Below are 57,671 nucleotides of genomic sequence, written 5' to 3'. Positions count from 1 at the left end.
CGCGACGGCGTACCACCAAAAAAATATGCGGCATTATCCTGTGATTGGGTGTGTCTGTCACTGCGCGCGCGGGATACTTCTGCAACCGGCACACGCGCGCACCCGGACGGGGTTGTCATCCATTGGCTCGCAGGGTCAAACTGCGGGCCTTGCCGCAGGCATGCCGGTGTAAATACCTCTGCGCCGCTGCCGAGCCGTGTGCTCAAGTGCGATAACTCACAGTTTATTCGGGGACCCCGACATGGAATTGGTTGTTAAAAGCGTCAGTGCAGAAACCTTGAAGACCGCCACGCTGGTGGTCGCCGTCGGTGAAGGCCGCACGCTGAGCGACACCGCGAACACCCTCGACACCCTGAGCGGCGGCGCCATCAGCGCTGTTCTCAAGCGCGGCGACCTGTCGGGCAAGATCGGCCAGAGCCTGTTGCTGCACAGCCTGCCCAACCTGAAAGCCGAACGCGTGTTGCTGGTCGGTTCGGGCAAAGAGCCGGAGCTGAACGATCGCCAATTCCGCAAAATCATCAGCGGCGCGCTCAGCACCCTGAAAAGCCTGGGTGGCGTTGATGCCGCCTTTGCCCTCGATCAACTGAACGTCAAAAATCGCGACGTGTATGGCAAGAATCGCCTGCTGGTCGAATCCCTGGCCGACGGCGAATACGTTTTTGATCGCTTCAAGAGTCAGAAAGTCGATCCCCGCGCCCTGAAAAAAGTCACCCTGCTGACCGCCAAGGCCAACGTCGCCGACGTCGAGCGCGCGGCCAAGCACGCACAGGCCATCGCTGCCGGCATGGCCGTGACCCGCGACCTGGGCAACATGCCACCGAACATCTGCCACCCGACCTACCTGGGCGAGCAAGCCAAGGCGATGGGCAAAGCCAACAAGGGCCTCAAAGTCGAAGTCTTCGATGAGAAAGACATCGAAAAGTTGGGCATGGGTTCGTTCCTGGCGGTCGGTCAAGGCAGCGCTCAGCCGCCACGCCTGATCGTCATGCAGTACTCCAACGGCAAGAAAAGCGAAAAGCCATTCGTGCTGGTGGGCAAGGGCATCACCTTCGACACCGGCGGCATCAGCCTCAAGCCGGGCCTGGGCATGGACGAAATGAAATTCGACATGTGCGGCGCCGCAAGTGTATTCGGCACGTTGAACGCCGTGCTTGAACTGCAACTGCCGATCAACCTGGTGTGCATCGTCGCGGCGGCTGAAAACATGCCGAGCGGCAACGCCACGCGTCCGGGTGACATCGTCAAGACCATGAGCGGCCAGACCGTCGAGATCCTCAATACCGACGCCGAAGGCCGTCTGGTGCTGTGCGATGCGCTGACCTACGCCGAACGCTTCAAGCCACAGGCCGTGATCGACATCGCTACGCTGACCGGCGCTTGCGTCGTTGCGCTGGGCGGTCACACCTCCGGCCTGCTGGGCAACAGCGACGCGTTGATCACTCAGGTGCTGGAAGCCGGCAAACGCGCCGACGACCGTGCCTGGCAGCTGCCGTTGTTCGATGAGTATCAAGAGCAACTGGACAGCCCGTTCGCTGACATCGCCAACATCGGCGGTCCGAAAGCCGGCACCATCACCGCGGCGTGCTTCCTCTCGCGCTTCGCCAAGGCCTATGAGTGGGCGCACCTGGACATCGCCGGCACGGCATGGCTGAGCGGCGGCAAGGACAAAGGCGCCACGGGCCGTCCGGTTCCGCTGCTGACCCAATACCTGATCGACCGCGCTGGCGTTTAAGCCGCTGCAAACGCGTCGGCCTCCCCGGTCGGCGCGTCCAGCGTTCTGGAATCACCCATGACCCAAGTCGATTTCTACATTCTGCCGAGTGCCGACCCCGTCGCGCGCCTGGACTTCGCCTGCAAACTCACCGACAAGGCCTGGCGCCTCGGTCATCGCGTGTACCTGCATTGCAGCGATGCCGGGCAACGCAAGGAACTGGACGCCCGACTGTGGCGCTTCCGGGGCGAAGCGTTCGTTCCCCATGGCGCAGTCGAAGACGATCAGGACGCACCCGTGGCGTTGGGTATCGGCAGCGACCCCGGCCAACATCAGGATCTGCTGGTCAATCTTGACCTGCGCATCCCGGAATTCTTCAAACGATTCGCGCGTGTCGCCGAGATCGTTGTCGAGGATCCCGCCATTCGCCTCGCGGCGCGCGAGAGTTTTCGCTTCTACCGCGAACAGGGCTATCCTCTGCAAGATCACCGGCTGCAGCGTCTTTGAGCACACGATGGATAATTCAAAACACCTGAAAGATTCAGCGCACCTGCTGGATGACCTCGAGTCGATTCGCCAGCTGTTGGGCGATGATCCGGTCCAGCCGCCCCTGCTGACCGAGTCCGTGCACAGCGACGAGCAGATCCCGCTGCTGTTCGACGTGGTCACCGGCCAGGTCGTAACCCTCGATGAGCACGAAGCCGACACCGACGACATTCCCCTGCTCACCCCCGAGCCGTTTGCGGCGACACCTCCCGCGCCAGCTGCCAACGTATCGAGCGCGTCGAGCGCCAAAGCACCGAATGCAGAGACGCTGCTGCACCTGGACGCCGAGCTGCGTGCCGCCGCGCAGTTGATCATGCAAGACGTGATCGACGATTTCGCCCCGCACATCGAGAACGAGATCAAACGCCGCCTTGATGCCCGAATGGAACGGCTGCTGAGTCAATACAACAACTGAAGCTGTCTTCTGCCCCGACCCGGGAACGTGCGCAAGCACAGTCCTACAGATGCCCGCGATGATTCCGGGCATCACCGCTCGTAGCACCCGACCTACCGCTTGTAGCTTGACGCCGCCTTGAAAAGCTATACTCGTCGGCTTTTCCGACTCAAAGCAGATCAGGTTCCCGCCTCGCATGGACAAGACCTACCAGCCGCACGCCATCGAATCTTCCTGGTACCAGACCTGGGAGTCCGAAAACTATTTCGCTCCGCAAGGCGCGGGCGACTCGTACACCATCATGATTCCGCCGCCGAACGTCACCGGCAGCCTCCACATGGGGCACGGTTTCAATAACGCGATCATGGACGCCCTGATCCGCTTCCGACGCATGCAGGGTCGCAACACCCTGTGGCAGCCAGGCACCGACCACGCCGGTATCGCCACGCAGATGCTGGTGGAGCGCCAACTCGAAGCCTTGGGTCAGAGCCGTCACGATCTGGGTCGCGACAATTTTCTCGAAAAAGTCTGGGAATGGAAGGATCAGTCCGGTGGCAACATCAGCCGCCAGATCCGTCGCCTGGGCTCGTCGGTCGACTGGAGCCGTGAGCGCTTCACGATGGACGACGGTTTGTCCGAAGCGGTTAAAGAGGCGTTCGTGCGACTGCATGAAGACGGCCTGATTTACCGTGGCAAACGTCTGGTCAACTGGGACACCAAGCTGCACACCGCGATCTCCGACCTCGAAGTGGAAAACCACGACGAGAAGGGGCATCTGTGGAACCTGCGCTACCCACTGGCCGATGGCGCGAAGACCGCTGAAGGTCTGGACTATCTGATCGTCGCCACGACCCGTCCGGAAACCATGCTCGGCGACGCCGCCGTCGCTGTGAACCCGAACGACGATCGCTACAGGGCGCTGATCGGCAAGTTCGTCGAGCTGCCGCTGGTAGGTCGTCGCATCCCGATCATCGCGGACGACTACTGCGACCCTGAATTCGGCACCGGCTGCGTGAAGATCACCCCGGCCCACGACTTCAACGACTACGACGTCGGCAAGCGCCACAACCTGCCGCTGCTGAACATCTTCGACAAGAACGCTGCCGTGCTGCCCGCTGCCCAGGTGTTCAACCTCGACGGTACGCTGAACAACACTGTCGACGGCACCCTCCCCGCCGAATACGCCGGCCTTGACCGCTTCGAGGCGCGCAAGCAGATCGTGGCTGCGTTCGACGCCGCCGGGCTGCTGGTCAGCGTCGACGACCACGGTTTGAAGGTACCGAAGGGCGACCGCTCCGGGACCATCATCGAGCCGTGGCTGACGGATCAGTGGTACGTGTCGACCAAGCCGCTGGCTGAACCGGCCATCGCCGCCGTCGAAGACGGCCGCATCGCCTTCGTGCCCAAGCAGTACGAGAACATGTACTTCTCCTGGATGCGTGACATTCAGGACTGGTGCATCAGCCGCCAACTCTGGTGGGGCCACCGCATTCCGGCCTGGTACGACGAGTCCGGCAAGGTTTACGTCGGCCGCGACGAGGCCGAAGTCCGCGCCAAGCACAAACTCGGTCCTGACGTTGCCCTGCAGCAGGACAACGACGTGCTCGACACCTGGTTCAGTTCCGGTCTGTGGACGTTCTCCACCCTGGGCTGGCCGGAGCAGACCGACTTCCTGAAAACCTTCCACCCGACCGACGTGCTGGTTACCGGTTTCGACATCATTTTCTTCTGGGTTGCCCGGATGATCATGCTCACCATGCATCTGGTGAAGAACGAAGACGGTACGGCGCAGGTGCCGTTCAAGACCGTTTATGTCCACGGCCTTGTGCGTGATGGTCAGGGCCAGAAGATGTCCAAGTCCAAGGGCAACGTCCTTGATCCGCTGGATATCATCGACGGCATCGAGCTTGAAGCCCTGGTGCAGAAACGCACCTCCGGCATGATGCAGCCCAAGCTGGCCAAGAAGATCGAGAAGCAGACTCGCGACGAATTCGCCGACGGCATCGCCAGCTACGGCACCGATGCCCTGCGTTTCACCTTCTGCTCGCTGGCGTCCACTGGCCGTGACATCAAGTTCGACATGGGTCGCGTCGAAGGCTATCGCAACTTCTGCAACAAGATCTGGAACGCCGCGCGGTACGTGCTCGACAAGGGCGAAGACTGCGGTCAGAACGGCGAAGCGTTCGAGCTCTCGCTGCCGGATCGCTGGATCATCTCGCAGCTGCAACGCACTGAAGCCGAAGTGACCCGTCAGCTGGATCAATTCCGTTTCGACCTCGCGGCCCAGGCGCTGTACGAGTTCATCTGGAACCAGTACTGCGACTGGTATCTGGAGCTGTCCAAGCCGGTTCTGTGGGACGAGACGGCGCCGATCGAGCGTCAGCGTGGCACTCGTCGCACGCTGGTGCGCGTGCTGGAAGTCGCACTGCGTCTGGCCCATCCGTTCATGCCCTTCATCACCGAAGAAATCTGGCAGCGACTTGCGCCGCTGGCCGGCATCGAAGGCAAGACCATCATGCTGCAACCGTGGCCGGTGGCGAACGATGCGCGCATCGACGTCGCGGCCGAAGGCGACATCGAATGGCTCAAAAGCCTGATGCTCGGCGTGCGCAACATCCGTGGCGAAATGAACATCGGCCCGGGCAAGCCGCTGCAGTTGTTCCTCAAAAACGTCAGCGCCGAAGACCAGCGCCGCCTGAACGAGAACGAGCACCTGCTGAAGAAGCTGGCCAAGCTTGAATCGTTCACCGTGCTGGAAGCCGGCGCCGAAGCACCGCTGTCCGCGACCGCGCTGGTCGGTGAGATGGAAGTGCTGGTGCCGATGGCCGGCCTGATCGACAAGGACGCCGAACTGGCGCGTCTGGACAAGGAAATCCAGCGTCTGCAGGGCGAAGTGCAGCGGGTTGGCGGCAAGCTGTCCAATGCCGCGTTCGTCGACAAGGCGCCGCCTGAGGTGATCGCCAAGGAACGCGCGAAGATGGCAGAAGCCGAGCAGGCGCTGGGCAAACTGGCCGAGCAGCACGCCCGCATCGCGAGTTTGTAACCCGACCAAATCAGCCGGCCTGAATCGCAGGCCGGTTGACGACCATGACCCCTGTAAGCGTGAGCGTGCTCGCGATAGCGGTAAGTCAGCAACCTAACCGTTGACTGACACACGGTTATCGCGAGCAAGCTCACGTCTACAGGGGTTGTGCTTTCACGAGAATCGCATCACCGATGACCAGCCCCGACGCCCCCAAGCCCCAACGCAACACCCCACGCAAGAAAGCCAAACCTGCTCAACAGGCCAAGCCTGCCGCGCCGCGTGAGAAAGCCACCCTGCACCCGCGCAACCGCCATCAGGGCCATTACGACTTTCCGCGCCTGATCAAAAGCAGCCCAGAACTGGGCAAGTTCGTGATCCTCAATCCCTATGGAAAGGAAAGCATCGACTTCGCCAATCCGGCCGCGGTGCGGGTGTTCAACCGCGCCTTGCTCAAAGCGTTCTACGGCATCGCCCATTGGGATATTCCGGCGGACTACCTCTGCCCGCCAATCCCGGGGCGTGCGGACTACCTGCACTTTCTGGCCGACCTGCTGGCAGAGCGCAACGACGGCGTCATCCCGCGCGGCGCGTCTGTCACAGCGCTGGACATCGGCACCGGCGCCAACTGCATCTATCCGCTGATCGGTCAGGGCGAATACGGCTGGTCGTTCATGGGCTCGGACATCGACAAGATCGCCCTGGCCTCGGCGACGACCATCGTCAAAGCCAACGGCTTGAGCAAGAGCATCAGCTTCCGGGAGCAGACCAACCCTAAACACATCCTGACCCACCTGCTGCAGCCCGATGAGCGCTTCGACATCAGCGTATGTAACCCGCCCTTCCACGCCTCGGCTGAGGAAGCGTTAAGCGGCAGCCAGCGTAAATGGCGCGCCCTGGGCAAGGCCGACCCCAAGCGCAAGCTGCCGGTACTGAATTTCGGCGGCCAGGCTGCGGAGCTGTGGTGCGAAGGTGGCGAGGCGCGCTTTGTGACGCAGTTGATCAGTGAAAGCGCTCAGGTCGGGCAGCAGGTGCTGTGGTTCAGCACGCTGGTGTCCAAGGCTTCGAACCTGCCGCTGATTCAAAGCGCGCTGAAAAAAGCCGGTGCCGTTGAAAGTCAGACGGTGGAGATGGGCCAGGGTCAGAAACAGAGCCGCTTCGTTGCCTGGACCTTCCAGGACAAGACGCAGCAAGCCGCCTGGAAGGCGGCACGTTGGGTTTCACCGCGCTAGGACGCCGGCGACCGAAGCGATAACCGAATCGCAGGCACAAAAAAACCGTGTCCGGATCGCTCCGTCACACGGTTTCCTCAACCAAGCAGCGTTTTCGCTTACTTGTTGACCGAGTCAGTCAGCACTTTGGCTGGTACGAACTTGACGACTTTCTTGGCAGCGATTTCGATGGCTGCGCCAGTCGAAGGGTTGCGGCCGGTGCGTGCTGGACGCTCGGTGACTTTCAGTTTGCCGATGCCTGGCAGAGTGATTTCACTACCGTTTTCCAGTTGGTCAGCGACGATTTGACCCAATTGGTCGAGAGCGTTGCGCGCGGTGGTTTTAGGCGCGTCGATAGCTTCTGCGATATCGGCGATCAATTGGTCTTTAGTCAGAGCCATGGTGGTGTTCCTTCCCTATCAAATTCGAATGGTTTGCAGAGTGTGGTACAGACGCGAAATGTAGATACTGTAAACGGCCTTTGGTTCGGCCGAACGCCCACAAACTGCACGCCTGGCGCGCTTGGGCGCTCAGGACCGGGCAAAACTAGCACAGCGCAACGCAAATATCCGCCCCTACCTACCCATTTGGTCAGCTTTATCGCCCATGAGGCGTAAAAAAGTCATATTAATGGACCGAGGTCAGCGTTTTCGGCCCTTCCAGAGCGTTCCGCCCCCCGTCTGCGGTACACTTGCCGACTTTCGCACGGGCCTGGTCTGGTCCCGTTCAGTTACCCTTCAGCAGCCGAGAAATCCATGCCGATCCGTCACGCCATCGTCCACCTGATCGACAAAAAACCTGACGGCACGCCCGCCGTGCTCCACGCCCGGGACTCGGAACTCGCCGAATCCCAAGCCATCGAGAACATGCTGGCAGACCTCAACGAGAGCTATAACGCCAAACAAGGCAAAGCGTGGGGGCTGTTTCATGCCGAGTCCGGCGCGCACCCGTTCAGTGGCTGGCTGAAGGAATACCTGGATCAGGGCAAGGATTTCACCCAGTTCAGCCGCATCGCGGTCGAGCATCTGCAGAAGCTGATGGAAGAGTCGAACCTGTCGGTCGGTGGCCACGTGCTGTTTGCGCACTACCAGCAGGGCATGACCGAATACCTGGCGATCGCGCTGCTGCACCACAGTGAAGGCGTGGCGGTGAACGAAGCGCTGGACGTGACGCCCTCCCGGCATCTGGATCTGGGTCAGCTGCACCTTGCAGCCCGGATCAACATTTCCGAGTGGCAGAACAACAAGGCGTCCAAGCAGTACATCTCATTCATCAAGGGCAAGAACGGCAAGAAGGTTTCCGAGTACTTCCGCGACTTCATCGGCTGCCAGGAAGGCGTCGACGGACCGGGCGAGACCCGCACCCTGCTCAAGGCATTCAGTGATTTCGTCGAGAGCGAAGACCTGCCAGAAGAATCGACCCGCGAGAAGACCAAGGCGCTGGTCGACTACGCCAGCAGCCAGAGCAAAATGGGCGAGCCCATCGCTCTGGAAGAGCTGTCCGGCCTGATCGACGAGGACCGCCCGCGGGCCTTCTACGATCACATCCGCAACAAGGATTACGGCCTGTCGCCCGAGATTCCTGCGGATAAGCGCACGCTGAGTCAGTTCCGTCGGTTCACTGGCCGTGCCGAAGGCCTGTCGATCAGCTTTGAAGCGCACCTGCTGGGCGACAAGATCGAGTACGACGAAGAGAAAGGCACGCTGATCATCAAGGGACTGCCGACCCAGCTGACCGATCAGCTTAAACGCCGCTAAACGTTGCCGAGGAGCCGAGACCCGAATGTTCGTTCGTACCCTGAAGAAGTTCTTGCTCATCATGCTGGTGGTGGTCGTGTACCAGAACTGGGGCAAGATCGAAAATCTGGTTCACCCCTCCTCAGCTTTATCGGAGCACGCGCAGGCCAACGCCAAGGTGACGTTGTACGCCACCGACTGGTGCGGCTACTGCAAACAGACACGGCGTTTTCTCGACAGCCAGGGCATTCGCTACACCGAGTTCGATATCGAAAAAGACGCTGCAGGCCGCAAGGCCTATGAAGCGCTCGGCGGTCGCGGCATTCCTCTGATCGACGTAAACGGCACGCTGATCAGAGGCTTCAGCGAAGAGCAAATTCTCGCTGCACTCAAGTAGCATCGGGTAACAACTGTCACAACTGACAGTCACGACAACTTCGCGCCATCAGCCACATCAATCCGCAATTAAAACAAAGCGATTATCAGGCATCGCGATAAGCCCGGCATTGCACCGGGCTTATTTGCGCATGAGGTGTTTAAACAGCCTTGATTTGAAAACCGAAGCGCGGGAAGTGCACATGCACGGTGCCGGCGCGGTCGTCTTCGCGGCGCAGGATAATCTCTTCACGGCCGCTGAATACCAACTCTCCCGCCACGGCGTTAACGCCGTAATCCACGGCAGACACGGTGACCTGCTGACCGACAGTAAAACCATTGGGATCGGTGAAATCTTCATCGGGCACCGGCGCCGGGGTAGCCGCACGCGCGATTTCAACCGCGTCGCCCGAACTCAATTCACTTGGTGCGCCATGACCGAATGCAATAACGCGCTCGTACCAGCTCAACACCGCCGGATAGGCATCGACCAACGGGGACGTGACAGGGGTTTGTTTGAGGAACCACAGGGTATGAGCCACCGAGAAATCAGCGATCGAGGGAACACCCAGGAGGAAATCACCGTTGCGCTCAAGCTGGGTTTCCAGACGCGCCATCAGCGTCGGCCATTGATGCTGCGCCACTTCCAGTGGCACACGATTGGCGCTGCCGCCCTCGAAGAACGTGGCGCGGTCGGCAACGAATGCCTTGACAGCCTCAGGCGGAACCTTGGCGAACCGCACAGCGAGGGAGGCCGGTTGAAACACCAGGCTGACCGCGTGCAGGAACAGCACCGAATCCGCCCACGCCGCGAGGCCCGCCGCCGTGAACTCCTGGCCTTCGGGATAGAACGTGGGTGACGATTTTTCCTGCTCCAGGCGCCGTGCGATCAGCGCGGTGTCGCAATAAATATCGGCGCCTGCTTGCAGGACGGGGGTTTTACGATAGCCGCCGGTAAGGGGCATGAGGTCGGGCTTGGGCATGATCGACGGGATGTTGACCGAGCGCCATGACAGGCCTTTGAAGCCCAGCATCAGACGGGCTTTTTCGGCGAACAGGGACGTTGGATAGTGGTGAAGAATCAACTCAGACATGCTTCGGGCCATCCGCAGGGAGAAACCACCAGCTTATCCCCCCGAAGCCCCACGGCATACCCGCTCAGGGTGATGGCGCGGCATCACTCGGGTGGATGTAGCCGGCGGCCAGGCACTCCTTGGCGCTTTTGCGCAGCTTTTTGATCAACCGCTCCTGCCGCAATGCGTCGCCTTTGTCGCGGCAGGCCTCCACATACACCAGCGCCATCGCCGGGCTCGAGCTGAAGAAGCGCGCACCTTTACCGCTTTGGTGCTGGGCGAATCGGCGCTGCGGGTCATTGCTGATGCCGCAGTACAACGAACCGTTGGCCGCGCGCACCAAGTACACGAACCAGGATTTGACCGGCACGGCTTCGGGCACAGGTGCGGTGGCGATTTCGGCTTCAGACATGCGGGACCGTGGACCAGTAGCGAGGGGACGGATTCTATCAAGCGTCAGCGACTGGCCTGAAAAGCCTTCAGCCCTTTCTGGCCCTGCGCACGGATGGCGTTTTGCACAAGCGGCGTCCAGCCCAGTAATACGCCCTTTGTGCCGAGGGCCTGACGCGACCAGCGCCACAGATCGAACTGATCGTGGTGTTCGCAGATCTTGCCGTCGCGAAAAACAAACCGCGCCTGAATGTCGTTGACCACCGTGCGACCGGTCTGGCTGAACAGGTAGGTCGCGACCCAGTGTGCAGCGCCGGTCGTGGCATCGGCACGGACGTGGTCGAACACCACCGAGAAGTCACGGGCGCGGGAGGTCAGCATGCGCCACATATCGCCAGCATCACGCCCGCGCAACTGGCCAAACACCGGGTCGGAAAACACCACGTCTTCGCTGTAGCACGCGGCCATCGCCTCGGCGTCCAGACGGTTGAACGCCTCGTAGAAGCGCGTGATCAGCGCGCTGTTGTGTTCGCTGGTAAAGGTCTCGCTCATGGGAACGCCGTCCATGGAAATAGGATGCCTGCACGATAAGCGGCCGCACCGTGGTTTGCACGGGCATTTGCAGGGAAAAAAATGTCAGCCCTTAGATTTTCTCGCTCGTTACACCCACGTAAAGCGCGCGCCCGGCGCCGAGACCGGCGATGATCGCGGCGACGCCGATGATGCCGAAGATCCAGCCAACCGAGTCCCAGTTGCCGGTCCAGTCATGCACGACGCCGACCGCGAAAGGCCCAAGCGACGCCAGGGTGTAGCCGAAGCCCTGGGCCATGCTCGACAGGTTCGCGGCGACGTGGGAGTCCCGCGAGCGCAACACGATCAGGGTCAGTGCCAGGCTGAACGTGCCGCCCTGCCCCAGCCCAAGCACGATGGCCCAGGCCCACAATTGCTCAAGCGGTGCATACAGGCAGCCGAACAGCCCCGCCAGTGTGAGCAGCATCACCAGCACAATCGCAATCCGCTGGTCCTTGCCGCGAGTGGCCAGCCATGGCGCGGTCAGCGAGCTGACCAGTTGCACCATGATCGAACCGGACAACAGCAGGCCGGCGTCAACGGCAGTCAGTCCTCGCCCGATGAGGATCGACGGCAGCCAGCCGAACACGATGTAGGCCAGTGACGATTGCAGGCCCATATAAAGGGTGACTTGCCAGGCCAGAGGATCCCGGCGCAAACCGCGCACCCGATAAGCCACCTGATGCTGGCCATGACGTTGACGCGTCTGCGGCCACCAGAAGATCGCGGCGAGAATCGCCGGGACGATCCAGAAGCCGAGGCCAAGCGTCCAGTCGCTGCCGTTGCCGCTACCCAGCGCTTCGCTCAACGGCACCGTTGAGCCCGCCGCAACGGCAGCACCCAGGCACAGCGCCATGGTGTAAACGCCCGTCATGGCGCCGGCCTGTTTCGCGAAATCGCGTTTGACGATGCCGGGCAGCAGCACCCCGATGATGCCGATGCTCGCACCGGCCATGATGCTGCCAGCAAACAGACCGAACTCGCCGAACGAGCTGCGCAGAATGATGCCGCAGGTCAGCGTCAGAAGAATGCCCAGCACCACGCGCTCACTGCCGAAACGCCGCGCGAGGATCGGCGCAAGCGGCGCGAACAAACCCAGACACAACACCGGTAACGTGGTCAGCAAGCCGGCCGTGGCCGCCGAAAGTCCCAGGCTTCGCGACACCTCACTCAACAACGGCGCCATGCTCGACAACGCCGGACGCAGGTTCAGCGCCACCAGCACCAGGCCCAACAACAGGAACCATGGGCGCTTGAGCACAGGATGTTGCTGCTGAACTTGCTCGTCATCCGCTTCCGCGTCGATCAGCAGCTTGTCAATTTCATGGGGAGTCGAAGCATTGGAACGGGAACTGCTCGCCGTCGGCGCCTTGGTCGTCATGGGATTCTCGTGGGGGCAGGAGGATGTAACAGCGCATTGCGCAAAGGAGTAATCCTGTTGGAGATCGGCAGAGAACACAAGTTTTACGAGGATTGGGTACAGTTTTGCGGTGGAGTACGTGTCCACTCCTCATTTGATGACGTCCGTCTTCGCGAGCAAGCTCGCTCCCACAAAGAAAAAACCCGGGCACTGGGCCCGGGTTTCTGTGGTGCGTTGCTCCTGACTCAGTGCAGGATCTGGCTGAGGAACAGCCGAGTACGGTCGCTTTGCGGATTATCGAAGAAGTCGTTCGGCGCGGCTTGTTCGACGATCTCGCCCTTGTCCATGAAGATCACGCGGTTGGCCACGGTGCGGGCAAAGCCCATTTCGTGGGTCACGCAGAGCATGGTCATGCCTTCTTCCGCCAGGCCGACCATGGTGTCGAGCACCTCTTTCACCATTTCCGGATCGAGGGCCGAGGTCGGCTCGTCGAACAGCATGATCTTCGGCTTCATGCACAGCGCGCGGGCAATCGCCACACGCTGTTGCTGACCACCGGACAGCTGGCCCGGATACTTGTGCGCCTGCTCCGGAATGCGCACGCGCTCCAGATAGTGCATGGCGATTTCTTCGGCCTTGCGCTTGGGCATCTTGCGCACCCACATCGGAGCCAGCGTGCAGTTCTGCAGGATGGTCAGGTGCGGGAACAGGTTGAAGTGCTGGAACACCATGCCGACTTCGCGACGAATCGTCTCGATCTGCTTCAGGTCCGACGTCAGTTCGGTGCCATCGACCACGATGCGACCCTGCTGGTGTTCTTCCAGACGGTTGAGGCAGCGAATGGTGGTCGACTTGCCCGAACCCGACGGGCCGCACAAGACGATGCGCTCGCCCTGACGCACGTTCAGGTTGATGTCTTTCAACACGTGGAACTGGCCGTACCACTTGTGTACGCCTTCCATCCGGATCATGCCTTCGGCGCCCAGAGGCTTACTGATAGCTTCACTCATCACAAAACTCCTAACGCTTGTGGCCTGTGTCCAACTTACGCTCCAAGTGCATGGAGTAGCGGGACATGCCGAAACAGAAGATCCAGAACACCAGGGCCGCGAACACGTAACCCTCGGTCGCCATGCCGAGCCACTTGGGGTCGGCGGCAGCTTGTTTGACGCTGTTGAGCAGGTCGAACAGGCCGATGATGATCACCAGACTGGTGTCCTTGAACAACGCGATCACGGTGTTGACCAGACCGGGAATGACCAGCTTCAGGGCCTGCGGCAGAATCACCAGCCCCATGCGCCGCCAGTAGCCGAGGCCCATGGCCGCAGCCGCTTCGTACTGACCTTTCGGAATGGCCTGCATGCCGCCCCGAACCACCTCGGCCACATACGCCGACTGGAACAGAATCACGCCGATCAGTGCGCGCAGCAGTTTGTCGAAGTTCATGCCTTCAGGCAGGAACAACGGCAGCATTACTGACGACATGAACAGCACGGTGATTAACGGAACGCCCCGCCAGAACTCGATGAACGTCACGCACATCACGCGGATGGCCGGCATTTCGGAGCGACGCCCCAAAGCCAGCACTACACCCAGTGGCAACGCGCCGGCGATACCCACCGTGGCGATCACCAGGGTCAACATCAGGCCGCCCCACTGACTGGTCGCAACGAGGTCGAGGCCGAACACACCGCCGTGCAGCAGGAAGTACGCAACGATCGGGTAGATAAACAGGAACGACAGGCCGTAGATCGCCTTGCGCGGCATCACTTTGATGAACAGCGGCGCGACGCCGATGATCGCCAGCCAGACGGTCAGATCAACCCTCCAGCGCAGTGCCTGCGGGTAGTAGCCGTACATGAACTGGCCGAAGCGCTGTTCGATGAACACCCAGCAGGCGCCTGCCTTGGTGCAGTCTTCGCGCGTGGTACCGACCCAGTTGGCATCGAAGATGGCCCAACTCAGCAGCGGTGGAACAACCAACCAGATCAAGTAGATCGCGAACAGGGTCAACAGCGTGTTGATCCAGCTCGAGAACAGGTTCTGGCGCATCCATGCCACCGGGCCGAAGACTTTGCTCGGCGGTGGCATGTCGGGTTTGAAAGTATGGGATGTCATGCGCGTTTCCTCACCGCTCGATCAGCGCAATGCGCTTGTTGTACCAGTTCATCAGCAGGGAAATGCTGATACTGATCGCCAGGTACACGCTCATGGTGATGGCAATGACTTCGATGGCCTGACCGGTCTGGTTGAGCACGGTACCGGCGAACAGCGAAACCATTTCCGGGTAACCGATACCGGCGGCCAGCGACGAGTTCTTCGCCAGGTTCAGGTATTGGCTGGTCAATGGCGGGATGATCACCCGCAGCGCCTGCGGAATGATGACCTTGCGCAGCGTCGGCCCTGGACGCAGGCCCAGAGAACGCGCCGCTTCGGTCTGGCCGTGGCTCACCGACTTGATGCCCGAACGCACGATTTCGGCGATGAATGCCGCCGTGTAGACCGTCAGGGCGAGGGTCAGGGCCAGCAGTTCAGGGATCAATACCCAGCCGCCAACGAAGTTGAAGCCTTTGAGCTCGGGCACTTCCCAATGCACCGGCGCACCGAAGATCAACGCGCAGAGCGCCGGGATCACGATGAACAGCGCAAGGCCTGCCCAGAACTTGTGGAACGGTACGCCCGTGGCTTCGAAGCGCTTGTTCGCCCAGCGCGCCATGAGCACGATGGCGACAATGGCCAGCACCACGCTGATCACGAACGGCCACGCCCCATCGGTGGCAATCGCGGCCGGCATGTTCAGGCCACGGCTGCTGACGAAGAACGAGCCGAGAAACCCGTGGGCAGCCCGCGGCCCCGGCAGGGTCAGGAACACGGCGAAGTACCAGAACAGGATCTGCAGCAGCGGCGGAATGTTACGGAAGACTTCAACGTAAACCGTCGCCAGCTTGTTGATGATCCAGTTGTTGGACAGGCGCGCGACGCCGACGATGAAGCCCAGCAGGGTCGCGAGGATCACGCCGATGAACGTCACCAGCAGCGTGTTGAGCAAACCGATCAGGAAAACCCGCGCGTAGGTGTCCGACTCCGTGAACGGAATCAGGTGCTGCGCGATGCCGAAGCCGGCACTGTTTTCAAGGAAACCGAAACCTGAGGTGATACCCCGGTGTTGCAAGTTGGTCTGGGTGTTATCGAACAGATACCAACCCATCGCGACTACGGCGACAACCGTAATTATCTGAAATAGCCACGCACGCACTTTAGGGTCGCTGAGGCTGAGCCTCTGCTTGGGTGCGCTGATTTGATTTTGCATGGAGTGCCCCGGAAGAAATGCAACAAAGCGCCCGGCTGCGATTCACGCAGCCGGGTGCAGGTCAATCAACGCACTGGTGGTGCGTATTGAATGCCGCCAGCGTTCCACAGAGCGTTCTGACCGCGAGCGATCTCCAGAGGAGTGGCTGCGCCCAGGTTCTTCTCGAAGATTTCGCCGTAGTTACCGACTTGCTTGACGATCTGCACGACCCAGTCTTTCTTCAGCTTGAGCTGCGGACCGTAATCGCCATCGGCACCCAGCAAGCGGGCTACGTCCGGGTTCTTGGTGGATTTGGCTTCGGCTTCAACGTTTTTCGACGTCACGCCTGCTTCTTCCGCGTTCAGCAGCGCGTAGCCCACCCAGCGAACGATGGTGCTGAAGTCTTCATCGCCACGTGCGACAACAGGACCCAGCGGTTCTTTGGAGATGGTTTCAGGCAGAACGACGTAGTCCTTCGGCGAGGCCAGCTTGGAGCGCTGTGCGTAGAGCTGGGATTTGTCGGAGGTCAGTACGTCGCAACGACCGGATTCCAGCGACTTGGCGCTTTCGTCGGAGGTGTCGAACGTGATCGGGGTGTACTTGAGGTTGTTGGCGCGGAAGTAGTCCGACACGTTCAGCTCAGTGGTGGTACCGGCCTGAATACAGATGGTCGCGCCGTCCAGTTCCTTGGCACTTTTCACGCCCAGCTTGCTGTTGGCCAGGAAGCCAACGCCGTCGTAATAGGTCACGAAGCCCGGGAAGACCAGGCCCATGCTCGCGTCACGGGAGCTGGTCCAGGTGGTGTTACGCGACAGGATGTCGATTTCGCCGGACTGCAGCGCAGTGAAACGCTCTTTGGCGTTCAGCTGGCTGAACTTGACCTTGGTCGCGTCGCCAAACACCGCGGCAGCAACAGCGCGGCAGAAGTCGGCGTCGATGCCCTGGATCTTGCCGCTTGCATCTGGAACCGAGAAGCCTGGCAGACCGTCACTGACGCCGCACTGAATAAAGCCCTTCTTCTGAATGGCGTCCAGCTTGGCACCCGCTTGAGCGAACCCGGTCAGACCGAGCGCTGCAGCGGCGGCCACTACAGCCAGGGTGGATTTCAACATCTTCATTCAAACCTCCAGTTTGCTCTTTGTTGTGTGGGAGCCTTAGCCCCGTCGCACCCTTGTGAGGCATTCATGACCCGTGCTGGCTTGTTTTTGGGTCATGCGACGTTGAACCCGTTTACCGCCACCGACGCCAGGCATCTGGTCATCGCGTGTTCAGCATGTTGCGAGTCCAGCAGACTGAAGCCCCATGATGTCCTTGAACCCCGAGGTTCAAAGCGAATCGTGCCGGGAATCCTGCTCGATGATTCCATGCTGCCTCTGACGCAACACACGGCTGCCTGCTTGATAGCCTATTAGTGTTACCGCCCGAGGTGAGCGCCTTCACTCCGCGGGTTGTGTAGCAAAGCCCGTACCACCATGCTGGCAATGTCGAATTAGCGACAGGTCAAGATCAAAACTTGTAACCTTGCGACATCTTTCATTCACCCGCACACGAGCTGACGCACCGCCTTAAAGCGCTGTGCCAGAGGTGCCGCACACTAATGGAGCACACATGACTGAACCGCTGATCATCGAGCCGGAATTGGCAGTCGACGCCTGCGTCATCTGGCTGCACGGCCTGGGGGCTGATCGCTACGATTTCCTGCCGGTGGCCGAGATGCTGCAGAAGACCCTGAAGACCACGCGGTTCATTCTGCCGCAGGCGCCGACCCGGGCCGTCACCATCAACGGCGGCTACGCGATGCCCAGCTGGTACGACATCAAGGCCATGAGCCCGGCCCGCGCCATCGACAGCGGCGAGCTGGAAGGCTCGGCGCAAGACGTCATCAAGCTGATCGAACAGCAACGGGACAGCGGCATAGACCCGGCCCGAATCTTCCTGGCAGGGTTTTCCCAGGGCGGCGCCGTGGTGTTGCACACCGCCTTCCTGCGCTGGGAAGGCCCCCTCGGCGGCGTACTTGCGCTGTCCACGTACGCACCGACTTTCAGCGACGAAATGAGCCTGTCCGCCAGCCAGCAACGCATCCCGGCCTATTGCTTGCACGGCAGCAATGACCCGGTGGTTCTGCATGCCATGGGGCGAGCGGCTTACGAGCATTTGAAGGCTCAGGGCGTCACCGTGACATGGCAGGAATACCCAATGGAGCACGAAGTGTTACCGCAGGAAATTTCCGACATAGGTGTCTGGCTCGCGGATAAGCTTCGCTAGTCCACTCATTTGATCCTTCCAATTACGTTGCGGATTTGCTAGGACACTACGCCGCGCCGGGTTCTTGCTTTACACTCCCCGGCGTACATTCCTAAATCTATCGATGAGATCACCGTGCTCAAAGCACTTAAAAAGATGTTCGGAAAAAGCGAGGCTGAGCCGCTCGCGCCTGCTGCTCCCCTCCCCGTCCCCCAGCGCCAGACCGAAAGCGTCTCGCGGGAACCGTCAGCAGCAGAAGTGCACGTGCCTGCGCCCGAGCATTTGGCAGCCACCGCACCGGCCGTTACATCGCCCGTTAGGGCTGAACGCCCGCGCCGAGAACGTGCGCCCAAGCCCGTCGTCATTCCCTGGAAACCCGAAGACTTCGTCGTCGAACCACTGGAAGGCAAAACCCGTTTCCACGATTTCCCCCTCGCCCCCGAATTGATGCACGCGATCCAGGACCTGGGATTCCCGTACTGCACGCCAATCCAGGCCGGCGTTCTGGGTTACACCCTCAAAGGCCGCGATGCCATCGGCCGCGCCCAGACCGGCACCGGCAAGACCGCCGCCTTCCTGATTTCCATCATTACTCAACTGACCCAGACGCCTCCGCCGAAAGAGCGCTACATGGGTGAACCCCGTGCGCTGATCATTGCGCCGACCCGCGAGCTGGTGGTGCAGATCGCCAAGGACGCCGAGGCGCTGACCAAGTACACCGACCTCAACGTGATGACGTTCGTGGGCGGCATGGATTTCGACAAGCAGCTTAAACACCTCGAAGCCCGCCACTGCGACATTCTGGTTGCCACGCCAGGCCGTCTGCTGGACTTCGCCCAGCGCGGCGAAGTGCACCTGGACATGGTTGAGGTGATGGTCCTGGACGAAGCCGACCGCATGCTCGACATGGGCTTCATCCCTCAGGTCCGCTCGATCATTCGCCAGACCCCGCACAAGGGCGAGCGTCAGACACTGCTGTTCTCCGCCACCTTCACTGAAGACGTGATGAATCTGGCCAAGCAGTGGACGACGGATCCTGCGATCGTCGAGATCGAATCGCTGAACGTCGCCAGCGACACGGTCGAGCAGCACATCTATGCCGTGGCCGGCGCTGACAAGTACAAGCTGTTGTTCAACCTGATCAACGACCACGGTTGGGAACGGGTGATGGTGTTCGCCAACCGCAAGGATGAAGTGCGACGCATCGAAGAGCGTCTGGTGCGTGACGGCATCAATGCCGCGCAGTTGTCAGGCGACGTGCCGCAGCACAAGCGCATCAAGACGCTGGAAGGGTTTCGCGAAGGCAAGATTCGCGTGCTGGTGGCCACCGATGTCGCCGGTCGCGGGATTCACATCGACGGCATCAGCCACGTGATCAACTTCACCCTGCCGGAAGTACCGGACGACTACGTGCACCGCATCGGCCGCACCGGTCGTGCAGGCGCAGACGGCGTGTCCATCAGCTTCGCTGGTGAAGACGATTCGTATCAGTTGCCGTCGATCGAAGAGAAGCTGGGCCGCAAGATCAGCTGCGAAACGCCGCCGACCGTGTTGCTACGGCCGGTGGTGCGCGTGCAGCGAGCGATTCCTGCGGCGGAATGACTCCACGCGCCTGCGAATGCTGAGCCCGCAGCCTATTTCCAGCGATCTGCAGCCATGTGATCGCTGTCGCGGCCCTCAACCCAGCGCGGCCCTTCTGAAGTGTTTTCCTTCTTCCAGAACGGCGCGCGGGTTTTCAGGTAGTCCATGACGAAATCACAGGCCTCGAACGCGGCCTGGCGATGGGCGCTGGCCGCCGCGACGAACACGATTGGCTCGCCCGGTTCCAACTCGCCCACGCGATGAATCACTTCCAGCTTGAGCAACGGCCAGCGCTGCTGCGCCTCATCAGCGATTTTAACCAGCGCCTTCTCGGTCATGCCGGGGTAATGCTCGAGAAACATCCCCGCTACCTCACGGCCGTCGTTGAAATCCCGCACATAGCCCACAAAGCTGACCACCGCACCCACGCCGACGTTGGCGTCGTGCATGGCATTGAGTTCCGCGCCCGGATCGAACGCGGCGGCTTGTACTCGAACGGCCATATCAACCTCCGGTGACGGTCGGAAAGAACGCCACCTCATCGCCCGGTTCGACGGGCGTGTCCAGCGAGCACAGCTCCTGATTGCGGGCGCACATGATGCCTTTCTCACTCAGCACTTCCCACACACCGCCGCGCTCGAGTAAATGCTGGCGCACGGCGTCGATGGTGGCGAATGAGCCTTCGAGGTTCTCGCTCTCGGTGCCGAGGGTTTCGCGAAAACGCGCGAAATATTGGACTTGTACGTGAATGGTCATTGGGCGATCACCTGGTCGTCGGCGATGAAGTGTCCGCTCTTGCCACCGAGCTTTTCGAGCAACCGCACGTGTTCGATGGTCATGCCGCGGTCAACCGCCTTGCACATGTCGTAGATGGTCAGGGCGGCGATGCTGGCGGCGGTCAACGCTTCCATTTCCACCCCGGTCTGGCCGGAGAGTTTGCAGCGCGCAACGATGTGCACGGCGTCAGGGCTTTCAGCGGTGAGTTCGACCTTCACACCGGTAAGCATCAACGGATGACAGAGGGGAATCAGATCGCTGGTTTTCTTCGCGGCCTGGATGCCGGCGATGCGCGCGACGGCAAATACGTCCCCTTTGGGATGCCCGCCTGCGACGATCATTTGCAGGGTTTCGGGCAGCATGCGCACGCGCGCTTCGGCCACCGCCTCACGGAACGTAACGTCTTTTTCAGTGACGTCGACCATGTGGGCGCGACCTTGGGAATCGAGATGAGTGAGCACGGGATGACTCCTGAACAGGAGCGGGGATTGTAGGGAGTTAGGGCTAGAAGCCACAAGCTGCAAGCTAACGACCCTGAGCGGACGTCGGCTTGCAGCTTGAGGCTAGAGGCTTGAAGCTGCTGCCACTTTACAAATGGCTCTCCGCGTATTCAGCCAGGATCGAGCGTGGGACACCTTGCAGACTGATGTGCACGCCGTTGGGGAAGTCCTTGAAACGCTCCGTCAGGTAGGTCAGCCCCGAACTGGTGGCCGACAGATAAGGCGTGTCGATCTGCGCCAGGTTGCCCAGGCAGACCACTTTAGAGCCCGCGCCGGCACGGGTGATGATGGTTTTCATCTGGTGCGGCGTGAGGTTCTGGCATTCGTCGATCAGGATCAGGCTCTGCTGGAAGCTTCGGCCGCGAATGTAGTTGAGGGATTTGAACTGCAGCGGCACCTTGCTCAGGATGTAATCGACGCTGCCATGGGTGTTTTCGTCATCCATGTGCAAGGCTTCCAGGTTGTCGGTGATCGCGCCGAGCCATGGCTCCATTTTTTCTGCTTCGGTGCCGGGCAAAAAGCCGATCTCCTGGTCGAGCCCCTGCACGCTTCGGGTGGCGATGATGCGGCGATAACGCTTGCTGACCATGGTCTGCTCGATGGCAGCGGCCAGGGCAAGAATGGTCTTGCCCGAACCGGCCGCGCCGGACAGGTTGACCAGATGGATGTCCGGATCGAGCAGCGCAAACAGCGCCAGCCCCTGATAGATGTCACGCGGCTTCAGTCCCCACGCTTCCTGGTGCAGCAGCGGCTCCTGGTGCATGTCCAGCAACAGCAGTTCGTCAGGCTTGACGCCTTTGACCCAACCGACGAAGCCTTGCTCATCGATGATGAACTCGTTGATGTGCACAGACGGAATCTGCTCGATCATCTGCACTTTGTGCCAGGTACGGCCATGATCCTGGCGGGTATCGACTTTGCTCACCCGGTCCCAGAAAGAGCCGGTCATGGTGTGGTAACCGCGGGACAGCATCGACACGTCGTCGACCAGTTGGTCGGTGCTGTAGTCCTCGGCCTCGATGCCGCAGGCCCGCGCCTTCAGGCGCATGTTGATGTCTTTAGTGACCAGTACGATGCGCGTGTCCTTTTTCCGCGCATGCAGGTCAATCAGCTGGTTGATGATGATGTTGTCATTGAGGTTGTCAGGCAGCACCCGGTTGGGTTCTTGCCGCTTGTTCATGAGGATGGACAGATAACCCTTGAATACGCCTGTACCGCGATCGATCGGTACGCCTTTTTCAACCTCCTCCGGGGTCGCTTCGCCGAGTGTCTTGTCAATCAACCGGATCGCCTGCCGACATTCAGCAGCCACCGAGTGCTTGCCCGCCTTGAGCTTGTCCAGTTCTTCCAGGACCGTCATGGGGAGTGCTACGTGATGTTCTTCGAAATTCAGAAGCGCGTTTGGATCATGGATCAATACGTTGGTATCGAGCACGTAAAGGATTGGCTGGTTAGAGGAAGGGGTGCGTCCGTGGTCATCCATACTCGCTCACCTTTGTAGTAGCCAAGTGACGCAACACACAGCGATGCTGCGCCACGAAAAGGCCGCCGAGGCTTTCCCCTTGAGGCAGGAGAAAATTGCGCAAAGTGGGGTCTGGAATGACGCCACCTGTGTTGCAGGGTTCGGCGGTCTGTTGTCGTAATACCGCAAAACCGATGACATAAAAACGCGTTTCGGCGCTTTTTGAAGTTTATTTCTCGGGGGGACAATTAGCCCTTGGCGGATGGGTCAGCCGCGTTTAAAGTCGGAAGTCCGGTCCGGGACAAATCCTCAGAAATTTCCCACCTACCCTTTCATTGTTCCCCTTCTTTCACTGGCGGCACCGTCTGCTCAACCGCTGCGCCCGGCTGCTCGGCTGGTTCGTCTGCGGCGTCATCGTCGGGCGTGTCATCGTCCTCATCCGGCGCATCTTCTTCGTCCGCCAGCTGCTGCGGATAGATATGGCAGTCTTCCCACATCACGCCGCTTTGCGCGGTATTGGCCATCAGCCATGGCACCGCCTGCTGCGGTTTGTCTGTGCTGTCATGGAACACCACATTGCCGCGCCGCCAGAGCAGCATCAGCGTGAGCACCCGGTTGGCAGCCTGCTCGGCGCTGATGCGTCCGGTGCTGTCCTGGGAATCGATGTTCCACAGAGAGACTCGCAGCTGCTGGTCGCGGAAGAATGGCGCGCTGTCGGCACGACGATGGCCGTAAGGCGGGCGGAACAGCGGCACGAAATTGTCCGGCAGCAGCTGCTGAACCAGCGCGGCCGTACGCTCGATGGAGTCTTGCCAGTCGCGCCAGTGGGCGTGGGACCTGAACTCCCAGCCCTGCAGGCCGACGCATTGCTGGCGGTAGAGCGTTTGAAGCGCGTGGGGCGAGGTGGTGTCCAGACGACTTTGCAGGGCCTTGCCCAGCACAAAGAACGTGGCGGTGATCTTCTGTTGGCGCATGAAGTCGGCCAGCCAGTCAGTCGCCCCGTCAGCAACGGTCGGACCGCTCTCGAAATTGAGCAGGAAGGTCCTGTCGGGCATTTCTTCGCCGCTGAGTTCGTCGGAGTTGTAGCGCTCGATCTCGCTGCTGGTCTGCGGGAACAAGGCGGCCATGCGCAACAGTTCGTTGAGATAACGCTGGTTGAAGGCATCGGCCGGCGCAGCCCACTTGGCATAGAAGGAATCATCGGCCACTTTGTATTCGGCGGCGCGTTGACGCAGCATCGGCACGTCGTCGACCAGCACACAGAATGATGCGTCGGCTTCACAGGTTTTTTCGGCGAATGTCCAATTCTCGAACAGCCGCGTCCATAGCCGTGTGCGGATCAGGTTCACCGTCGGCAGGTTGATCTGCCGCAGGCCCAGACGCGCACTCAGCTGGGCGTCGCTGAGGTTTTCGCTTTCCAGCAACTGATGGGCGAAGCTGAGAATTTGCGCACGAGACGCCACGTCGAACAGCTGCGGCGTTTCCAGAGCCTCCGGCCAGACTGCGCGATCCAGCATCGCAATATCGCCCGTGGCCGCCTGTGCGTTGAGCCCCAGCAAACAGGCTCCGATCAATAACAGCATGCGCAACACGACGTGCTCCCAATCCTTGATAAAGAGGCCGAAAACCGGCGAGGCACTATAGCGGATTTGCCTTGGGCCAGAATGCCGGATTCCGGCACCGCTGCTGCAGGAGCGCGCCTATCGACACCATAGCTGGAGTGATCCGCACGCAACCCCTAGAATCGCCCGACGATCAAAGGAGACCTGCCCATGCTGATGGTGATTTCCCCAGCCAAAACCCTCGATTTCGAAACACCGCCCACCACCAAGCGCTACACCCAGCCGGAATTTCTGGATCACTCTCAGGAGCTCATCAACCAACTGCGCGACATGACCCCGGCGCAGATCGGTGAGCTGATGCATCTGTCCGACAAGCTCTCCGGCCTCAATGCCGCCCGCTTTGGCAGCTGGAATCCGGCGTTCACCCCAAAAAACGCCAAACAGGCGCTGCTTGCATTCAAGGGTGACGTGTACACCGGTCTCGACGCCGACACCCTGAGCGGGCCCGATCTGACGTACGCCCAAAAGCACCTGCGTATGTTGTCCGGGCTCTATGGATTGCTTCGTCCTCTGGACCTGATGCAACCCTATCGCCTGGAAATGGGCACCAAGCTGGCCAATGCCAGGGGCAAGGACCTTTACGCATTCTGGGGCGACCGCATCAGCGAGTGGCTGAACGAAGCGCTGAAAGAACAAGGCGACGATGTGCTGCTCAACCTGGCGTCGAACGAGTACTTTTCAGCGGTCAAGCGCCCGGCACTGAATGCCCGCGTGATCGAAACCGAGTTCCGCGACCAGAAAAACGGTCAGTACAAGATCATCAGTTTCTACGCCAAGAAAGCCCGGGGCATGATGACTCGCTTCGTGATTTCCGAGCGTATCAGCAAGCCCAAAGACCTGACGCAGTTCGATGCTCACGGCTATCGATACAGCAAAGAGCTGTCCTCCCCGGACAAGCTCATCTTCCTGCGCGATGAGCAAGACGCCTGACCTGCACCTACCCGTCCTTCCGCCAGCAAGCATCGCCCGTCTTCAATCGTTGACGGGCGCCGCGACGTCATTCAATCCCACTTCGGTGCACTTCTCAGGACACCTGCCTTGCATTTTTAGTGCGCATCGGTTGGTCCCATCATTCGAATGCGTCTATCCATCCAACCGAAAGTAAAGATTAACAGTGACTCCGTTCGCAAATTCCCACACTTACTTAGTTCATAAACTGCAGTTTGCGCGGACGAACGGTAGTGCTGCCGACTAATTGGCGCCAACTAACAGTCAGAAACTAAGTGCTCTTTTTTTTCTCAAAAATTTAACAACTTTTTTTGCAGATTTCGGCACGTTGATTTGAACGAGTGGCACTCCAGTCTTCACGTCCGCCAAAGCCTTACAAACTAAGGCTCAAACCTTGTTTGGCCCCACGTTGGATCCTGCTGAAAACCGCCTGGTGTTACGAAAAATCTCAAAAAGAGGACGAGCGGCCCGGAACTTATGGGGAATGCCCACGCTCCTACATCCCGTAACAATTCTCGTCCCCCATGTAGGACATCTCTTACATGGCACATGGACAGATCTGGAAGTTGCTTCTCAACGAAGTTAGACCCTTCGGTCAAGTGGTACGTACAAGGAGTCACGCACCAAACTAGTTGAAGTGAATTGAGCTAGCACCATTCGGGTGCCCGCAGTCGTGAATCGGGGCTGATTCATCGGGAGACGGCTAAAAGCCTTGTCCTTGACCGCCTGAGCACGACGCGCAAACCATCCGCTGGAGTGCCTGCCACATCCCAGATCGGGAACCTATATAAATATGTATGGGCTACTCGACACTTTTGATCTGTAACATTCGGGTTTGCCTTTCATATAGGTAACTCACCCCTTAATTCTGCCTGTGCTTGTCACGCGACATTCATTGCCGTGCGTACGAGTGCGCAAAAGTTGTAAGACAGTTTTTATATTCGGCCAACTAATGGCGTAAACATCGAGGAGATTACTATGCGTATCAGCATCTTTGGTTTGGGCTATGTCGGTGCAGTCTGCGCAGGCTGCCTCTCGGCGCGTGGTCATGATGTTGTTGGCGTGGACATCTCCGCCGCCAAGATCGATCTGATCAACAAGGGCAAGTCGCCAATCGTTGAGCCAGGTCTGGGCGAGTTGCTGGAAACCGGCATCAAGACCGGCAAACTGCGCGGCACCACAGACTTCTCCGCCGCCATTCGCGACACTGACCTGTCGATGATCTGCGTCGGCACGCCAAGCAAAAAGAACGGCGATCTGGAGCTGGACTTCATTGAATCGGTCTGCCGCGAAATCGGCTTCGTACTGCGTGACAAGAGCACCCGTCACACCATCGTCGTGCGCAGCACCGTTCTGCCGGGCACCGTCGCAAACGTTGTCATCCCGATCCTCGAAGACTGCTCGGGCAAGAAAGCCGGCGTCGACTTCGGTGTCGCAGTCAACCCTGAATTCCTGCGTGAAAGCACCGCGATTGCCGACTACGACCATCCTCCGATGACCGTTATCGGCGAATTCGACAAGGCGTCCGGTGACGTTCTGCAGTCCCTGTACGAAGAACTCGACGCACCGATCATCCGCAAGGACATCGCCGTTGCCGAAATGATCAAGTACACCTGCAACGTATGGCACGCGACCAAGGTCACCTTCGCCAACGAAATCGGCAACATCGCCAAGGCAGTCGGCGTCGACGGCCGTGAAGTGATGGACGTGGTCTGCCAGGACAAGGCTCTGAACCTGTCGCAGTACTACATGCGCCCAGGCTTCGCGTTCGGCGGTTCCTGCCTGCCGAAAGACGTCCGTGCCCTGACCTACCGCGCCAGCTCTCTGGACGTTGAAGCCCCCCTGCTCAACTCCCTGATGCGCAGCAACGTTTCCCAGGTTCAGAACGCTTTCGACATCGTCGCCGCCAGCGACACTCGCAAAGTCGCCCTGCTGGGTCTGAGCTTCAAGGCCGGTACCGATGACCTGCGCGAAAGCCCTCTGGTCGAGCTGGCAGAAATGCTGATCGGTAAAGGCTACGACCTGAGCATCTTCGACAGCAACGTCGAATACGCTCGCGTTCACGGCGCCAACAAAGACTACATCGAGTCCAAGATCCCGCACGTTTCGTCTCTGCTGAACTCGGACTTCGACGCGGTCATCAACAACTCTGACGTGATCATCCTGGGTAACCGCGACGAGCGCTTCCGTGCACTCGCCAACAACGCGCCAGCCGGCAAGCGTGTGATTGACCTGGTGGGCTTCATGAAAGGCACCACCACCGAAAACGGTCAAATCGAAGGTATCTGCTGGTAACACACAGCGAGCTGCAAGCCACGAGCTGCAAGTTTCAGGCTTCATCCCTCCAGTCCCGGGCGTCAGCGCCAGCGACTGGAGGTTTGAAGCTTGCGGCTTGAGGTTGCAACTGACTTAGGGATACACACTATGCAAAGGCTGAAGCACGGCTTCCTCCAGGCCGCAGGTTGGCTGTTTTATCTGACGTTGCTGGCGGCCATAGCCATGGCGCTGCCTGCATCGCTGTTTGACTCGCACTCCAAAGATTTTATTTTCCTGATCGGTATCGTCGGCATCTGGCGTTACTCGATGGGCGCAACGCACTTCGTGCGCGGCATGATTTTCCTGTACATCGTCTACCCGCACCTGCGCCGTAAAGTGCGCAAGCTGGGCAAGGCAGCCGATCCATCCCACGTGTTCCTGATGGTCACCAGCTTTCGTATCGATGCGCTGACCACCGCTCAGGTGTACAGCTCGGTGATTCGCGAAGCCATCAAATGCGGCTTCCCGACCACCATCGTGTGCTCCCTGGTGGAAATGTCCGACGAGCTGCTGGTCAAGGCACTGTGGGCCAAGTACAACCCGCCGGAGCACGTGAAGCTCGACTTCGTGCGCATCGCCGGAACCGGCAAGCGTGACGGTCTGGCGTTCGGTTTCCGCGCCATCTCCCGCCACATGCCCGACGACCGCGCCGTGGTTGCGGTGATCGACGGTGACACCGTTCTGGCTGAGGGCGTGGTGCAGAAAACCGTGCCGTGGTTCCAGCTGTTCGGCAACGTCGGCGGCCTGACCACCAACGAGTTCTGTGAAGTCCGCGGCGGCTACATCATGAGCGAGTGGCACAAGCTGCGTTTCGCTCAGCGTCACATCAACATGTGCTCGATGGCGCTGTCCAAGCGCGTGCTGACCATGACCGGCCGTATGTCGGTGTTCCGCGCCACCGTGGTGACGGACCCGGCGTTCATCGCCGACGTGGAAAGCGACTCGCTGCAGCACTGGCGTCTGGGCCGCTTCAAGTTCCTGACCGGCGACGACAAGTCCAGCTGGTTCAGCCTGATGCGCCTGGGCTACGACACGTTCTACGTACCGGATGCCGCGATCAACACCGTTGAGCACCCGCCGGAAAAAAGTTTCCTGAAGGCCAGCCGCAAGCTGATGTACCGCTGGTACGGCAACAACCTTCGGCAGAACTCCCGTGCATTGGGTCTGGGCGTTGGTCGTCTCGGGGTCTTCACCAGCATCGTGCTGTTCGACCAGCGCGTGTCGATGTGGACGTCGATCCTTGGCCTGACCGTGGCGATGCTGGCGAGCCTGAAGTTCGGTATCGAATACCTGCTGGCGTACCTGCTCTGGATTGGCATCACCCGTCTGATCCTGACGCTGCTGCTGTCGTGCAGCGGCCACAAGATCGGGCCGGCCTATCCGATGATTCTCTATTACAACCAGATCGTTGGCGCACTGATGAAGATCTACGTCTTCTTCCGTCTCGACCGACAGTCCTGGACCCGCCAGGACACAAAACTGAGCCGCGACATGGCCAGCTTCCAGGGTTGGTTCAACACCTGGTCGTCGCGGACCATGACTTTCTCGGCTGGCAGCATCTTCGTTGCCGTGCTGCTGACAATGGTCTGACCGGGCCTCTGACCGAAACAATGGATCAACTCGATTAATCAGGAATTACCACCATGAATACAGCCGTGAATGCCAATGTCGTACATGAATCCGAAGCCCAGCGTCAGCACGCACGGGTCAAGATCCCGGCCAAACTGCGACTGCTCAATGGTCAGCCGAACGCCCCGCTGGTGCGTGTCGAAGACCTTTCCGCAGGCGGTCTGAGCTTTGTCGCTCCTGCCAACCTGCGTCCAGCCGTCGGTGAGGTCATCAAGGGTCGTCTGCAGTTCCTGATCGACAACCTCGGTCTGGCCATGGACGTCGACCTGCAGGTGCGCACCATCGATTCGAGCACCGGCCGTGTCGGCTGCCAGTTCCAGAATCTGGAATCGCAAGACATCTCGACTCTGCGTCATCTGATCACTTCGCACCTGTCGGGCGACCTCATCAGCATGGGCGAAGTGCTGGCGACCCTGCAGCGCGATAACTTCACCAAGGCACGCAAATCCAAGGACGGCGGCAGCGGCCTGAGCGCGTTCGGTCGTCTGCGTGCCGTGACCTTCAGCATCGGCATCTTCGCGGTCGGTGTGATTGCGTTCGGCTTCGTCGCCAAATCGGTCTACGGCATGTACTTCGTCAGCCACTCCACGTCGGGCCTGGTCAGCGTGCCGAGCCTGGATGTCACCATGCCACGTGAAGGCACTGTGACCAGCCTGGTCGCCCCTAACGGCAACGTCGCCAAAGGCGCTCCGCTGGCGACCTTCAACACCAGCATGCTGGACATGTTGAAAGGCAACCTGGACCCGGACGAAATGCAGCCGGCCAAAATCGAAGAGCTGTTCGGTCGTCAACTGGCCGGTACCATGACCAGCCCTTGCGATTGCGTCGTGGCCAAGCAACTGGTCGCCGACGGTCAGTACGCCAGCAAAGGTCAAGTGATCTTCCAGATGGTCCCGCGCAACGTCGCCGCCAATGTCGATGCCCGCTTCACCTACCGTCAGTTCGCCGATGTACAACCCGGCGCTCGCGTGACCTTCCAGGTCGCTGGCGAAGACGGCGACCACAGCGGCAAGATCGTCAGCGCCACGGCCCTGAGCCCTGCTGACCTGTCTTCCGACATCCGCGTTCAGATCCAGCCTGACGAAGCCATCAACAGCAGCCTGGCAGGTCGCCCGGTTGAAGTAGTGAGCACTCGTGGCCCGTCGCTGAACTGGTTGATCGATAAAGCCACGGCGGCAGGTTTCTAAACATGGCTAGCCCACTACGAAGCTTGTCAGCCCCTACATTGTTGAGCCTGGCGATCGCTATCGGTTTGGGCGGCTGTGCCGGCCTGCCCGATCAGCGCCTGGCCAACGAAGCCCTGAAACGCGGCGACACCGCGCTGGCGGAGCAAAACTATCGGCAACTGGCGGACCTGGGCTATAGCGATGCACAGGTCGGCCTCGCGGATATCCAGGTGGGTACCCGCGACCCGGAGCTGATCAAGCAGGCCGAGGCAACGTATCGCGCTGCAGCCGCCACTTCGCCTCGGGCGCAATCGCGCCTGGGCAAGTTGCTGGCGGTCAAGCCGAACTCCACCGAGGCCGAGCAACGTGAAGCCGAAGGTCTGCTGAAGAAGGCCTTCGCCAATGGCGAAGCCGGCACGCTGATTCCGCTGGCGATGCTCTATCTGCAATACCCGCACACGTTCCCGAACGTGAACGCGCAGCAGAAGATCAACGAATGGCGCGCTGGCGGTTACCCGGAAGCGGGTCTGGCCCAGGTGCTGCTGTATCGCACACAGGGCACCTACGACCAGCATCTGGCTGAAGTCGAAAGCATCTGCAAGCAAGCCCTGCGCACCACCGACGTTTGCTACACCGAGCTGGCGACGGTCTACCAGAAGCGTGGCGAAGCCGACAAACAGGCTGCGCTGATCGAGCAGATGCAAAGCGGCTACGCCATGGGCAGCGTGCCTGCCATGCGTGTCGACAGCGTCGCTCGCGTGCTTGCGGATTCGACAATCGGCAAGCCGGACGAAAAGACCGCGCAATCGCTGCTGGAGAAAGTCGCCCCCGGTTACCCCGCTTCGTGGGTCAGCCTGGCGCAGTTGCTGTACGACTTCCCCGAACTGGGCGACGTCAACAAGATGATGGAATACCTGGACAACGGCCGTGCTGCGGATCAACCGCGCGCCGAGCTGCTGCTGGGCAAGCTGTATTACGAAGGCAAGCTGGTCTTGCCGGATGCGAAGAAAGCCGAAGAGCACCTGACCAAGGCCGCTGCGACGCAAATCTCCGCGCATTACTACCTGGGTCAGCTGTATCGCCGGGGTTATCTGGGCCATCCAGACCCGCAGAAAGCTGTCGACCAGTTGCTGACCTCCGCACGCGGTGGCCAGAACAGTGCCGACTTCGCCCTCGCGCAGTTGTTCTCGCAAGGCAAAGGTATCAAGCCTGATCCGGTCAACGCATGGGTCTTCGGCCAGCTCGCACTGGCTCAGGGCACCCCGCAAGCGACGGATCTTGCGCAACAACTGAACGAACAATTGCCGCCTGAGAAGCGCGCCCAGGCGCAGAGCCTTCTCCAGCGAGAACAGCAGGTCCGCGGCACAACCGCGCAAAACGCGTTGGCCTTGCAGACACTGCAAGAAGAAAAAGACGGCGGGGACGCACCTCTATGAAGCTTAAGTTGAACCCTCTGATGGCGGCCGGATTCGGTCTGGGCTTCTCCCTGATCTGGGCCACGCCGACACTGGCAGCCCTGACCGACACTCAGAATTTCGGCATCGAAGTCAAAGCGACCGGCCAGATGGAAGACGACCGTGACCTCGGCACCCGCAGTGGTGGCGACGTCAACGGTGTCGGTCTGGATCTGCGTCCGTGGGCCTATGGCGAGTGGGGCAACTGGAGCGGTTACGCGATGGGCCAGGTAGTTACTGCTACCGACACCATTCAGACCGACCCGCTGGATCAGCAGGTCACTGACGCAAACGGCCAGAGCGCCCAGCGTTCGCGCAGCACGTCGAACAGCCGCAAAGTGGATGACAGCTACGCTGCCCTGCGCGAATTCTGGATCGGCTACAGCGGTTTCACGCCTTACCCTGGCGAGATCCTGAAAGTCGGTCGTCAGCGTCTGCGCAATGACGACGGTCAGTGGCACGACACCAACATCGAAGCGGTGAACTGGACCTTCGACACCACCCTGCTCAAGGCAGAAGTGGGCGCCGCCCAGCGTTTCAGCGAATACCGCACAGACCTGACCGAGCTGTCGGCACAGGACAAGGATCGCTCGCACCTGTATGGCGACGTGGAATACCAATGGACGCCAGGCCAATGGGCAGGCGTTCGTGCGCACCACAGTCATGACGGCGGCAGCCTGAAACAACAGGGCTCAGCCATCGACGACCTGGACAAGACTTCGCGTGGCGACCTGACCTGGCTGGGTCTGCAGGCCAACAGCGACGCGTACAACTACCGCAACCTGAACACCGTCAACTATTGGGGCAGCCTGACCTGGCTGACCGGCGATCGTGACCGCATCGGCACCACCTACAACGCGGCCGAAGATCAGTACGTAGCCGGTGAGAAGAACAGCGAAAACGTCAACGGCTGGGCCACCGACCTGGGCCTGCGTTTCCGACTGGACCCGATGTGGCAAGTGGGCGGCGCCTACTCCCGCGCCAGCAAGAACTACGAGCAGAACGGTCTGGAAAGCAACCGCTCGAACTGGACCGGTACCCGCTCGCGCGTGCATCGCTTCGGTGAAGCGTTCCAGGGCGAAATGGCCAACGTAGAGTCGGGCTCGCTGTTTGCGTCCTGGCAGATGCAGGACGAGTACGACGCCTCGCTGATCTACCACAAGTTCCGTCGCGTCGACGGCCATTCGGGCATCGGCGGCGCGGGCATCAACCCTGCTCAGGAAAATGTCGATGACGATGGCGTCAGCACATTTGCCTCGCTGCCCCTCGAAGACGGCCGCAAGGACCTGGGCCAGGAAATGGACCTCGTCGTCACCAAGTACTTCAAGCAAGGCCTGCTGCCTGCTGCGGTAAGCCAGTCGTTCGACGAACCGTCGGCGCTGATTCGTCTGCGTGCAGGCGTGTTCAAACCGGGCGATGCGTACCACAGCGGTGTAGACGATTACATGCACCGCGCCATCGTCGACGTCATCTGGCGCTTCTGATGCAAGCCGCGATAGGAGTGCAATGAGATGAACAGTCAAGCAAGCAGATTGCGTCACCGGGCATGGCCCTATGCCCTGCTGGAAAGCGCTGTGCTGAGCAGCGCCTTGCTGCTCGCCAGCACTGCGGCCATGGCCAACAGCCCGCTGCCGGTTCCCGCCCCTGCGGCGCATCCGGCGGATGGCAAGGATGTGCTGGTCAAAGGCCTGCATCAGGCCAAGACCTACTCCATCAGCAGTCCGCCCATTGAGCCGCTGTTGATGGACAAACCAAAACTGCCTGACCTCTCGGGTTACACCCAGCAGGCCATGCAGAAGAAGATCGTGCGCAGCAAGCCGGGCAAGGTTGCGATCAAACGCATGATGCAGGAAGACTCGCTGAAAGAATTCATCGGCGGTGACAACAAGATGGCCGAATGGGTGGCCCGTCAGCACGGCATCCCCCAGGCGATCTTCATCGAAGATGGCTACATGACCCTGCAGGAGCTGGCGAAGAAGGTGCCTAAACAGTACCTGAGCGAAACCTCGCCGGGCGTTTTTCTGGCGCGTCTGCCGATCGTTGTCGGCAAGAACGGCATCTTTGAAGTCGACAAGAAAACCACCGAGCTGCGCCTGTCTCAGGATGCCGGTGCGTTTCTGGTCAACGACAACCTGCTGTTCATGTCCGACACCAAGCTGACCGGCTGGAGCGAGAAGTCCAACGGCCCGTCGACGTTCAAGGCGCCGAAGGAATTCCGCCCGTTCCTGCTGTCCTGGGGTGGCACCCAGACCTACATGTTCAACACCAAAGTGGCGAGCCTGGGTTACAACAACAGCAAGTCGTACGGCGTCAGTATTTCCCAGTACACACCGAACATGAAGGCGCAGATGAACCGCGCCGAGCCAACCGGCTGGATCGTCAATTCTGACTTCTCGGACATGTGGTACGGCTTCTACTGCTATGAAACCCGCGACTTCGTGGTCAAGGGCAGCACCTACCACGACAACATCATCTACGGCATCGACCCCCATGACCGTTCCCACGGTCTGATCATTGCCGAGAACACGGTGTACGGGACCAAGAAAAAGCACGGGATCATCGTCTCCCGTGAGGTGAACGACAGCTTCATCATCAACAACAAGAGCTACGACAACCACCTGTCCGGCATCGTCCTTGACCGTAACAGCGTGAACAACCTGGTGGCTTACAACGAGATCTACCGCAACCACACCGACGGCATCACCTTGTATGAGAGTGCCGACAACCTGCTGTGGGGCAATCGTGTGTTCGCCAACAAGCGTCACGGCATCCGGGTTCGCAACAGCACCAACATCAAGCTGTACGAAAACCTGGCCATCGGTAACGGTTTGATGGGCGTCTACGGCCACATCAAAGACCTGTCGGACACTGACCGCGACATCAAGCTCGACCCGTTCGATGCCGAAGTCTCGCTGATCATGGTCGGCGGCGAACTGACCTCCAACGGTTCAGGCCCGCTGTCCATCGACTCGCCTCTGAGCGTCGAGCTGTACAAAGTCTCGATGCTCGCACCGACCAAAGCCAGCGGGATCAGCTTCAACGGTGTACTGGGCGACCGTCAGGACGAAATCCTCGATCTGCTGGTGCGCCAACAGAAAGCCGTGTTGATCGACCCGGTCGAAAGCCAGAAACAACTCCGGGACTGAGGAAGATATTTCTATGCACGCACATTTGATCAAACTGCTCAGCCTCTCGGGCCTGACCGCTGCACTGTTCGCCGCCAGCAATGGCGCGTATGCAGCGGACACTACAGCCCCGACCTTCACGGCCGAGCCTTGCTGCAGTCTGTGCCCTGAAGCGCACGACGAAAAAAACTACGTCAGCCGCTACCAGCAGAACTTCACCACGCTGGTTCAGGCCCAGGGCGACTGGTTGTTCCGGACCCGCGAAGATCTGCGCACCGAATTCGACACCACGCCTGAAGGCTATCGCCGCATGCAAATGCTTCACGACGCCTTCAAGAGCAAGGGTGTAGAGCTGGTCGTCGTGTATCAGCCAACCCGCGGGCTGGTGGATCGCAACAAGCTGTTCCCGGCCGAGCGCGACAAGTTCGACTACAACACCGCGCTGCGCAACTACCAGGCCATGCTCGGTCGTTTCGCGAAGATGGGCTACACCGTGCCGGACCTGTCGCCGTTGACCAACGAGCAACAGGCCCATGATTTCTACTTCCGCGGTGACCAGCACTGGACGCCGTATGGCGCTCAGCGCACAGCAAAAATCGTCGCTGATTCCGTGAAGAAAATGCAGGCCTTCGCCAGTGTTCCGCGCCGTGAGTTCGAGACCCACCTGTCAGGTCGCATGGGCAAGAAGGGCACTCTTCACAACATGGCCGGTCAATTGTGCGGCACGAGTTACGCCATCCAGTACATGGACCAGTTCGAGACGGAACCCAAAGGCGAAGCAGCCGACGGCGACCTGTTTGGTGACTCCGGCAATCCGGAGATCACGCTGGTCGGTACCAGTCACAGCGGCAAGAACTACAACTTTGCCGGCTTTTTGCAGGAATACATTGGTGCTGATGTGCTGAACGTCGCCTTCCCGGGCGGCGGCCTTGAGGGTTCGATGCTGCAGTACCTGGGCAGCGAAGACTTCCAGAAACACCCACCGAAGATTCTCATCTGGGAATTCTCGCCGCTTTACCGCCTGGATCAGGAGACCATCTATCGCCAGATGATGTCGCTGCTGGACAACGGCTGTGAAGGCAAACCGGCAATCATGAGCACCAGCACCACCCTCAAACCAGGGATCAACGAGTTGCTGGTCAACGGCAAAAACGGCATCAAGGATGTGCGCAACGGCAGTAATCAGATCGACATCAAGTTCGCCGACAACTCGGTGAAAACCCTTCAGGCGCGCCTCTGGTACATGAACGGTCGCCACGAAGACTTGAAGATCGAGAAACCTGAAACATCTGAAACCGACGGGCGCTTCTCCTTCGAACTGCGCGATGACAAAGACTGGGCTGACCAGCAATTGCTCGCACTGGAAGTGCAGGGTCCGGAAGCGGGCGCTGCGCCACAGCAGGTCGAAGCGAAAGTATGCAAACGCAACGTGTTCCCGAATGTCGCGCATCAAACCGCGCAAGCCGGGTTATGAGGCTCTTATGCACACTCCAAAACTGATGCTCCCTACCCTTCTGTCGCTGGCAATGATGTCCTCGGCACTGTTCGCCACCGGCGCCAGCGCTGCATCGACGCTCGTGCCGCCGCAGGGCTATTACGAAGGTGTCGAGAAATTCAAGACGGGCCAGGGCAAGTTCAGCTGTGACTCCATTCCGCAGCCCTACACCGGTCCGTTGCAGTTTCGCAGCAAATACGAAGGCTCGGACAAAGCCCGCGCGACGCTGAATATGGTCTCCGATCAGGCTTTTCGTGATGCGACCAAAGACATCACCACCATGGAGCGCGCCACCAGCAAGGTGGTGATGCAGTACATGCGTGACGGTCGCCCGGAACAGCTCGATTGCGCGCTGAACATGCTGACCACCTGGGCCAAGGCCGATGCGCTGGAGTCCACCGACTTCAACCACACCGGCAAGTCGATGCGCAAATGGGCATTGGGCAGCATGTCGTCCGCCTATCTGCGCCTGAAGTTCTCCGAGTCTCATCCTCTGGCCACCCGCCAGCAGGAATCGCAGGTGATTGAGGCCTGGTTCAGCAAACTGGCGGACCACGTCGTCAGCGACTGGAACAATCTGCCGCTCGACAAGACTAACAACCACTCCTACTGGGCCGCCTGGGCCGTGATGTCCACGGCAGTCGCGACCAATCGCCAAGACCTGTTTGACTGGGCAGTGAAGGAATTCAAGATCGGCGCCAATCAGGTTGACCCGCAAGGTTTCCTGCCGAACGAGCTCAAGCGCAAACAGCGTGCGCTGGCGTACCACAACTACGCACTTCCGCCTCTGGCCATGATCGCGAGTTTCGCCCAGGCCAACGGTGTCGATTTGCGTCAGGAAAACAACGGTGCGCTCAAGCGTCTGGGTGATCGCGTGCTGGCTGGCGTGAAGAACTCCGGCAGCGAATTCGCCGCCCGCGATGGCGAAAAGCAGGACATGACGGACCTGAAGACCGACATGAAATTCGCCTGGCTGGAACCGTACTGCTCGCTGTATGACTGCGGCCCGGACGTGCTTGAACAGAAACACAAGATGCAACCGTTCAAGAACTTCCGCCTCGGCGGCGACCTGACCCGCACTTATGACCCGACTCATGAAAAGGGTGACAAGGGCGGTTCGTAAGAGCAAAGGCTCCAGCAGTGTTCGCCGTGGTGTGATCCACCGCGAACCCACTGTAGGCGTGAGCTTGCTCGCGATAGCGATGTATCAGTCAGAGCGGCATCAACCGGACTGACGTATCGCGAGCAAGCTCACTCCTGCGGGGAGTCGGCGGATGCATGTTTCACCCCTCCATTTTTCGTGGGGGGTTTGGGGGGGCTTCGGCCTTTGAAGTTGGACAAATGGAGAGATAAAGGATGGTTTTCTCATCCAACGTGTTCCTGTTCCTGTTCTTGCCGGTATTTCTCGGCTTGTACTACCTGAGCGGGCAACGCTATCGCAACCTGCTGCTGCTGGTCGCCAGCTACGTGTTTTACGCGTGGTGGCGAGTGGACTTTCTGGCGCTGTTCGCAGGTGTGACGCTGTGGAACTACTGGATCGGCCTGCGCGTAGGCGCCGCCGGGGTCAGAACCAAACCGGCTCAGCGTTGGCTGCTGCTCGGCGTGGTGGTCGACCTGGGCATCCTTGGCTATTTCAAGTACGCCAACTTCGGCGTGGACAGCATTAACGCGATGATGACGTCGATCGGCCTTGAGCCCTTCATCCTCACCCACGTGTTGCTGCCGATCGGTATCTCGTTCTACATCTTCGAGTCCATCAGCTACATCATTGACGTCTACCGTGGCGACACGCCGGCGACGCGAAATCTCATCGACTTTGCAGCGTTCGTGGCGATCTTCCCGCACCTGATCGCAGGGCCGGTTCTGCGTTTCCGCGACCTGGTCGATCAGTTCAACAACCGCACGCACACCCTCGACAAGTTCTCCGAGGGCTGCACGCGGTTCATGCAGGGTTTCATCAAGAAGGTATTCATTGCCGACACGCTGGCAGTGGTCGCCGATCATTGCTTCGCCCTGCAGAACCCGACCACGGGTGACGCATGGCTCGGCGCGCTGGCGTATACCGCGCAGCTGTACTTCGACTTCTCCGGCTACAGCGACATGGCCATCGGCCTGGGCCTGATGATGGGTTTCCGCTTCATGGAAAACTTCAAACAGCCCTACATCAGCCAGTCGATCACCGAATTCTGGCGTCGCTGGCACATCAGCCTGTCGACCTGGCTGCGTGACTATCTGTACATCACGCTGGGCGGCAACCGCGGCGGCAAGGTGGCGACCTACCGCAACCTGTTTCTGACCATGCTGCTGGGTGGTCTGTGGCACGGCGCCAACATCACGTACATCGTCTGGGGTGCCTGGCACGGTGTGTGGCTGGCGATCGAAAAAGCCATCGGCCTGAACACCGCGCCGCGCACCTTCAACGTCGTTCGCTGGGCGTTCACCTTCCTGCTGGTGGTCATGGGCTGGGTCATCTTCCGCTCGGAAAACCTGCACGTTGCCGCTCGTATGTATGGCGCCATGTTCAGCTTCAGCGATCTCGGCCTGTCGGAACTCAACCGCGCCAGCCTCACCGGCCTGCAGGTAGCGACCCTGGTTGTGGCTTACATCACCCTCGCCTTCTTCGGCCTGCGTGATTTCTACCGCAACCGTGCACCGGGCAAGCCGACCGACAAGCCCGTGCAGGCCGATGGCCCTGCCGCTGCCGAGCCCGGCCTGATCAAGGCCGTGCCGGGCGACAAGCCGGGCAGCATCCATCAACCGGGTTACATCGTCGGCACCGAAGCGCAGGTTCAGCCTGCCTACTGGACCGTCGACTGGTCGCGCTATGTCATGCGCGCCCTGGTCCTGCTGATGTTCGTTGCATCGATCCTGAAACTCTCGGCGGCCAGTTTCTCGCCGTTCCTTTACTTCCAGTTCTGAGGAGCCTGACATGACCCGTTCATTACGTTTCCTCTACATCTTCCTGTTCCTGGCGATTCTGCTGGTGCTGGGCCTGTGGTCGCTGCGCAGCTTCATCGGTTTCTCGACGTCGAAGGAGACCACCGTGCTCAATGGTCACTGGACCAAAGCGGTGGAAACCCACTACGACGAAGAATTCCCGATCAAGCGTCTGGGCACCAACCTCTGGGCAGCGCTGGACTACAAGGTGTTCAACGAAGGTCGTCCGGGCGTGATCCTGGGCAAGGACCAGTGGCTGTACACCGACGAAGAATTCGACGCCGTTGCCAACGGCGAGCAGAACGAAGCAGACAACCTGGCGATCATTCAGGGCGTGCGTGACACCCTGAAAAAGCAAGGCACGCAGCTGGTGCTGGCGATCATTCCGGCGAAGACGCGTCTGTACCCGGAGCACGTCGGTGACAACAAACCGGCCACGCTGCACACCGATCTGTATCAGCAGTTCCACGCTCAGGTTAATCAGGCCGGCATCCTCGCCCCTGATCTGCTCACGCCGCTGCAAAGCGCCAAAGAGAAGGGCCAGGTGTTCCTGCGCACCGACACTCACTGGACGCCGATGGGCGCGGAAATCGTTGCCCAGCAGTTGGGTGACGTGATCAGCAAGCAGCTGCCGCTGAACGTTGAACCGCAGAACTTCGTCACTGAAGCCAAGACGACCGAACCCTACAAGGGCGATCTGACCAACTTCCTGCCGCTGGATCCGCTGTTCAGCAACCTGCTGCCCAAGCCGGACGACCTGCAACAGCGCAGCACCAACCCGGCTGAAGCTGGCGCCGAAAGTGATGACGCCCTGTTCGCTGACAATTCGGTTGCGGTCGGCCTGGTTGGCACCAGCTACAGCGCCAACCCCAACTGGAACTTCGCCGGTGCGCTCAAACAGGCCCTGCACGCAGACGTCGTGAATTACGCCGAAGACGGCCATGGCCCGATCCTGCCGATGCTCAAGTACCTGCAGACCGACGCCTTCAAAAGCAGCCCCCCGCAGGTGCTGATCTGGGAATTCCCGGAACGCTACCTGCCCGCTCACAACGACCTGACCGAGTTCGACCCACAGTGGATCGCTGAACTCAAAAAGGCCCGTGACCCCCAACAGAATCTGGCGGACAACGCCAACAACTCCAAGTCGCCCACCCGGGCGCAAAACTGAGAGGACTCTTTGACTATGACTTCGCAGAACCCAATGCCAGTTCGTTCGAGCAAAACCAACCTGCTGAAAACCTGCGTGCTGGCCGCGAGCCTGGGCTTCGTATCCCTTTCCGCATTCGCCGGTGGCGACGCCGCGCTGTACGGCCCGACCGCACCAAAAGGCTCGACCTTCGTGCGTGTTTACAACGCCAGCAGCAGCGAAATCTCCGCCAGCGTCGGCAACACCAGCCTCAACGAAATCGGCCCATTGGCCAGCAGTGACTTCGGCTTCATGCCTCAGGGCGACTACACCGCCAAAGTCGGCAGCCAGTCCCTGCCGGTGAAACTGGCCAGCGACCACTACTACACCATCGTCAACAACACTTCGGGTGCGCCGCAGCTGGTTGAAGAGCCTCCGTTCAAGAACAAGCAGAAGTCCCTGGTTCGCGTACAGAACCTGAGTGACAAGTCACTGACCCTGAAAACCGCTGACGGCAAGACCGACGTGGTCAAGGCTGTGTCTGCCAAGGGCACCGGCGAGCGTGAAATCAACCCGGTCAAAGTCAGCTTCGCGCTGTTCGACGGCGACAAGAAAGTGGCCGACCTGAAGCCGGTTGCACTGGAGCGCGGTGAAGCCGCCGTTCTCTACGTCACCGGCAGCGGCAGCAGCCTGTCGCCAGTCTGGGTCAAGCGCCCGACGGGCACTCAGTAAGCGTTGAATCTGGCCGAGAGGCCGCCGGCAGCGCGCGTGATCAACCGCGCGCTGCCACGGATTTACGGGATTAAGCGTTCGGCGTCAGGCACTGCGGAGCAAGCAGACAGCCAAGAGGACGCCGGGCGATGCAAGACAAAAACCAGAAAGACCGAAAAGACCTACAGCCCATTCGAACGATTTTTGCTTAACGGAGAAACAAAATGATTCCAGTGATCTTGTCAGGTGGTAGCGGTTCCCGACTCTGGCCTCTTTCGCGTAAACAGTTTCCTAAACAGTTCCTGGCGCTGACCGGCGAACACACTCTGTTCCAACAGACCGTCGAGCGCCTGCAGTTCGACGGCATGCAGCACCCTGTCGTGGTGTGCAACAAGGATCACCGCTTCATCGTCACCGAGCAGCTCAATGCACTGGGTCTGGAAACTCAGGCCGTGATCATGGAACCGTTTGGTCGCAACACTGCGCCTGCCGTTGCCATCACCGCGATGATGCTGGCCAACGAAGGTCGTGACGAGTTGATGCTGGTGCTGCCAGCCGACCACGTGATCGACGATCAGAAAGCCCTGCAACGTGCGCTGGCCCTGGCCACCGTTGCTGCAGAGCGTGGCGAAATGGTGCTGTTCGGTATCCCGGCGACCAAGCCTGAAACCGGCTACGGCTACATCAAGTCCACCGCCGACGCCCTGCTGCCGGAAGGCGTCAGCCGCGTGCAGCACTTCGTTGAGAAGCCTGATGAACAACGCGCCCAGGAATTCGTCCAGGCCGGCGGTTACTACTGGAACAGCGGCATGTTCCTGTTCCGCGCCAGCCGTTACCTGGAAGAGCTGAAAAAGCACGATCCGGATATCTACGACAACTGCCTGCTGACCCTCGAGCGCAGCAAGCAGGACGGCGACAGTATCTCTCTGGACGAGGCGAGCTTCGCCTGCTGCCCTGACAACTCCATCGACTACGCCGTCATGGAAAAAACCCAGCGCGCCTGCGTGGTTCCACTCGATGCGGGATGGAGCGATGTCGGCTGCTGGTCTTCCCTGTGGGACGTGAGCGCCAAAGATGAAAACGGCAACGTTGCCAAAGGCGATGTCGTTATTCAGGACAGCCGCAACTGCATGATTCAGGGCAACGGCAAACTGGTGACCGTGATCGGCTTGGACAACGTCGTTGTCGTCGAAACCAAAGACGCCATGATGATCGTCCACAAAGACAAGGTTCAGGGCGTCAAGCAACTGGTCAACACGCTGAACGAGCAAGGCCGCAGCGAAACCCAGAACCACCTCGAAGTCTATCGCCCATGGGGCTCGTACGACTCCGTGGACATGGGCGGCCGTTTCCAGGTCAAGCGCATTTCCGTCAAGCCGGGCGCCAGCCTGTCGCTGCAGATGCATCACCACCGCGCTGAACACTGGATCGTTGTATCGGGTACCGCTCAGGTCACCTGCGACGACAACGTGTTCCTGCTGACCGAGAACCAGTCGACCTACATCCCGATCGCCTCGGTTCACCGCCTGCGCAACCCGGGCAAAATCCCGTTGGAAATCATCGAAGTCCAATCGGGCAGCTACCTGGGCGAAGACGACATCGAGCGTTTCGAAGACGTCTACGGCCGCTCCACCCCGGGCATCGAAGCCGGCGTGAAGACCCAGACCATCGCGCGTTAATACCGCTTCACCGAGTAGTACTAGCCCCCGTCAATCCTCTGCGTATTCCCCATCCGCAGAGGGTTTTCGGGGGCTTTTTTGTGGGCTTTCATACCTGTGCGACCTTGAATCAGACGAACCACCATTAGCCCAATCCCCTCCCCTTTCGGTACGATGCCCGCATCTGCAATCGCGAGATCGACACGATGATTTTCGGCGCCGTACTCCTGTTCACCTGGCTGGTCCTGCTCCTCCGCTATCCCTCCAAAGCCCTGCCTGTTTCTCTGGCGGCGGCAGTCGGGCTGGGTGTGGTGGCGGCGTTTGTGGTCTGGGAGGACAGCCGCGATGAGCAGCGCCTTGAGCGCCTGCAAATGCGCGTGAACTATGCGCCGCAACAGTGCCCGACGGGCCGCCCGTTGCTGGTGCTGATCGATAACGGCAATAAGGTCTCGCTTACCGAACTGCGCTGGAAGATCGCGGCCTACGCGCCGGGCGATACCGTGAATCTGGCCGAAGACACCTACACCGCACCGCGCTACCGGGGACCGGGCGATTTGTTGCCCGGCAGTCAGTGGCAAGATTGCTTGCCGATGCCGCCGCTGCGTCCGGGTTATCGGCCGCAGACCCTGGAGTTTCGCGCCGAACGCCTGCAAGGCACGTTCTCCGGCTGAGCGCCGCCCTTCTCTTTTTTCAAGGACTGAACCATGTCTGTGGTGTTGATCACCGGTTGTTCCAGCGGCATCGGCCGCGCCATGGCGGATGCCTTCAAAGCGGCAGGCCATGAGGTCTGGACGACGGCACGCAAGCCGGCCGATGTGGAAGCACTGACCGCTGCAGGTTTTCGTGCCGTGGCCTTGGACGTCAATGACAGCGCAGCGATTGATCTGCTGGTCTGCGAGCTTGATCAACACGGCAAAGGGCTCGATGTGCTAGTCAACAACGCAGGCTACGGTGGCATTGGCCCGCTACTGGATGGTGGTGTCGAGGCCATGCGCAGACAGTTCGAAACCAATGTATTTTCCATGGTTGGCGTGACGCGCGCGCTGTTTCCAATGCTGCGTCGCAACAAGGGGTTGGTGGTGAACATCGGCAGCGTTTCGGGCGTGCTGGTGACGCCGTTCGCGGGGGCATATTGCGCTTCAAAGGCCGCTGTCCATGCCATGACCGACGCTTTACGCATGGAGCTGGCGCCTTTCGGCATCCGGGTGATGGAAGTCCAGCCAGGCGCCATCGACACTCATTTCGCGCAAAACGCCAGCCACGAGGCCGAGCAAGTGATTCACCAGGATTCGCCGTGGTGGCCGTGGCGTGAAGGCATCCGCGCGAGGGCCAATGCGTCCCAGGGCAATCCGACACCCGCCGCCGATTTTGCCCGCGACGTGCTCAACGCCGTGCAACGCAGCCATCCACCGCGTCTGCTGCGATCCGGCAATGGCAGCCGCGCGCTGCCGCTCATGGAGCGCTTGCTGCCCAAGGTCTTGCTGGAGTGGATTCTGAGCAAACGCTTCAAGCTGGATAAGCGCCATTGACGGCCACCGCAGATGAACCTGCGGTCATGGAACTCGTGGGAGCGAGCTTGCTAGCGAAGAGGGCGGAACATCCGCTACATCTTTAGCGCCTGAAACGCCGTCTTCGTGAGCAAGCTCACTCCCACAGGAGCTCAATCATTCAGGGAGATACCCGTCATACCTTGCCCTCTGCGTTACGGCTCGACTACGGGATTCACAATCACCGTGCAGGTGATCCCCGCCGCCAGCACAACCCCTTCCGGCACGTGATCCAGGTGAATGCGCACGGGCACGCGCTGGGCCAGTCGTACCCAGTTGAACGTCGGGTTGACGTCGGCGATCAGCTCGCGGCTCTCCGGGTTATCACGATCGTAGATGGCGCGGGCGATGCTCTCGACGTGGCCCTTCATGACTTCACCGCTCATCAACTGCATGTCCGCCGGATCGCCGATCCTGACGTGGGGCAGCTTGGTCTCTTCGAAGAAGCCGTACACCCAGAACGAATTCCTGTCGACCACGGCCATCTTCGCTTCGCCGATGCGCGCGTAGTCGCCGCGATGCACGTTGAGGTTGGTGACGTAGCCGTCCACCGCCGCCAGCACTTTGGTGCGTTGCAGGTTCAACTGCGCGGCTTCGAGCTGCGCAACCGCCAACTGGTAATCCGCCTGGGCAGAGGTGGCGACGTTGCTGGCGTCTTCGCGGCTTTCGGCGGAGATCACCAGGGCGTCCATGTCCTTGCGCCGATTGGCGTTGACCTTGCGCATCTCCCACGTCGCCTTGCGTGACGCCACCATGGCCTCGGCCTGCTTCACCGCCAGCTGATAGTGCTCAGGGTCGATCTGCATCAGCAGGTCACCTTTTTTCACCGGCTGGTTGTCCTTCACCGGCACATCGATCACCACGCCGCTGACATCGGCGGCGACGTTGATCACGTCGGCGCGCACCCGGCCGTCGCGGGTCCACGGCGTGTCCATGTAATGAATCCACAGCAGCCGGCCGATCCAGATGGCCAGGGCCAGAATCAACAAAGTCGCGATCAGACTGAAGAGCTTTTTCATCTCAACCAACGTGCCTCAACGGTAAACAGTGAGCGCCATGGCGCCGAAAATGCAGCTGAACAGGCTCAGACGCAGCAGCGCCGGATGCCAGAAAAAACGGTACAGGTCGAGCCCGGACATGAAGCGGTCCAGCGCCCAGGAAAGCACCATCGCGACCAGAAACATGACGGTCACGGTCGGCATGTACACGCCGTGGAAGGCGAGTTCACGAGGCATTGAGTTGTCCTTGGGGCGAGGCCACAGACGCCTGCTCTGACGCAGCGCCCGCGAGCGGCGATTGCGGGTCCAGCAGGCAGGTGCGGATGAAGTGCAGGTAGCTTTTCACCCGGCGCAATGCCGAGGTGTCGAAGTGTGGCGCGAAGGGCTCGTCGGTATTCTGCACGCAGACGATGGCGTGATCGACGGCCGACAGGCTGCGCGCCAGGTTGTGGCGATCAGGCTGGATGAACAGGCGAATCAGCGAGCGGCCCATGGCACGAATCGCCTGCCGCCAGGGTTGCGATTCGGCGTAACTCGGGTGCACCGGCAGAATGTCCTGCTCGCGGCGCAACTCGATGATCGCGTGGCCGATTTCCAGCACCACGAACATCCAGCGCAGCAAATTGCGTTGCACTTCCGGTTTGCCGGCGGCCAGGCCATAGGCCTGATGCATCAGGTCACGGGTGCGGCTTTCGAAGCTGGAACGGATTCCGCGCAGCGGCGCGCTGATGGCGAAACTGACTTGCTGACGCAGATTGCCTTCCAGCCGCTGCCACAGCCAGCGACTGTTCGGCGGCAGAATGATCGCCCCCGCCGCCGCGCACAGCAGCATGCCGAGGACCATGGCGATGTAGTCGTTGATGAACGCGTACGGGTTGTAGACCGTAAGGTTGTCCGGCGCCGAACCGATGCTGAAGAAAATCAGCAGCCCCAGCCCATATCCCACCCACTGCGGCCGTGTGGTCAGGAACGTGCCGAGCACGAACACCGGCGCCAGCACCATGCACAACAGGGGGAAACCGTCGATGCGCGGCAGCACGAAAAAGGTGATGAAAAACCCCAGCACCGCCCCCAAAAAGGTCCCGCACGCCATCTGAAACGACATGCGCCTCGGGTTCGGTGTCGTCGCGGAAAGCGCCACCGTCGCGGCGGACACCAGGGTCATCGAGGCACCGCTCGGCCAGGCCGTCGCCACCCAATACACCGACATGACCGCGAGAATAAAGGTCGCGCGCACGCCGGAGGCCAGCGAAGACAGCCAACTGGTGGTGGAGACGAACGGCTCGACCCACTTCTCCCGCGCATGGCGGTGATCGGCCAGGGAAGCGTGGGTCTGGGCGTAGTCGTGCATGTCATCGACGAAGCGATACAGCAATTCGTAAGCGGTATGGAAATCCAGCAGGTCATCGTCGCCGGGCTCGGTCTTGACGAACTCGGCGCGCAGGCTGCGCACGTGCTCGGGCAAGTCGGCCTTGTACACGCTCAAGCGATTGGCGAGCAGCGCGGCGTCGGCGTTGGTCAGCGCGCGACCGGCGAAAGGCTCTAGCAATCCTGTCAGCGCAGTCAGGCCGGGCTCGATGGCCTGAACGGCCGGTGTCACACCGCGTCGACGCAAGCGTTCCAGCAATTGATGCAGGGCGTTGAAGCGCGTGGTGATGGTCATGAATTCGCTGTTCAGGCGATTCAATCGGCCGTTGCGACGGCGCATGTGCGGGTCTTCGAACACCGTGACCGCGCGCAACCCTTCGAGCCCCACGGCATCGGCGATGAAGCGCACGTTGCTGGCCTCGAACGACGCCGGATCGCTCTCGCCGCGCAGGCCGGTGATGACGAACTGGGCGAAGGTGCCAAAGCGCTGATACATGGTGTTGCGCATCGCCGCGCCGGCGCTTTGCGGCAGGATTGCAGCGCTGACCAAAGTGGAGCAGACGATGCCGAGGGAGATTTCCAGCACCCGCCACATGGCCGCCATAAATGAGGTATCGGGGTGAGCGAGCGCGGGCAGCCCAGTCATTGCGGCGGTGTAGCCGGCCAGCACAAAACCATAGGCGCGGAAGTTGCGATAGCGCGCGGCCCCGGCGCAGCAGAAGCCGACCCAGATCGCCAGACTGCCGAGGAACAGCTCGCTGTTTTGCGCGAACAGCGCCATCAACGTGACCATCACTACTGACCCGGCGAGCGTGCCGAGCAAGCGGTAGAAACTCTTGGCAAACACCTGACCGCTCTGGGGCTGCATGACGATGAACACGGTGATCATGGCCGTGCGCGGCTGCGGCAGTTCCAGGCGCATGGCGATCCAGTAGGTGAGGAAGGCCGCGGTCAGCACCTTGCCGATGTAGATCCACGTCACGCCATCGCTGCGCGCCCAATCGTTCAGGCCGCGCCGCCATTCGAGGGATTTGAGCCAGTCAAAAGCGGCGTTCATCGCCAGGCCCTGCCAAAGCGCGTCATTTATCGAACACCGCCAGCGACACCGGCGTTTTCGGCGCAGCGGTCCTTTCCGGCGCAGGCGAATCATTGCCCGCCATCAACCCTCCCCCCAGCGCCACCACCAACTCCGCGTGCACCGTCAGGCGTTCGGCCTGGACGTGTTGCTGCACCTGCTGCTGATGAAACAACAGCGTCTGCGCGTTGAGCACATTGAGGTAATCGGTCAGGCCGCGTTTATAGGCGACCATCGCGATGTCGTAGGTTTTCTGCGCGGCGGCTACCGATTGATCGGCGAACTGTTGCTGCTTTTCCATCGACTCGCGGCGAATCAATTGATCGGAAATGCTCTTCAGCGCCATCACCAGGGTCTGGTTGTACTGCGCGACGGCTTCGTCATAACCCGCTGACGCCACACCCAGCTCCGAACGCAAACGCCCGCCGTCGAAGATCGGCAACGTGATCGCCGGGCCCACGCTGTAATTGAATTTCTTGCCGGCGAGGAATTCCAGCATGCCGCCGCCGGTGGCCATGTAACCGAGGCTGCCCATCAGATCGACGTTCGGATAAAACCCGGCATGGGCCACATCAATGCCCCGCGCCTGTGCCGCCACCCGCCAGCGACTGGCCACCACGTCCGGACGCTGCCCGAGCAGTTCGGCAGGCAACGCCGAGGGCAATTTCAATGCGGCCTCCAGCGACAGCGTAGGGCGCTGAAGACGTGCGCCCTCGCCTGGGCCTTTGCCCGCCAGCGCCGCGATCTGATTGCGGCTCAGGGCAATTGCCTCGTCCAGCGCGTCAATCTGACGATGGGTTTCGGGCAACGGGGCTTCGGCCTGGCTGACTTCGAAATGGGTGCCAATGCCGCCCTTCAAGCGACGCTGGGCCAGATCAACGATCTGCTGCTGTTGCGCGAGTGTGGCTTGGGCAATGTCACGCTGGGCGTAGTTGAGGGACAACTGGATGTACGCGCGGACGATGTTGTCCTGCAATTCCAGTTGCGCCTGACGCTCCTGAGCCGCACTCATGTGCGCCATGTCCAGCGCCTGTTCGGAGTGGTTGCTCTCCTGGCCCCACAGATCAAGGGAATAACTCAGGCCCAGCGACGCGTTGTTGTCCCACGTGCTGGTGTTCGACAGCTCACCCGGACCGTAGAACTGATCCGTCGGCCAGTTGTGGCGTTTCAGCGTGCTGTCGCCGGAGATGTGCAGGGATTCCGCCGATTCCGCGATGCCCGCCATGGCCTTGGCCTGACGCACCCGCGCGGCAGCAATCGCCAGGCTGGGGCTGCCGAGTGCGGCCAGTTCGATCCAGCGATTGAGTTGTTCGTCGCCATAGGCCCGCCACCACTGACCGGCCGGCCAGTGGGCGTCTGTGTCGGCCGCCTTGATGGCGTCGTCGGTGGCCAGCGCGTCGGGGGACAACGCTGTGCCTTGTGGGGCGATTCCGCCAGTTCCGATGCAGCCGCTGATGAGTAACGTTAAAGCCCACACACTGAGGGGCTTGAGCCCTCTGACGAGACGACGCGGCACTGCTGCAATTACCTGAATGGAGGGGGAATCGATGATGCGGCGATTCTAGGGGGCGTCTAGTCCGGCGATAAGCCGGGACTTCTGCGAATCTTTGTTACCGAACAGGAGATAATCCTTTGGTATGGCTGACATGGATCAGTTACTTCATGTCACAATTTGCTATCTCACCTGAGAACGGCCAATGGACACTCTGCAAAACATGCGCGCCTTCACTTGCGTGGCGCAGGCGGGCAGCTTCACCGCTGCTGCCGCTCAATTGGACACCACCACCGCAAACGTTTCGCGCGCTGTCTCCAACCTCGAAGCCCACCTGCAAACCCGACTCCTGAACCGCACCACGCGCCGCATCGCCCTGACTGAAGCGGGCAAGCGTTACCTGCTGCGTTGCGAGCAGATCCTCGGTTACGTGGAAGAAGCGGAAGCCGAAGCCAGCGACGCCCATGCGCGGCCGGCCGGGCAGCTGAAAGTCCATTCGATGACCGGCGTCGGCCAGCATTACGTCATCGACGCGATTGCCCGCTACCGGCGCAATCACCCGGACGTGTCGTTCGACCTGACCATGACCAACCGCGTCCCGGATCTGCTCGAAGAGGGTTACGACGTGTCCATCGTTCTCGCCAGCGAGCTGCCGGATTCGGGCTTTGTGTCCCAGCGACTGGGCATCACCTACAGCATCGTTTGCGCCTCTCCGGCCTACATCAAGGCGTTCGGCATGGCGCACCGGCCGGCCGACTTGCTCAATCACGCCTGCCTGCGTCTGGTCAGCCCGGTGTTCCCGCTGGAAAAGTGGGCGTTCGACGGCCCGGAAGGTCAGGAAACCGTGACCATCGGCAACTCGCCGTTTCTGGTGAATTCGGCCGACGCCATGCAGGCAGCGATCAGCAGCGGCATGGGCATCGGGATTCTGCCGATCTACTCGGCGATCGAGGGTTTGCGTAATGGCTCGCTGGTGCGAGTACTGCCCCAGTACCGCTCCCACGAGCTGAACCTGTACGCGATCTACCCGTCGCGGCAGTACCTGGATGCGAAGATCAAAACCTGGGTCGAGTACCTGCGCGGGTCCCTGCCGGAAATCATGGCCGCCCATGAAGCGGACCTGCAGACCCATGTGTTGCCGGAGACGGTTTAGTCATCACGTGAGCGTTACGGCGGAACCCTGCCAATCCCTCGGCAAGAATGTTAGCGTGCTACGCATTGCCCTTCTGACCTGCCGAGAGAAGCTATCCGATGAAAAAGACCGTCCTTGCCTTCAGCCGCGTGTCCCCGGAAATGGCCGAGCGCCTGCAGCAAGATTTCAACGTGATCATCCCCGACCCGAAAAAGGGTGATCTGAACGCGCAGTTCAACGAAGCCCTGCCCCACAGCCACGGCATGATTGGCGCCGGTCGCAAGCTGGGCCGTGAGCAACTGGAGAATGCGAAGCAGCTGGAAGTGGTGTCGAGCATTTCGGTCGGCTACGACAACTACGACGTCGGCTACCTCACTGAACGCGGGATCATGCTGACCAATACCCCCGACGTGCTGACGGAAAGCACGGCCGATCTGGGCTTCTCGTTGATCATGAGCAGCGCCCGCCGCGTCGCCGAACTGGACGCTTACACCAAGGCCGGCAACTGGAAGCGCAGCATCGAAGCACCGCACTTTGGCACTGATGTGTACGGCAAGACGCTGGGCATCGTGGGCATGGGCAACATCGGCGCAGCGGTCGCACGACGCGGTCGTCTGGGCTTCAACATGCCCGTCCTCTACAGCGGCAACAGCCGCAAGACCGCCATCGAGCAGGAACTGGGCGCGCAATTCCGTACGCTGGATCAGTTGCTGGCTGAGTCGGATTTCGTCTGTCTGGTGGTGCCACTCAGCGAAAAGACCACGCACCTGATCAGCACCCGTGAGCTATCGCTGATGAAGAAGAGCGCGATTCTGGTGAACATCGCCCGCGGTCCGATCGTCGACGAACCGGCGCTGATCAAGGCGCTGCAGGACGGCACCATTCGCGGCGCCGGTCTGGACGTGTACGAAAAAGAGCCGCTGTCTGAATCGCCGCTGTTTGCGCTGAGCAACGCGGTGACGCTGCCCCACATCGGTTCGGCGACGGACGAAACCCGCCAGGCCATGGCCGACCGCGCCTACGCCAACCTGCGCGCCGCGCTGCTGGGCGAGAAGCCGCAGGATCTGGTGAATGGGCAGGTTTGGAAGGGCTGAGCGTCACAGTTATTGATGATCGTTCCCACGGTCCCCGTGGGAATGCCACTCCCGGCGCTCCGCGCCATTCGGGCAGGGTGACGCGGAGCGTCACAGGCTGCATTCCCACGCAGAGCGCGGGAACGATCAAAGGTCTCAGCCTCCCTCACGCGAGCTTTGCGCCCACCGGCACAACCACCCTCGGCTTCCTGAACACCATCACGTTGCCGGCCATCACCAGCACCAGCCCCATCAGCGCGGGGGCGGTCCATTGGTAGCCTTCGGCAAACGCCGACACATTCAACGCCACCACCGGGAACAGCACCGTGCAATACGCCGCGCGCTCCGGGCCCATGCGGCCGACCAGAGTGAGGTAAGCCGTAAAGCCAATCACCGAACCCGGGATTACCAGGTACAGCAACGAGCCGATGTACCGCGCGTTCCACTCAAACGCGAACGGCGTACCGCTCAGCACGCAATACACGCACAGCATCGTCGCGCCATACAGCATGCCGTAGGCATTGGTGGTCAGCGGGCGAAGTCCGGCCTTCTGTTGCAGGCTGGAAAGCATGTTCCCCGCCGAGAAACACAGCGTGCCGAGCAGGGTCAGCGCCAGGCCGATCAAGGTCTCGCGACTGGCGCTGTGCCCGGCCAGCTCCGGCCAGAACAGGCACGCCAGACCGATCAGCCCCAAAGTGCCGCCCATCAACACGTTGCGCGCGATTTTCTGCTTGAAGAAGATCCGCGCATTGAGCGCGTTCCACAGTGTCGCAGTGGAAAACACCACCGCCACCAGACCGGTCGGGATCCACTGGCTGGCGGTGTAGAAGCACATGAAGTTGACGCAGAACAGGCACAGCCCTTGCGCCAGACAAATGAGCTGCCCGCGCCGATTGACCTTCTGCAGTTTCCCGGTCGCCAACAACAGGGCGAAGATGATCAGCGCCGCGAGGCCGAAGCGATAGACGATCGACACCGGGATGGCGACTTCACCCAGTTGCAGTTTCAAGGCGATCCAGGTCGTGCCCCAGATCAAAACGGTCAGCAGATACAACGTGATGTTCATGTCAGGCTCTCCAGTGAAGCCTCAGTCTGGCGGCGCGGGTCTGCGCTCACTTGCAGAAACTTGCGCATTTGATCGTCGCCCCGCTGGCAGGCGGCTTGGCGCGGAGTAGGATGCGAGGCGTAGAGGAGTCCCCATGTCGTCACTCGAAACCATCCAGGTTTTTCAATCCCTGAACAGCTCGCCCCACGCGCAGCTGGAGAAATGCGCGCCCCTGGGCGACGGGGTGATGGCGGCGCTGTGGAACAACCGCCACGACGCGCAGAACTACCACGCGCCGACGCACCACACCCTGTCGTGCTACATCGACGGCGGCACCGGGACGTTCCGCCGCGATCAGCCAGACAAGAAAGGCGCCCCTGACAAGATCTGCACGCTGCCGGCCGGCCATCAGTCTTCGTGGGTGGTGAACGGGGAAATCCGGCTGGCGCATCTGTACATCAGCCCCGAGCAGTTCGCCCTCAATTGCGTCACGCTGCTGGATCGCGAGCCGCGCCAGCTGGCGTTGCAGGAACACACGTTTCTGGACGACTCGCTGCAGGCCGAGCGCTTTCATCGTTTGATCCGCATGGACTGGAGCGAGCCGGGCGAACGCATGCTCGCCAGCAGTCTCGCCCACGAGCTGCTCGATCACATGGTCCTGCGCCAGGTGGGAATGCGCGAAGGGTTACGCTTGAAGGGAGGATTGGCGCCGCACCTGCGCCGTCAGCTAGTGGAGTTCATCGAGCCGAATCTGGCCGAGCCGTTAAGCCTTGGGCAGTTGGCGGGCATGTGCGCGCTGTCGGAATACCACTTCGCACGGATGTTCCGCGAAAGCTTCGGCCTGCCACCCCACCAATACCTCCTCGCCCGACGCCTCAACCGCGCCCGGGAGCTGCTGCGCTCGACGCGCAAGCCATTTGGCGAGATCGCCCTGGAATGCGGCTTCGCCAGCGCCAGTCATTTCAGCAACCGGTTCAAACAGTCAGTCGGCGCAACGGCGAGTGAGTACCGGGCTGCGTTTCAGTAAATGCTCCTCAGTGTCACCCACTCCAACTGACCCAACCTATATCAACTGTAGGAGTGAGCTTGCTCGCGAAGGGGCCAGTACCTCCGCCGACCGCTTATTGGCCGGACCACAGCCTTCGCGAGCAAGCTCACTCCTACAGGGTTTGCGTAAATCGCCAGGACTTCGCCTCGGAAAGGGAAGACCTTCAGAACTCCAGCGTCGTCGCCATCACCACTTGCCGCGAGTCCCCCAGCGACACGAAATAACGGCTCACCGCCGAACTGTAATAGGTGCGATCAAACAGGTTCTTCACGTTCAGCTGAAACTTCACTTTCTGCCCGTCCAGACGGGTTTCGTAGGTCGCGAAGGCATCGGCGACGGTGTAGCCGGGCAGATCAAAATCATTGTCCGGATTGCCCGGGCGTTCGCCGACGTAATGGCCGCCCAAGCCCGCTCGCAAACGGTCCGCACCCATCACAGCGCCAAAGTCGTACACCGCCGAGACCGACCCGCTGTGCCGGGGCACGTTCTGCAAGCGGTTGCCTTTCAATGTCGGGTCCTCAACCACCCAGGCATCAGTGAAGGCATAACCGCCAATCAGGCTCCAGCGTTCTGACAGCTGCCCACTCACGTCCAGTTCCAGACCCCGCGAGCGCACCTGGCCCGCCGTCGTGTACACCGTGTCCGCGGTCAGCGAGTCGAAATTCGCCACCAGCACATTACGCTTTCTGATGTCGAACAGCGCCAGCGTCGCACTGATGCCATCGGACGAATCCCACTTGGCACCCATCTCCCACGCTTTCGATTCTTCGGGCGGCGTCGCCGAATCCAGCACGGTGCCGCCCGCCAGCGTGGCGATGCTGGAGTTGGGCTTGAACGCTTCGGTGTAGCTGCCATAGAACGACAGCTCGTCGCTGTAGCGGTAGACAAGCCCCGCTCGCGGAATCCACTTTTGTCCGTTCAAATCGGTGTTGCGCATGAACGGCGAGCCTTTGCCTGCCTGCTGATCGAACACTTGATAACGCGCGCCCGTGACGAAAATCCAGCGATCGGTGAGGTGCACGGAATCCTGAGCAAACACCGAGTCAGTGCGCAAAATGTCGAGCTGATGGCTGTCCGCCGCACTGACCTGAGTACCCTCCGCTTCCTGGCCATACACCGGATTCAAATAGCTGAACGTGCTTAGGCTTTTCTGGCGAATTAACTCACCGCGCGCAATCTTGCGGTATTCGTCATCGACGCCGATCAGCAGCTCGTGCCGCATGCCGGCCAGCGAGGTGTCGCCGCTCAAGGCGAGGGTGGTGAAGCGATCGGTGCTCAGGGCGCTCCCGGTGCCGTCGATGGAGCGGGTCAGCGTCCCGGTTGCCGGATCGACGGCGGTCACGCGCACCTGGCTGGCGTCGTAGGTCTCGCGGTTGTAGCTGTAGCCGAGGTGGCCCTTCCAGTTGTCGTCGAAGGTGTGGTCGACCTCGAATCGATACAGGTCCGAACGCCCTTCCATGTTGTTGAATGGCTCGTCCAGACGCCGGGTCGCTGGGATGTTCAATGGACGGTTGGTGCGCGGATCGATGGCCGTTCCGCGATCAAACGGCGAGAGAAATTCCCGGTGCTCGTAGGACGCCAGCACTTCGGTGTCATCGCCATACCAGGCAAGCGATGGCGCCACCAGCGACTCACGGTGCACGCCGTAATTGCGCCAGTAATCTTCGTCTTCGTGGTCAACGATCAGGCGATACGCCAGACCGGTTGACGCCCCTTCAGCACCATCAATGGCGCCGGTGCTATCAAGTGTTCCGCCGCTGCCGTTTTTGCCTGTGCCGTAGCTCGAACCCCGAACCGTGAGGGCGTTGGCCGACTGCAACTGCGGGCGCTTGCTGACCACATTGATGACCCCGCCCGGGTCCTGAATCCCATACAACAGCGATGCCGGCCCCTTGAGAACTTCGACGCGCTCGGCCGTGGCATTCAGGTTGCGGCCCTGCACCACCGGCATGCCGTCGCGCATGATCGAACCGTCGCGGTTGTCGCCAAAACCTCGCTTCATCAGCGTGTCCTGGGTGCTGCCGAGGGTATTGCCCTGGGTCACGCCGCTCACGTTTGCCAGCGCATCGTCGAGGTTGCGCGGCGCCTGATCGCTCAACACCTGCGCCGGAACGACGCTCACCGCCTGGGGGTTTTCCAGTCGCGGGGTTGCGGTGCGCATCACCGATGTCACAGCAGGCGGCTGATAGCTGTAGGCACCGCTGCGTGTGGAATCGATCTGCGTCGCGCCAAGGGTGACCGTGCCCTCGGCGGGGCGGGATTGCAGCGTGAAGGTGTCGTCGGTGGCACGGCGGAAGGTGAGGCCAGACGTGCTCAACAGCACGCCTAACGCCTGCTCCGCACTGAACGAGCCGTTCACCGCCGGGGCATCCACGGCGTAGGGCGTTTCCTGGGTGTAAATCACGCCCCGCCCTGTCACCCGACTGAAATCCCTCAGCGCCTGGGGCAGCGGTTTGGCCGGGATCGAAAAGTCGTAGGCCGGCACGGCTGCCTGAGCGCACGCGCTCCAGACCGCTACAACCCAAACGACATACCCACTTCTCACATCGATCAACCCCGTATGAATGCGCTACACCGCAACAGCTCGCCTGTGATCAACGGATCACGATCACGCGCCCGAGCGCTTCGTACTGCTCAAAGCCAATGACGGACTTCAACGCCGCCAGCACGGCCTGCGGATCGCGGCTGGGAAAGCTGCCGCTGACGGTCTTCGCGGCCAGCTGATCGTTGAGCAACATGATTCGCCCCGGGTAATAGCGGTTCAGGTCGCTGATGACATCGGCGAGCGGCGTGCGGGAATAATTGAGCCAGCCCTGACGCCAGGCCAACTGGCTTTCGCTGTCGACAGGCTGCGGATCACTGGTGCGTTCGCGGTCATAAGTGACCCGCTGACCGGCCGTCAAAATCTGCTGCGGCGCATCGGAGGCCGCCTTTACGCCAACGCGTCCCGACAGCACGGTGACTTGCGCCCCGACGGGCTGCAACCGCACTTCGAACTGCGTGCCCAGCACCCGGGTTTCCCCGCGTCCGCCATCGACTACAAACGGCTGGCCGGTATGGGTGACCTGAAAGAATGCGGCGCCACGGCGCAACTCGACGTGCCGCTCATCCGCATCGAAATGCACGGCGATCGCGCTGTCAGCGTCCATCGTCACCTGCGAGCCGTCGGCCAGCGCCACGGTCCGGACCTGCCCCGGTGCGGACACATAATCGGCGCTCAGATCCTCTGCCCAGCGCTGCGGATTCCAGCCCATCCCGACGCTCACCATCAGCACCAGACACGCCGCCATCGCCAGCGCCGCTCCCCAGCGCGGGAGCCGTTGCAGCGTGGGCGCGTCCATCTTCCGCAGCAATGCGTCGAGCGCGGCGGCGTCCTCTTCGGCCAGGGTGGCGGCAGGCTCTTCACTGAGTTCCCACAGCACCTGGGCCTGAGCGTATGCCTCGGCATGGGCGGGGTCGGCGTGCAGCCAGCGGCTAAAACACGCCTGATCGGCGACCGTCGGTTGGTTGTGCAACACACTGAGCCAGCTCAGCGCCATGGTGTGCGGATCGGCGTTTTGAACAGAAACGGCGTTCATCGACGTAAGCCCCCGGATTTCCCACCAATGGGCACAACCCGCGCGGCGTCCTCATTAACGCTCGCCTTGCAGGCCTGCAAGGCGCGCATCATGTGTTTCTCCACGGCACTCTGCGAAAGGCCCATGGCCTTGGCGATCTCGGCGTACTTGCGCCCATGGATACGGTTGAGCAGGAAGATCTGCCGGGTTTTCTCCGGCAATCCGCGCAACGCCGCGTCGATGTGGCGCAGATCATTGCTCGCCTCCAGCGCCGCCTGGGGTTCGTCAGTCTCGGGCCGATGCGCGTCAGGCAGCAACTCGTCGCTAAGTCGGGCGCGAGTGCTTTCATTGCGCAGATGATCAATGGCGATATTGCCAGCGCAGCGCATCAGGTAGGTGTTGAGTTCCTCGACCTGCAGCAGCGGACGCCGCCAGAACCTGAGAAACAAGTCCTGCACCAGGTCCGCCGCCGTCGCCCGGCAACCCACCCTTCGGCTGACCAGCGCCTCCATTTGCGGGCGCTGTGACAGAAACACCTCCAGAAACCGCGCGCGTGCAGCTTTCGGGACCTCGTGGTCGAGGTCCTGACGCGCTGAGTTCAAGGACGGAGGCTGATCGATCATGGTCAGGCACTGGGTGAGAGGATGCGAGGCGCGATATTAATGATAAATATTCTCATGCGCAAAAGATGTCCGACGAATCTCGCAACAAATCTGCAGCGCCTGAAACCAGACCCTGAAAAGGCGCAGCCCAGTAAAAATGGACTTGCCGGTCGAGTTCCCGCGTCCGCGAAATATATTCTCGGTTCCAAGGGGTTGAATTGTTCGTGGATCGGCGCCAACACTGTGAATGAGGGCAGACGAAAAACACCTCGTCCAGACTCTCCCGAGCAAGCCAAAGTAAGGGAA

The 57,671-nt window shown here is 60.7% G+C and carries 48 protein-coding genes and 1 pseudogene; 27 read left to right on the top strand and 22 right to left on the bottom strand.

Going from position 1 to position 57,671, the window contains the following annotated elements:
• Positions 1-241: 241 nt before the first annotated feature.
• The 5 genes from AC07RO_RS00830 (at position 242) to rlmF (ending at position 6,905) form a co-directional block, all read left to right on the top strand.
• Positions 242-1,732 (top strand): leucyl aminopeptidase, encoded by a 1,491-nt coding sequence (locus AC07RO_RS00830; RefSeq protein ID WP_282369593.1) that lies wholly within the window; start codon positions 242-244, stop codon positions 1,730-1,732.
• A 57-nt stretch (positions 1,733-1,789) separates the two neighbouring features.
• A complete protein-coding gene (locus AC07RO_RS00825; RefSeq protein WP_495085063.1) occupies positions 1,790-2,218 on the top strand; it encodes a DNA polymerase III subunit chi in 429 nt (142 codons plus the stop codon).
• Between the two features lie 7 nt (positions 2,219-2,225).
• Positions 2,226-2,672, top strand: coding sequence for a DNA polymerase III subunit chi (locus AC07RO_RS00820; protein WP_495085062.1), 447 nt, complete (start codon positions 2,226-2,228; stop codon positions 2,670-2,672).
• Between the two features lie 175 nt (positions 2,673-2,847).
• Positions 2,848-5,694 carry a valine--tRNA ligase gene (locus tag AC07RO_RS00815; RefSeq protein WP_495085061.1) on the top strand — a complete coding sequence of 949 codons (2,847 nt, stop codon included), beginning with the start codon at positions 2,848-2,850 and terminating at the stop codon, positions 5,692-5,694.
• Positions 5,695-5,867: 173 nt separating this feature from the next.
• Positions 5,868-6,905, top strand: coding sequence for a 23S rRNA (adenine(1618)-N(6))-methyltransferase RlmF (gene rlmF / locus AC07RO_RS00810; protein WP_495085060.1), 1,038 nt, complete (start codon positions 5,868-5,870; stop codon positions 6,903-6,905).
• 98 nt (positions 6,906-7,003) lie between these two features.
• On the opposite strand, the gene AC07RO_RS00805 is transcribed toward rlmF, so the two are convergent.
• Positions 7,004-7,285, bottom strand: coding sequence for an HU family DNA-binding protein (locus AC07RO_RS00805; protein WP_037014905.1), 282 nt, complete (start codon positions 7,283-7,285; stop codon positions 7,004-7,006).
• A gap of 354 nt (positions 7,286-7,639) precedes the next feature.
• Here AC07RO_RS00805 and yejK point away from each other — a divergent pair, with 354 nt between their 5' ends.
• On the top strand, positions 7,640-8,641 hold the full coding sequence (gene yejK / locus AC07RO_RS00800) for a nucleoid-associated protein YejK (protein ID WP_074884246.1): 1,002 nt from the start codon (positions 7,640-7,642) through the stop codon (positions 8,639-8,641).
• Positions 8,642-8,666: 25 nt separating this feature from the next.
• Complete coding sequence (locus AC07RO_RS00795; RefSeq protein WP_192171819.1) at positions 8,667-9,017, top strand: glutaredoxin family protein; 351 nt, start codon at positions 8,667-8,669, stop codon at positions 9,015-9,017.
• 139 nt (positions 9,018-9,156) lie between these two features.
• Here AC07RO_RS00795 and AC07RO_RS00790 read toward each other — a convergent pair whose 3' ends face one another.
• From AC07RO_RS00790 to AC07RO_RS00755, 8 genes are all read right to left on the bottom strand, one after another.
• Entirely contained in the window at positions 9,157-10,089 is a 933-nt protein-coding gene (locus AC07RO_RS00790) for a glutathione S-transferase family protein (RefSeq protein ID WP_495085059.1), read from the bottom strand.
• A gap of 64 nt (positions 10,090-10,153) precedes the next feature.
• Entirely contained in the window at positions 10,154-10,480 is a 327-nt protein-coding gene (locus AC07RO_RS00785) for a GIY-YIG nuclease family protein (RefSeq protein ID WP_495085058.1), read from the bottom strand.
• A 44-nt stretch (positions 10,481-10,524) separates the two neighbouring features.
• Positions 10,525-11,010 carry a nuclear transport factor 2 family protein gene (locus tag AC07RO_RS00780; RefSeq protein WP_495085057.1) on the bottom strand — a complete coding sequence of 162 codons (486 nt, stop codon included), beginning with the start codon at positions 11,008-11,010 and terminating at the stop codon, positions 10,525-10,527.
• A gap of 91 nt (positions 11,011-11,101) precedes the next feature.
• Positions 11,102-12,409, bottom strand: coding sequence for a CynX/NimT family MFS transporter (locus tag AC07RO_RS00775; RefSeq protein WP_495085056.1), 1,308 nt, complete (start codon positions 12,407-12,409; stop codon positions 11,102-11,104).
• Positions 12,410-12,633: 224 nt separating this feature from the next.
• Positions 12,634-13,398: an amino acid ABC transporter ATP-binding protein gene (locus AC07RO_RS00770; protein WP_037014923.1), complete on the bottom strand. Its 765-nt coding sequence runs from the start codon at positions 13,396-13,398 to the stop codon at positions 12,634-12,636.
• 10 nt (positions 13,399-13,408) lie between these two features.
• Positions 13,409-14,506: an amino acid ABC transporter permease gene (locus AC07RO_RS00765; RefSeq protein ID WP_192171824.1), complete on the bottom strand. Its 1,098-nt coding sequence runs from the start codon at positions 14,504-14,506 to the stop codon at positions 13,409-13,411.
• 10 nt (positions 14,507-14,516) lie between these two features.
• On the bottom strand, positions 14,517-15,698 hold the full coding sequence (locus tag AC07RO_RS00760) for an amino acid ABC transporter permease (protein WP_463583357.1): 1,182 nt from the start codon (positions 15,696-15,698) through the stop codon (positions 14,517-14,519).
• Positions 15,699-15,763: 65 nt separating this feature from the next.
• Complete coding sequence (locus tag AC07RO_RS00755; RefSeq protein WP_122535855.1) at positions 15,764-16,795, bottom strand: amino acid ABC transporter substrate-binding protein; 1,032 nt, start codon at positions 16,793-16,795, stop codon at positions 15,764-15,766.
• Between the two features lie 490 nt (positions 16,796-17,285).
• Between AC07RO_RS00755 and AC07RO_RS00750 the strand changes: the two genes are divergently transcribed.
• Together AC07RO_RS00750 and rhlB are read left to right on the top strand one after the other, a co-directional pair.
• Positions 17,286-17,942 carry an alpha/beta hydrolase gene (locus tag AC07RO_RS00750; RefSeq protein ID WP_192171827.1) on the top strand — a complete coding sequence of 219 codons (657 nt, stop codon included), beginning with the start codon at positions 17,286-17,288 and terminating at the stop codon, positions 17,940-17,942.
• Between the two features lie 114 nt (positions 17,943-18,056).
• A complete protein-coding gene (gene rhlB / locus AC07RO_RS00745; protein ID WP_495085055.1) occupies positions 18,057-19,523 on the top strand; it encodes an ATP-dependent RNA helicase RhlB in 1,467 nt (488 codons plus the stop codon).
• Between the two features lie 32 nt (positions 19,524-19,555).
• Here rhlB and moaE read toward each other — a convergent pair whose 3' ends face one another.
• The 5 genes and pseudogenes from moaE to AC07RO_RS00720 form a co-directional block, all read right to left on the bottom strand.
• Positions 19,556-20,005 carry a molybdopterin synthase catalytic subunit MoaE gene (moaE, locus tag AC07RO_RS00740; protein WP_192171829.1) on the bottom strand — a complete coding sequence of 150 codons (450 nt, stop codon included), beginning with the start codon at positions 20,003-20,005 and terminating at the stop codon, positions 19,556-19,558.
• A gap of 1 nt (position 20,006) precedes the next feature.
• Positions 20,007-20,252 carry a MoaD/ThiS family protein gene (locus AC07RO_RS00735; RefSeq protein ID WP_346630880.1) on the bottom strand — a complete coding sequence of 82 codons (246 nt, stop codon included), beginning with the start codon at positions 20,250-20,252 and terminating at the stop codon, positions 20,007-20,009.
• 2 nt (positions 20,253-20,254) lie between these two features.
• Complete coding sequence (gene moaC, locus AC07RO_RS00730) at positions 20,255-20,740, bottom strand: cyclic pyranopterin monophosphate synthase MoaC (RefSeq protein WP_495085054.1); 486 nt, start codon at positions 20,738-20,740, stop codon at positions 20,255-20,257.
• Positions 20,741-20,867: 127 nt separating this feature from the next.
• On the bottom strand, positions 20,868-22,262 hold the full coding sequence (locus tag AC07RO_RS00725) for a PhoH family protein (RefSeq protein ID WP_065991946.1): 1,395 nt from the start codon (positions 22,260-22,262) through the stop codon (positions 20,868-20,870).
• 377 nt (positions 22,263-22,639) lie between these two features.
• Positions 22,640-23,830, bottom strand: a pseudogene (locus AC07RO_RS00720) (polysaccharide deacetylase family protein); the annotation flags it as partial.
• A 183-nt stretch (positions 23,831-24,013) separates the two neighbouring features.
• Here AC07RO_RS00720 and yaaA point away from each other — a divergent pair.
• The 15 genes from yaaA (at position 24,014) to AC07RO_RS00645 (ending at position 43,957) form a co-directional block, all read left to right on the top strand.
• A complete protein-coding gene (gene yaaA / locus AC07RO_RS00715; RefSeq protein ID WP_282369550.1) occupies positions 24,014-24,793 on the top strand; it encodes a peroxide stress protein YaaA in 780 nt (259 codons plus the stop codon).
• A 996-nt stretch (positions 24,794-25,789) separates the two neighbouring features.
• Positions 25,790-27,106: a nucleotide sugar dehydrogenase gene (locus AC07RO_RS00710; RefSeq protein WP_192171832.1), complete on the top strand. Its 1,317-nt coding sequence runs from the start codon at positions 25,790-25,792 to the stop codon at positions 27,104-27,106.
• 129 nt (positions 27,107-27,235) lie between these two features.
• A complete protein-coding gene (gene alg8 / locus AC07RO_RS00705) occupies positions 27,236-28,717 on the top strand; it encodes a mannuronan synthase (RefSeq protein WP_192171833.1) in 1,482 nt (493 codons plus the stop codon).
• A gap of 53 nt (positions 28,718-28,770) precedes the next feature.
• Positions 28,771-29,943 carry an alginate biosynthesis protein Alg44 gene (locus AC07RO_RS00700; protein ID WP_282369544.1) on the top strand — a complete coding sequence of 391 codons (1,173 nt, stop codon included), beginning with the start codon at positions 28,771-28,773 and terminating at the stop codon, positions 29,941-29,943.
• Positions 29,944-29,945: 2 nt separating this feature from the next.
• Positions 29,946-31,358 (top strand): alginate biosynthesis TPR repeat lipoprotein AlgK, encoded by a 1,413-nt coding sequence (gene algK / locus AC07RO_RS00695; protein WP_133772048.1) that lies wholly within the window; start codon positions 29,946-29,948, stop codon positions 31,356-31,358.
• Positions 31,355-32,860 (top strand): alginate export family protein, encoded by a 1,506-nt coding sequence (locus tag AC07RO_RS00690; protein ID WP_192171835.1) that lies wholly within the window; start codon positions 31,355-31,357, stop codon positions 32,858-32,860. The genes algK and AC07RO_RS00690 overlap by 4 nt, the downstream gene beginning before the upstream one ends.
• 27 nt (positions 32,861-32,887) lie before the next feature.
• Positions 32,888-34,522 carry a mannuronan 5-epimerase AlgG gene (gene algG / locus AC07RO_RS00685; protein WP_282369541.1) on the top strand — a complete coding sequence of 545 codons (1,635 nt, stop codon included), beginning with the start codon at positions 32,888-32,890 and terminating at the stop codon, positions 34,520-34,522.
• Positions 34,523-34,535: 13 nt separating this feature from the next.
• On the top strand, positions 34,536-35,975 hold the full coding sequence (locus AC07RO_RS00680) for an alginate O-acetyltransferase (protein ID WP_495085053.1): 1,440 nt from the start codon (positions 34,536-34,538) through the stop codon (positions 35,973-35,975).
• A gap of 7 nt (positions 35,976-35,982) precedes the next feature.
• On the top strand, positions 35,983-37,119 hold the full coding sequence (locus AC07RO_RS00675) for a mannuronate-specific alginate lyase (RefSeq protein ID WP_192171838.1): 1,137 nt from the start codon (positions 35,983-35,985) through the stop codon (positions 37,117-37,119).
• Positions 37,120-37,352: 233 nt separating this feature from the next.
• Complete coding sequence (locus AC07RO_RS00670) at positions 37,353-38,915, top strand: MBOAT family O-acyltransferase (RefSeq protein ID WP_495085052.1); 1,563 nt, start codon at positions 37,353-37,355, stop codon at positions 38,913-38,915.
• Positions 38,916-38,925: 10 nt separating this feature from the next.
• Positions 38,926-40,101 carry an alginate O-acetyltransferase gene (locus AC07RO_RS00665; RefSeq protein ID WP_282373683.1) on the top strand — a complete coding sequence of 392 codons (1,176 nt, stop codon included), beginning with the start codon at positions 38,926-38,928 and terminating at the stop codon, positions 40,099-40,101.
• A 33-nt stretch (positions 40,102-40,134) separates the two neighbouring features.
• Positions 40,135-40,791: an alginate O-acetyltransferase AlgF gene (locus AC07RO_RS00660; RefSeq protein ID WP_205487279.1), complete on the top strand. Its 657-nt coding sequence runs from the start codon at positions 40,135-40,137 to the stop codon at positions 40,789-40,791.
• 203 nt (positions 40,792-40,994) lie between these two features.
• Complete coding sequence (locus AC07RO_RS00655; protein ID WP_192171841.1) at positions 40,995-42,449, top strand: mannose-1-phosphate guanylyltransferase/mannose-6-phosphate isomerase; 1,455 nt, start codon at positions 40,995-40,997, stop codon at positions 42,447-42,449.
• A 185-nt stretch (positions 42,450-42,634) separates the two neighbouring features.
• On the top strand, positions 42,635-43,099 hold the full coding sequence (locus AC07RO_RS00650; RefSeq protein ID WP_282373218.1) for a multidrug transporter: 465 nt from the start codon (positions 42,635-42,637) through the stop codon (positions 43,097-43,099).
• A gap of 33 nt (positions 43,100-43,132) precedes the next feature.
• Entirely contained in the window at positions 43,133-43,957 is an 825-nt protein-coding gene (locus tag AC07RO_RS00645; RefSeq protein WP_495085051.1) for an SDR family oxidoreductase, read from the top strand.
• Between the two features lie 173 nt (positions 43,958-44,130).
• On the opposite strand, the gene AC07RO_RS00640 is transcribed toward AC07RO_RS00645, so the two are convergent.
• From AC07RO_RS00640 to AC07RO_RS00625, 4 genes are read right to left on the bottom strand one after another with little or no spacing between them, the layout of a single operon-like run.
• Positions 44,131-44,994: an efflux RND transporter periplasmic adaptor subunit gene (locus AC07RO_RS00640; RefSeq protein WP_122622548.1), complete on the bottom strand. Its 864-nt coding sequence runs from the start codon at positions 44,992-44,994 to the stop codon at positions 44,131-44,133.
• Positions 44,995-45,009: 15 nt separating this feature from the next.
• The gene (locus tag AC07RO_RS00635) at positions 45,010-45,210 is read right to left on the bottom strand and encodes a DUF1656 domain-containing protein (RefSeq protein ID WP_065991906.1); all 201 of its coding nucleotides are present in this window, start codon (positions 45,208-45,210) and stop codon (positions 45,010-45,012) included.
• A complete protein-coding gene (locus AC07RO_RS00630) occupies positions 45,200-47,398 on the bottom strand; it encodes an FUSC family protein (RefSeq protein WP_495085050.1) in 2,199 nt (732 codons plus the stop codon). The genes AC07RO_RS00635 and AC07RO_RS00630 overlap by 11 nt, the downstream gene beginning before the upstream one ends.
• 22 nt (positions 47,399-47,420) lie before the next feature.
• Entirely contained in the window at positions 47,421-48,932 is a 1,512-nt protein-coding gene (locus AC07RO_RS00625) for an efflux transporter outer membrane subunit (protein ID WP_495085049.1), read from the bottom strand.
• 181 nt (positions 48,933-49,113) lie between these two features.
• Here AC07RO_RS00625 and AC07RO_RS00620 point away from each other — a divergent pair, with 181 nt between their 5' ends.
• Complete coding sequence (locus AC07RO_RS00620) at positions 49,114-50,061, top strand: LysR family transcriptional regulator (protein ID WP_133772022.1); 948 nt, start codon at positions 49,114-49,116, stop codon at positions 50,059-50,061.
• Between the two features lie 98 nt (positions 50,062-50,159).
• Positions 50,160-51,134, top strand: a complete 975-nt coding sequence (locus AC07RO_RS00615; protein ID WP_495085048.1) for a 2-hydroxyacid dehydrogenase — start codon at positions 50,160-50,162, stop codon at positions 51,132-51,134.
• A gap of 145 nt (positions 51,135-51,279) precedes the next feature.
• Here AC07RO_RS00615 and AC07RO_RS00610 read toward each other — a convergent pair whose 3' ends face one another.
• A complete protein-coding gene (locus tag AC07RO_RS00610) occupies positions 51,280-52,179 on the bottom strand; it encodes a DMT family transporter (RefSeq protein WP_495085047.1) in 900 nt (299 codons plus the stop codon).
• 133 nt (positions 52,180-52,312) lie between these two features.
• Here AC07RO_RS00610 and AC07RO_RS00605 point away from each other — a divergent pair, with 133 nt between their 5' ends.
• Entirely contained in the window at positions 52,313-53,185 is an 873-nt protein-coding gene (locus tag AC07RO_RS00605; RefSeq protein WP_495085046.1) for a helix-turn-helix domain-containing protein, read from the top strand.
• A gap of 184 nt (positions 53,186-53,369) precedes the next feature.
• Here AC07RO_RS00605 and AC07RO_RS00600 read toward each other — a convergent pair whose 3' ends face one another.
• From AC07RO_RS00600 to AC07RO_RS00590, 3 genes are all read right to left on the bottom strand, one after another.
• Entirely contained in the window at positions 53,370-55,691 is a 2,322-nt protein-coding gene (locus AC07RO_RS00600) for a TonB-dependent siderophore receptor (protein ID WP_495085045.1), read from the bottom strand.
• 109 nt (positions 55,692-55,800) lie between these two features.
• On the bottom strand, positions 55,801-56,784 hold the full coding sequence (locus AC07RO_RS00595; RefSeq protein WP_495085044.1) for a FecR family protein: 984 nt from the start codon (positions 56,782-56,784) through the stop codon (positions 55,801-55,803).
• Positions 56,781-57,386 carry an RNA polymerase sigma factor gene (locus AC07RO_RS00590; RefSeq protein ID WP_495085043.1) on the bottom strand — a complete coding sequence of 202 codons (606 nt, stop codon included), beginning with the start codon at positions 57,384-57,386 and terminating at the stop codon, positions 56,781-56,783. Before AC07RO_RS00590 ends, AC07RO_RS00595 begins: the two co-directional genes overlap by 4 nt.
• Positions 57,387-57,671 lie beyond the last annotated feature (285 nt).

It is taken from the genome of Pseudomonas sp. GW821-FHT07F05, from assembly GCF_059418765.1.
Note: the sequence above shows the minus strand (reverse complement) of the source record. Positions and strands in the feature narration are given on the sequence as shown.

Coding starts and splice junctions, on each gene's coding strand:
- AC07RO_RS00830 (WP_282369593.1), top strand. CDS start 242: ATGGAATTGGTTGTTAAAAGCGTCAGTGCAGAAACCTTGAAGACCGCC.
- AC07RO_RS00825 (WP_495085063.1), top strand. CDS start 1,790: ATGACCCAAGTCGATTTCTACATTCTGCCGAGTGCCGACCCCGTCGCG.
- AC07RO_RS00820 (WP_495085062.1), top strand. CDS start 2,226: ATGGATAATTCAAAACACCTGAAAGATTCAGCGCACCTGCTGGATGAC.
- AC07RO_RS00815 (WP_495085061.1), top strand. CDS start 2,848: ATGGACAAGACCTACCAGCCGCACGCCATCGAATCTTCCTGGTACCAG.
- rlmF (WP_495085060.1), top strand. CDS start 5,868: ATGACCAGCCCCGACGCCCCCAAGCCCCAACGCAACACCCCACGCAAG.
- AC07RO_RS00805 (WP_037014905.1), bottom strand. CDS start 7,285: ATGGCTCTGACTAAAGACCAATTGATCGCCGATATCGCAGAAGCTATC.
- yejK (WP_074884246.1), top strand. CDS start 7,640: ATGCCGATCCGTCACGCCATCGTCCACCTGATCGACAAAAAACCTGAC.
- AC07RO_RS00795 (WP_192171819.1), top strand. CDS start 8,667: ATGTTCGTTCGTACCCTGAAGAAGTTCTTGCTCATCATGCTGGTGGTG.
- AC07RO_RS00790 (WP_495085059.1), bottom strand. CDS start 10,089: ATGTCTGAGTTGATTCTTCACCACTATCCAACGTCCCTGTTCGCCGAA.
- AC07RO_RS00785 (WP_495085058.1), bottom strand. CDS start 10,480: ATGTCTGAAGCCGAAATCGCCACCGCACCTGTGCCCGAAGCCGTGCCG.
- AC07RO_RS00780 (WP_495085057.1), bottom strand. CDS start 11,010: ATGAGCGAGACCTTTACCAGCGAACACAACAGCGCGCTGATCACGCGC.
- AC07RO_RS00775 (WP_495085056.1), bottom strand. CDS start 12,409: ATGACGACCAAGGCGCCGACGGCGAGCAGTTCCCGTTCCAATGCTTCG.
- AC07RO_RS00770 (WP_037014923.1), bottom strand. CDS start 13,398: ATGAGTGAAGCTATCAGTAAGCCTCTGGGCGCCGAAGGCATGATCCGG.
- AC07RO_RS00765 (WP_192171824.1), bottom strand. CDS start 14,506: ATGACATCCCATACTTTCAAACCCGACATGCCACCGCCGAGCAAAGTC.
- AC07RO_RS00760 (WP_463583357.1), bottom strand. CDS start 15,698: ATGCAAAATCAAATCAGCGCACCCAAGCAGAGGCTCAGCCTCAGCGAC.
- AC07RO_RS00755 (WP_122535855.1), bottom strand. CDS start 16,795: ATGAAGATGTTGAAATCCACCCTGGCTGTAGTGGCCGCCGCTGCAGCG.
- AC07RO_RS00750 (WP_192171827.1), top strand. CDS start 17,286: ATGACTGAACCGCTGATCATCGAGCCGGAATTGGCAGTCGACGCCTGC.
- moaE (WP_192171829.1), bottom strand. CDS start 20,005: ATGGCCGTTCGAGTACAAGCCGCCGCGTTCGATCCGGGCGCGGAACTC.
- AC07RO_RS00725 (WP_065991946.1), bottom strand. CDS start 22,262: ATGGATGACCACGGACGCACCCCTTCCTCTAACCAGCCAATCCTTTAC.
- yaaA (WP_282369550.1), top strand. CDS start 24,014: ATGCTGATGGTGATTTCCCCAGCCAAAACCCTCGATTTCGAAACACCG.
- AC07RO_RS00710 (WP_192171832.1), top strand. CDS start 25,790: ATGCGTATCAGCATCTTTGGTTTGGGCTATGTCGGTGCAGTCTGCGCA.
- alg8 (WP_192171833.1), top strand. CDS start 27,236: ATGCAAAGGCTGAAGCACGGCTTCCTCCAGGCCGCAGGTTGGCTGTTT.
- AC07RO_RS00700 (WP_282369544.1), top strand. CDS start 28,771: ATGAATACAGCCGTGAATGCCAATGTCGTACATGAATCCGAAGCCCAG.
- algK (WP_133772048.1), top strand. CDS start 29,946: ATGGCTAGCCCACTACGAAGCTTGTCAGCCCCTACATTGTTGAGCCTG.
- AC07RO_RS00690 (WP_192171835.1), top strand. CDS start 31,355: ATGAAGCTTAAGTTGAACCCTCTGATGGCGGCCGGATTCGGTCTGGGC.
- algG (WP_282369541.1), top strand. CDS start 32,888: ATGAACAGTCAAGCAAGCAGATTGCGTCACCGGGCATGGCCCTATGCC.
- AC07RO_RS00680 (WP_495085053.1), top strand. CDS start 34,536: ATGCACGCACATTTGATCAAACTGCTCAGCCTCTCGGGCCTGACCGCT.
- AC07RO_RS00675 (WP_192171838.1), top strand. CDS start 35,983: ATGCACACTCCAAAACTGATGCTCCCTACCCTTCTGTCGCTGGCAATG.
- AC07RO_RS00670 (WP_495085052.1), top strand. CDS start 37,353: ATGGTTTTCTCATCCAACGTGTTCCTGTTCCTGTTCTTGCCGGTATTT.
- AC07RO_RS00665 (WP_282373683.1), top strand. CDS start 38,926: ATGACCCGTTCATTACGTTTCCTCTACATCTTCCTGTTCCTGGCGATT.
- AC07RO_RS00660 (WP_205487279.1), top strand. CDS start 40,135: ATGCCAGTTCGTTCGAGCAAAACCAACCTGCTGAAAACCTGCGTGCTG.
- AC07RO_RS00655 (WP_192171841.1), top strand. CDS start 40,995: ATGATTCCAGTGATCTTGTCAGGTGGTAGCGGTTCCCGACTCTGGCCT.
- AC07RO_RS00650 (WP_282373218.1), top strand. CDS start 42,635: ATGATTTTCGGCGCCGTACTCCTGTTCACCTGGCTGGTCCTGCTCCTC.
- AC07RO_RS00645 (WP_495085051.1), top strand. CDS start 43,133: ATGTCTGTGGTGTTGATCACCGGTTGTTCCAGCGGCATCGGCCGCGCC.
- AC07RO_RS00640 (WP_122622548.1), bottom strand. CDS start 44,994: ATGAAAAAGCTCTTCAGTCTGATCGCGACTTTGTTGATTCTGGCCCTG.
- AC07RO_RS00635 (WP_065991906.1), bottom strand. CDS start 45,210: ATGCCTCGTGAACTCGCCTTCCACGGCGTGTACATGCCGACCGTGACC.
- AC07RO_RS00630 (WP_495085050.1), bottom strand. CDS start 47,398: ATGAACGCCGCTTTTGACTGGCTCAAATCCCTCGAATGGCGGCGCGGC.
- AC07RO_RS00620 (WP_133772022.1), top strand. CDS start 49,114: ATGGACACTCTGCAAAACATGCGCGCCTTCACTTGCGTGGCGCAGGCG.
- AC07RO_RS00615 (WP_495085048.1), top strand. CDS start 50,160: ATGAAAAAGACCGTCCTTGCCTTCAGCCGCGTGTCCCCGGAAATGGCC.
- AC07RO_RS00610 (WP_495085047.1), bottom strand. CDS start 52,179: ATGAACATCACGTTGTATCTGCTGACCGTTTTGATCTGGGGCACGACC.
- AC07RO_RS00605 (WP_495085046.1), top strand. CDS start 52,313: ATGTCGTCACTCGAAACCATCCAGGTTTTTCAATCCCTGAACAGCTCG.
- AC07RO_RS00595 (WP_495085044.1), bottom strand. CDS start 56,784: ATGAACGCCGTTTCTGTTCAAAACGCCGATCCGCACACCATGGCGCTG.
- AC07RO_RS00590 (WP_495085043.1), bottom strand. CDS start 57,386: ATGATCGATCAGCCTCCGTCCTTGAACTCAGCGCGTCAGGACCTCGAC.